The organism is Acinetobacter sp. neg1, from assembly GCF_000788125.1.
Taxonomy (GTDB): Bacteria; Pseudomonadota; Gammaproteobacteria; order Pseudomonadales; family Moraxellaceae; genus Acinetobacter; species Acinetobacter vivianii.
Map to the genome: position 1 here is coordinate 173,015 of NZ_JSZD01000012.1, position 57,671 is coordinate 230,685.

Consider the following 57,671-nt stretch of genomic DNA (forward strand, 5'->3'; position numbering starts at 1 on the left):
AAGCCTAGTTTTTTTTCTAATGCTAGTATTTTTGCATCTCGCGTATAAAAATTCCAAATACTACCAATACAAATAATATCAACCTCAGGGAACTCCTCTAGAACTTGATATAGATCATTTTCACCAAAAACATAGCTGTCTAAGCAAAGTAAACTTAACGAATCATTTTGTTTGATACGCTCAAATGTGAAAAGAATATCCTTTTTTCTTTTAAGATTAATAATATTTTCATGATTTTTTAAGACTCTTTCTAAAAAAGTTATTCGACAATATTCGACATTCCAGTTGTTAAATGCTTTACTCATTTATATACTCAGAGAATTCAATTGGGAAAAGTTGATACTTTTCAATAGGTTTGATGAAATGCTGCTCATATGCATTTACATGTGCTTTCATTTTTATAAAAACTAGATGATTAGTCCATAATTCTATATTAGTTTCTATTAAATTAATAATTTTACGATTATTAGGTAAAATATCTTCAACAATATGTTTATGCCATAGCTCAACGCTATTAGAAAGTAAATTTTGAGCTACTTCTGAGGATGGGCCATATTCATTGAATAAATAGTGATTTTCATCTAAAAGCTTTTTTATTTCTAATTTTAAATTCTTTAAATTTTCAAATTTTTTGTCCTTAAATATTGATTTTACTTTATTCTCATGTTCTTTTTTCCAGTCTTGTAGTTTTTCTAAGGGGTAATCTTGTTCTGCTTTATCAATTAAAGTATGGCAAGTGCTGCATAGAAGAATTAGATTCTCAGGTGAATCTATATTAACATTTGATTGATTTTTTTCACCTCTTGGGCCATCTATGCTATGTGCAATTATATGAGCTTGTTCACCAATCACTACTAATGAGTGACGGGTAGTAGACTCAATAAGGTCTCGGTTACAAGATGGGTTTGCGCATTTACCTGCAGATAAAGCCCATAATGCCTTGAGGTCTTTATCTGCTAGTTTTTTTCTTGTTGTCATAATCTATAAGTTCACTAGGTTGAGTTTATATAGTAACTTAACCTCCCTTATTAAATCACTTCAACATCGGCTTTAAGAAACGACCTGTATGTGAAATCTCAACTTGAACCACTTGCTCAGGTGTACCTTCAGCAATGATTTGACCACCACCAGAACCGCCTTCAGGGCCTAAATCAATGACCCAGTCAGCGGTCTTGATCACATCCAGATTATGCTCAATCACAACGATGGTATTACCCTTATTGCGTAGCTCATACAAAATGTCGAGTAACTTGGCAATATCATGGAAATGCAGACCTGTAGTCGGTTCATCCAAGATATATAAGGTTCGACCCGTATCGCGTTTTGCCAACTCACGTGCCAGCTTCACCCGTTGTGCTTCACCACCTGAAAGGGTGGTCGCTGCTTGTCCTAAACGGATATAGCCAAGACCGACTTGAGTTAAAGTATCTAAACGACGATGAATCACAGGAATGGCACTAAAGAATTCAGCGGCATCTTCCACAGTCATTTCCAAGACATCAGAAATGTTCTTGCCTTTATAACCGACCTCTAAAGTCTCACGGTTATAACGCTTGCCATGACAAGCATCACAAGGCACATACATATCTGGCAGGAAGTGCATTGCGACTTTGATCATGCCGTCGCCTTCACACGCTTCACAGCGGCCGCCTTTCACGTTAAACGAGAAACGACCTGCGCTATAACCACGCGCTTTGGCTTCAGGTGTTTGTGCAAATAATTCACGAATCGGCGTGAATAAACCCGTATAAGTTGCAGGGTTCGAACGTGGGGTACGACCAATAGGACTCTGGTCAATATCAACCACTTTATCCAAATGTTGTAAACCATCAATCGAGTCAAATTTTTCAGCAGTCAGTGTTGTTGCGCCATTCAGTTGAGTCGCAGCTAAAGGCAATAGGGTACGGTTAATCAAGGTTGATTTACCAGAACCAGACACCCCAGTCACACAGGTCATAATGCCTAATGGAATAGTCAGATCAACGTTCTGTAAGTTATGTCCGCTGGCACCAGAGAGTTTGATCACTTCATCTGGGCGAGGTGAGATCGTACGTTGTTTCGGTACTTCAATCTTCAATTTACCTGACAGATATTGACCTGTAAGCGAGTCGGCATGATTGGCCAATTCATCATAAGTTCCTTCCGCAATCACGGCACCGCCATGAATACCTGCACCTGGCCCGATATCAATAATATGGTCAGCAGCGCGGATGGCATCTTCATCATGCTCAACCACCAGTACGGTATTGCCCAAATCACGTAGGCGAATCAGGGTTTGTAGCAAGCGGTCATTATCACGTTGATGTAGGCCAATCGAAGGTTCATCCAGCACATACATCACACCCATTAAACCTGCGCCGATCTGAGAAGCCAGACGAATACGTTGCGCTTCACCACCTGAAAGGGTTTCGGCTGAACGTGCCAAACTGAGATAATTCAAGCCAACACTGACCAGAAAGTGTAAACGTTCACGAATCTCTTTAAAGATTTTATCGGCGATTTCACCTTTAGCACCTTCAAGATTCAGGTCTTGATAATAGTTTTCCGCATCACCAATCGACATCTTGGTGATTTGAGCAATGGTCTTGTCCTTAACACGAACATGACGAGAAATTTCATTCAAACGTGAACCGCCGCAGGCATCACACGCTGCATTCGACAGATATTGTGCCAGATCATCACGGACATAATTCGATTCTGTCTCGCGATAGCGACGTTCCAGATGCGGCAAAATCCCTTCAAAGGCTTGAACACGACTGTGCTTACGACCACGTTCATCAATATAACTGAGGTCGATTTTCTCTTTACCTGTGCCTTGCAGGAATTTCTTTTGCGTATCTTTATCGAATTTATTCCAAGGCTCATCCAGATCAATACCGAAATGATCTGCGACTTTTTGCAGCATGGTGTAGTAATACGGGCGCTGTCTGTCCCAACCACGAATCGCACCTTGGCTAATTGAGATTTCAGGATTTGGAATCAGCTTATCTGAACTGAAATGGCTACGCGTACCCAAACCATCACAGACAGGGCAGGCACCGAATGGGTTATTGAATGAAAATAGACGTGGTTCAAGTTCAGCTACGGCGCGGTCACATTCTGGACAAGAATGTTTTGCCGAAAACACGCGTTCAGGATGTTCGCCATTCATCCATGATAAAACCGCAATATCACCGCCTAGACGTAATGCGGTTTCAAACGATTCTGCAATACGGTTACCGAGATCGTCACGCACTTTAAAACGATCGACCACCACTTCAATGGTATGTTTTTTCTTTTTGTCCAGTTCAGGCGGGGTATCAATATCAATGATTTCACCATCGACACGAGCACGAACAAAACCTTGGCCTTGTAACTGTTCAAATAATTGGGTGTATTCACCTTTACGCTCACGCACCACAGGCGCAAGCAACATCAAAGCAGTGCCTTCTTCCAGACTTTTAACGGCATCGACCATTTCTGAAATGGTTTGTGCCACCATTGGCAGATCATGTTCAGGGCAATACGGCGTGCCGACACGTGCGTAGAGCAAACGCAAATAGTCGTAAATTTCAGTAATGGTACCGACGGTCGAACGTGGGTTATGACTCGTTGATTTTTGTTCAATCGCAATCGCAGGCGATAAACCTTCAATCGAATCGACTTCAGGTTTTTCCATTTGTGACAGGAATTGGCGTGCATAAGCCGACAGTGATTCGACATAACGGCGCTGGCCTTCGGCATACAAGGTATCAAAGGCCAAGGATGATTTTCCTGAGCCAGAAAGTCCCGTAATCACCACAAACTTGTCACGTGGGATATCGAGTGACACATTTTTTAAATTATGAGTACGTGCGCCTCGAATACGGATATGACTTTGACTCATAAATACATCTCAATAAGCTGAACATGAAAACATGTATATGATAACGATTTAAAATTGTTCAAGTGGTATAAAAATATTTAAAACGACAAATTGTGACGGTTAATGAACTGGTTCACATTTGTCTTATGCAATATGCCTTGTATTTTTAGCATTCAATGCCGCAGATTACTACCGATAAACAGAGGGAGAATAAAAATACACAAATTACTAGACGACTGGTCTAATATTAATTTATAGTGTGCTTATGAAACGATCAACGAAAAGTGAAGCGACTCGACAACACATTCTTGATACCAGCTTTGAACTGGTATTACGTAAAGGTTTTGTTGGGGTCGGCTTGCAAGAAATTCTCAAGACCTGTGATGTCCCGAAAGGGTCGTTCTACCATTATTTTGCTTCTAAGGAAGCCTTTGGCTGTGCCTTGCTGGAACAGTACATGGCGGACTATAAAGTTCGGGTGGAGCAGCTTTGGCAACAGACTGAACCAAATGCCTATGCACGCCTGATGGCTTTATGGCAGGCATGGATTGATGATCCTGTGTATGGCAGTTGGGCAGAGAATTGTCTGATTGTGAAATTAGGTGCAGAGGTTGCAGATTTATCTGAGGACATGCGTGAGATTCTCAATCTTGGCGTACATCGACTGACACAGCGAGTGGCACTGTTACTGCAAGAAGGGCAACAACAAGGCTCCATTCCACTACATCTTGACCCATTTAAAACAGCGCAGGTGATGTATCAATTATGGCTGGGTGCGGCCCTGATGACCAAGTTGGCTCAAGACAAAGCGCCGCTACATTTAGCTTTAGAAACAACACAACAGCTGTTACAACCGACCAAGGAATAAACCATGCAAAGTATTATCCATCAAAGTTTTGGTGAACCTGTAGATGTATTACAGCAGGCAGAAATGCCACAGCCTGAACCTAAAGCAGGTGAGGTTCGTATTAAAACCATCATGTCTCCTATGCATAACCATGATGTCTGGACTGTGCGTGGTAGCTATGGCTATAAACCAACACTCCCTGCCATTGGTGGTAGCGAAGCGGTGGGTATTGTTGATGCGGTAGGCGAAGGTGTTGATGAAAGTAAATTAGGCCAACGTGTTGCAGTTGCTGGTGTACATGGCAGTTGGGCAGAATATTTTATTGCACCTGCACATGGCATTATTCCCTTAAATGATGCGATTGATAATGAAACAGCAGCTCAATTGATCGGCATGCCAATCAGCGCCTTGATGTTACTGGATTTTGTGAATGTACAGTCAGGTCAATGGTTAATTCAGAACACGGCAAATGGTGCAGTCGGTAAAACGGTTGCAATGATTGCTCAAGCACGTGGGTTACAAGTTATTAATCTGGTTCGCCGTACTGATGCGATTGCAGAAATGCAAGCACTCGGCATCCAGCATGTGGTGGCAACGGATCAGGACGATTGGAAACAGCAAGTCAAAGCCATCCATGCAGATCAAGCGTTAATTGCAGGAGTAGATTCAATTGGTGGCAGTGCCAGTGGTGAAATGTTGAATCTACTCAGTGAAAATAGTCTGTTGGTTTCATTTGGTAGCATGACAGGCGAAACCATGCAGATTTCATCGGGTGACCTGATTTTTAAACAGGCGACGGTAAAAGGTTTCTGGGCAAGCGTGGTGAGTAAAGAAATGCCAGCAGAGCGTAAAAAGGCATTATTTGTAGAACTTCTGACACTGGCAGCGCAAAAGAAACTGGTTCTACCTGTTGAAGGTGTCTTTAGCTTTGACGAAATCAAAACTGCTGCACTCAAGGCAACCCAAGGCGCTCGTCAAGGTAAAGTCTTGTTGAAGCCCTAAGTTAAATCATCACTGCCAGCCGTGAGGCTGGTTTCATTCGCTATGTCGTCATTATAAAAAGGATAATCAGATGATTGGATCGTTATTGATTGGACTCATTGCCTTATTACACGTCTATATTCTTGTGCTGGAAATGTTTTTGTGGGACAAGCCTTATGGTTTAAAAGCCTTTGGCAATAGTCTGGAAAAAGCACAGCTCACCAAAGTGTTGGCACAAAATCAGGGGCTGTATAATGGTTTTCTTGCAGCAGGTTTATTCTGGTCATTACTTGCACCTGCAAGCTATGCCATTACGATTGCCAATTTCTTTTTGGGTTGTGTGCTGATCGCTGGAATCTATGGTGGTTTGACTGCCAGCAAGAAGATTATTTACATTCAAGCTGTACCGGCATTGATTGCTTTAATTGTGGTGAATGTTTTTTAGTCGAGAGATATAAGTAGGCAACTGGACGGATTTATGTTTTAATGCGCCCAGTTTGAGATGAGCCTCATACAGTATATCGGACGATACGATATACGACTAAGCCCCTTAATTGGGGCTTTTTTATGTCTAGAGAAAAGTGCAGGGGAAGGGACTTAAGCCTGATCCAGGCCTAGCCATTGACGTTGCTGATAGGCGCTATCCCAGAATAACCATTCCAGTTTTGCACCCATCGTATAGGCGGCATGCATTTTCGCTAAGGTATCCTCATCACAACGTGCAGCCACTTTATCTACAGTTGCAATCACGTTACGTACTGCGGTATTAAATTCCTCACCTGCATAGGTGTCGATCCATGCCTGATACGGATTATTTTCAACAGATTGGTTGATAATGTCTTTGCCCACTTCGGCATAAATCCAGAAACATGGCAGCAAGGCAGCCAAAATGACAGGATAGCTCTCTGACCATGCTGTTGCAGTAAGGAAAGAAGTGTAATGATGGCAAGCAAGCGTAAGCGGCGTACTCTCAAACTCGGTTTTGCTCACATCAAATTCCTGCATAAAATCATTATGCAAACTGCGTTCTACAATAATGGCGATTTTTGCTGCTTCAGAAAACTGGATCACATCATCGGCTTCATAGGCTTTTGCCGCAGCCACAGCCAGTGCACGACCATAGGCCAATAAGTAATGCGCATCTTGAATGACATAGTGACAAAAGACTTTACGATCTAATGTCCCTGCTGCAAGTTCTTGATTAAAAGGCAATGCTAATATTTTTTGATATAAGTCTTGATTACGTTGCCAAACATCTTGAGAAAACGTCATGGATTGAACCTATTAAAAAACACGATAAATAAACCTGCCAGCACTATAGCAGAGTCTGCTGGAGATAAAATTTTCTTCAAAATAAGTGCAACAATCTTTTGTCTATTTCCACTCAAACTCGCCTACAATAGACACATTTTTATAACCCGACTATTTGAATAAAAGGCTGCTCATGAAGCATTTTCGTTTCTCAATTTTCTTTACGGTCGTGTGTCTTGCACTATCGGCCTACTGGGGCTATACGCACGGGCCTGAAGCAGGCGTAGCCACCATGCTCAAAGCCTTGACGATTACTGCGATTCTGGCGGTAATGGAGGTCTCTTTATCGTTTGATAATGCGGTTGTAAATGCCTCGGTTCTACGTGGCTGGGATCATTTCTGGAAGATGATTTTCTTAACCGTTGGTATCTTGGTTGCCGTATTTGGTATGCGTTTGATTTTCCCTGTAGTGATCGTTGCCGTGACGGCAGATATGGGCATGATCGAAGTTGCAAAATTGGCCTTAAATGATCCAAAAACCTATTCAGAACGTTTAATGGAGCATCATGCTGAAATTGCAGCCTTTGGTGGAACGTTCTTATTGCTGGTATTCCTGAACTTCTTCTTTGATGATGGCAAAGAAACCCATTGGTTTAAATGGTTAGAAGCAAAACTGGCGCATTTGGCTAGCGTGCCTGCAATGTCGGTTTTCCTTGCCTTGATCGCGATGATTATTATGGCTGCAAACGTAGAAGAATCATCTCGTTTGGCCGTGACTATGGCGGGTATCTGGGGCATCGTGGTGTATATCGGTGTACAAGTTTTGAGTCATTTACTCGGTGGCGAACCTGAAATTGATGAAAATGGCAATGCTGTGACTCATGACTCAAATGGCGCAGCGACAGGTGTAGTGAAAGCGGGTTTTGGTGGTTTCCTTTACCTCGAAGTACTTGATGCATCATTCAGTTTTGATGGTGTGATTGGTGCCTTCGCGATTACCAGCGATGTCGTGATCATCATGCTAGGCCTTGCGATTGGTGCGATCTTTGTCCGTTCGATGACGATTTATCTGGTAGAGAAAGGCACATTGGATGCTTATATCTTCCTTGAACATGGCGCGCATTATGCGATTGGTGCTTTGGCATTTATCATGATCGCTAGCGGTACTGGCTTGCACGTACCTGAAATCGTGACCGGCTTGATCGGTGTGGCCTTTATTGTCTGGGCGGTGATTGCCTCGATCCAGTACAGCAAGCGGGAACATCAGGCCTCTTAAGCTTGTTTTCAGCTTGAACAGCTATGTTAAGTAAAGGAGCGAATGTCGCTCCTTTATTTTTTCCCTAAAGAAAGATTGTGATTTTCATGATCTAACTTACAACCTTTGCAAGCGAATGGCTTATAATTCGCTGAGCCAGTTATAGTGTCTTATCAACAATGAATGCTTTAGAACGCCGTTCAACCTTTGCCTTAAGTAGCATTTTTGCCTTACGCATGTTGGGCTTGTTCATGATTATTCCTGTCTTTTCAGTGGCAGGACAATCCTATCAATATGCGACGCCAGCCTTAATTGGTCTTGCGGTCGGGGTATATGGCTTAACACAGGCAATTTTACAGATTCCATTTAGCTTACTGGCAGACCGTTTTAGTCGTAAGCCTCTGGTGGTGCTTGGACTGTTGCTGTTTGCAATCGGTGGGGCAATTGCAGGTTTATCGGACACCATTTATGGCGTGATTATTGGTCGTGCCATTGCAGGTGCAGGTGCAGTTTCAGCGGTGGTGATGGCATTACTGGCAGATGTCACACGAGAAGAACAACGTACCAAAGCCATGGCTGCTATGGGCATGAGTATTGGAATGTCTTTTGTGGTGGCTTTCAGTTTGGGACCGTGGCTCACCAGTCTGGTAGGTATTTCTGGTCTATTCTTTGTGACCACGATTATGGGCTTGGCAGCGATTGCAATGCTATTGCTTGTACCTAAAGTCACGCGACATCATCGAAACTACCAGCAGGGCTATCTGAATCAGCTGAAGCAAGTCATCCAGATGGGCGAGCTGAATCGTCTGCATGTCTCTGTTTTTGCACTGCATTTATTGCTGACTGCGATGTTTATTTATGTGCCTTCACAGCTCATTGAATATGCAGGAATTCCATTGGCAAAGCATGGTTTAGTCTATTTGCCGCTCTTGGTTATCAGCCTATTCTTTGCCTTTCCAAGCATCATCATCGCGGAAAAATATCGCAAGATGCGTGGCATTTTCCTTACCGCAATTGCAGGGATTATCGGCGGCTTACTGATTCTGATTTTTGGCTATGAATCAAAATACGTGTTACTGGCTGGATTAGGCCTATTCTTTATTGCATTTAACGTGATGGAAGCGTTATTGCCATCATGGTTGTCTAAGGCCGCGCCGATCCAGTCAAAAGCGACTGCGATGGGGGTGAATGCCAGTAGCCAGTTCCTCGGCGCTTTCTTTGGTGGTACCTTGGGCGGGCAACTTTTGATGATGCAGAATACTGCGCTCGGGTGGAGTGTGTTGACTGGGATTGCTATAATATGGCTGCTGATTAGTTTTGGATTGGCACAGCCAAGATATCTATCCTCAATTGTATTGCCTTTACCTCAGACGGTACAAACTGACGAATGGACTTCAAAACTTTTGGCAATTCGTGGTATTGAAGAAGTCGTGGTGATGCCTGAACAACAAGTTGCTTATATTAAAGTCGATAAACAGTGCATAGATGATGCTGGGCGACAAGATTTAACGCACTTGATTGGCAAAGAGGTAGCCATTTGATCATAACTCTTATAAAGTGAAACATATAAATATATAGGATGAAGACAGCTAATGCGTGGTGTGAATAAAGTTATTTTAGTAGGTACTTTAGGACGAGATCCAGAAACAAAAACCTTCCCGAACGGAGGTTCTCTCACTCAATTCTCGATTGCAACGAGTGAGTCGTGGATGGACAAAAGTACGGGTGAACGTAAAGAGCAAACGGAATGGCATCGTATCGTGTTGCATAACCGTTTAGGGGAAATTGCTCAACAATATCTACGTAAAGGCTCAAAAGTTTATATCGAAGGTTCATTGCGTACACGTCAATGGACAGACCAGAATGGTCAGGAACGTTATAGCACTGAAATCCGTGGCGACCAGATGCAAATGCTTGATACGCGTCAGCAAGGTGAGCAAAGCGGTGGCGATTTTAATCAACCACGCTTTAACAACAATAATAATCAAGGCGGCGGCTACCAAAACACGGGTTATAACAATAATAACAATCAGAATGGCGGCTTTAACGGCGGCAACCAAGGCAATTATGCGGGTAGCCCTCAAGCAGGTAATGGTTTTAATACACCAAAAGCAGCACCTCAACCGGCTGCAGCACCTGCGGACTTAGATGACGACTTACCGTTCTAGTACACCCTAGAGACTATGTTTTGTAAAGTTTATTAAATTATTCTTTATTAGCAGTTAGTTACAAATAAAATTTACAGATACCAGAAATGGTTCTGTAAATTTTTTTACTTATATCTTATGATATTTAATACTTAGATATTTTGTTAAATTTAACTATGATGTCTGTTAAAAGATTTGTAATGAGTAGTGGAGAGAGATTTGCTGTTCTTTTGAATAGTGATGGTGTTCCTATGACTTATCCAAATTTATACACGATCATTCATTTAAGAAATCGTGGTCAATCAATCAATACAATTTCTGCTTTTTTGGAAGATATTAAGTTGCTCTTTCAGTTGTTGGATAAGTTAGGAATTGACTTGGAACAAAGGATAAAAAGTAAAGATTTTTTAAAACTAAACGAAATAGAAGCTATAGTAAATTTAACCAATTTCAGTCGCAGTCGATTAGGTGGAGCAGATTCAAAAACAAAGATCATAAGTTTTCCAAAAAGTAAAAATAAAGAGCGATCTAGAGCAAAATTGGTTGTTACTCAGGACTATGTATCTAAACAATTAATATATAGGCGGTTAACTAATTTTGCTGAATATATTGGATGGTTTGAGACGCATCTTCATTCATCAGCAATAACAAGTACAAAACGTTTGTTAAAATCTCGTAGACCTCGTAAGTCCATGGATATTCAGTCTGAATACAAATCTTTTGATAGTGATCAATTAAATGAAATTTTCAAGACGATTGATCCTGATAATCAGAATCGTAGCTGGACATCAGATTATCTTACTTATAGAAATGAGCTAATTATCTATTTGTTTTTATATCTTGGATGTCGTAAAGGTGAATTATTAAATTTAAAGATCACAGATATAACCCTTTCTCAAGGTGGTACATCGTATCTTACTATTAAGCGTAATCCTCATGATGTAAGTGATTCTAGGTTATATCAACCTTTGGTTAAAACTAGAAGTCGATCAATTGCAGTCAATCAAAATCTGAAGAAAAAATTAGAAACTTATATTTTAAATTATAGGTCAACAGTACCTAATGCAGAGCTAACAGACTTTTTGATTTTATCAAATAAAGGCCAGCCTTTATCAATCAATGCTTTAGATAAAATATTTTATGAAATTTCTAAAGTTGTTCTATTCAATGTACATGCTCATGCATTTAGACATACTTGGAATGATAAATTTTCTGAGAAGTCACAAATCCTAGTGGAAACAGGCAAAACCACAGAATCACAAGTTGAAAATGATCGTGCATATCTGATGGGGTGGATACCTAACTCACAAAGCGCAAGAAGATATTCAAGGCGTGCAGAGAATAAGCGTGCCGTAGAGTTTGGTTTAATTATCCAGGAAAAATTTGAGGATGAAAATGAATAAATCAATCCAAATCGATAGTTTCGATGAATTACAAAATACCTTTACCTCATTTAAAGGTTATAAAGTTGATATTTATGATGATATATGGGTGTTAGATATTAACCAGCAAGTAAATATGTCGAATCTCTCGAAATTTTCGGAGGAAGTTAGGTCTGATGTTTTAAATACCTTTATACACTTTGCTAAATATAGCTCAAGCACACATGCTACAGAAATGATCCGCTATGCACTTAAGTATCCCGATCTGACGGGAGAGTCAGAAATTACTTTAAAAGGAATTTTAGAATATAAAAACTATTATAATGATAAAAAATACGAATATAAGTTAGCAAAATTTAGAGTTTTTTTAAAAAAACTCTATGATTTGGGTTATTCCTCAGTAGATGGTGAAATTTACGATTTAATAGATTCATGGAGATTAAGTGGCAATGACAAAGGAGTAGCAGTCCTTTCCCTTGATCCAGATGAAGGCCCATTTAGCCCCTTTGAATTTCAAGCAATTATCACTAGAACCAACGAATATTTAGCAGAAAATAAGATTTCATATTACGAGGCTGCTTTAATTCGTATTTTCTGTGCGACTGGTAGAAGACCAATCCAAATTGCAGGATTAAAGATAAAAGACTTATACGTATCGGATAAGTATAATTTTAATGATAAAAATGAAGTTCATATACTTAACATTCCGAGAGCTAAAGTTAGAGGTGCTAGTGGATTCCGATTTGCTTTTAGTGAAGTTGGAATTCGTGAAAGTATCGCTCAAATTTTATTTGAGCATATTCGGATTCTGGAACAAACATTGAGTAATGCAATTAATCGAGAATTATTAAAACAGGAAGTTGATGAACTACCATTATTTTATGATCTTGAAAAATTAACAGAGTTAGATTGGGGCGATGAAAAGGAAATTTTGAAGATTTTACCGAATGAAATTATTCATTTGCCTACGGTTCAACTAACTCAAAAATTAAAAGATGCGGTAAGAAAGCTTGGTGTTCGTTCAAGGGAAACAGGTAAGCCAATATTTGTTAATGCTTATAGGTTTCGCTATACGCTTGGAACAAATGCTGCTAGGCAAAAAGCAGGCGTGAATGTTATTGCAAAGCTGTTAGATCATCATGATACCCAGAATGCACACTGCTATGTAGAAAGTGTTCCTGAAATTGCTCAACAAATTTCATCTATCATGGATGAAAGTTTACGCAAATATGCAGATGCTTTTCAGGGGAAAGTTGTAAAGGATGAGATGGAGGCCCAATCAAAAATTAAAGATGCTAATCGAATTTCTTGTGTAGAACAGGATTGTGACGTTGGCTCATGTGGTACGCATCAATACTGTAACGATTATGCGCCAATCGCATGTTATCTGTGTAGCAAGTTTATGCCTTGGGCAAATGCACCGCATCATCTGGTTCTAGAGCAATTAATTAAAGAACGGGATGATCTAATTACGATGGGGTGTAGCCTTGAGGTCGCTGCTGTGAATGACCGAACAATTATTGCCGTTCAGCAAGTAATTGATGCTTGTGAGGAGTTCAATCATGGATGATTTAATATATTTCCCATCTGACAAAATTCAATCTCCTTATTCCGAAATTAAGCGGTTTATTGATTTTGTTAAACAGTTATCAGAATTAAATGAAGATATTAGATTTGATGAGAATTATTGGAAAGGTGAAGTCAACTTTGTCAAAACGGGTATTTCATCCAAAGATAGATTATCTGAAAATCTTTTGCATCATTCAATTCTAGAATTTGCCAAAGCGTATGTTAAGTATCAGAAAATTAAGGGTAAGTTAAAAACCCAAGATACAATTCTTTCAATTCGGGCAATAGAACAAATATGCTTAGACCGATATGGTGAAGTTGATTTAACTAAATTGGCTATTGCCGATTTTGACTTGGCTGCTGAAAATGCAAAAGTAAATTATAAAGCGAGTTCTGCTTACCATGTAGGTAGACAATTAAAGATTCTATTGGATTTTCTTCGCCAATTAAAAATAGTTGTTTTACCAGAATGGAAAAATCCAATTAAAAAGCCTTCTGAAAAATCAATTGTGTTAGATGCAGAGTCAGAGGAACATCGAGCTTCTAAACTTCCTGATGAGGATGCTATTTTTGCATTAGCTGATATTTTCTCACGGAAAGATTCAGAATTGTCTGATAGAGATATTTTTGTCACCAGTGCTGTGAGTTTGCTTCTAGCTGCGCCAGAACGAGCATCAGAGCTATTTTTCTTAAAGCATAATTGTATCCATGAGGAAGAAGTCCAAACGCTTTCTAAGAGCAGTTTAGGGCTTACAGCAGATGGTTCTAATATTGAGACAGTATTAGGTATTAGGTGGTATGCACAGAAAAATTATGGGCATGACATTAAATACATTCCAAGTGTCATGATCCCAACGGTAAAACGGGCTATTGAACGTTTGATTAAGATGTCAGAAAAGCCTAGACATTTAGCATATTTGCTTGAAACAAGTGATAAATTTCCAAGACATGAGCTTTGTCCTGATGTGCGGGATCATCAATTATTAAAACGTAGTGAAGTATTGATGGCAATGGGCTTTGATGCGTCACTATTGGATGCTCGTCAAGCAAATAACAGTGGAAGACAATTTTTAATAACTCGTGATATTCCTATTAGTGATTACGAAGTCAGTCTGAATGATTTAAATATTATTCTGCGAAGGAGGCTACCCCAAGGCTTTCCTTATGTACCTTTTAAAACTGGTAATGGAGTTAAGGTTAAGTGGTCAGAAGCTTTATTTTGTAGTTTCGCAAACCAATTTCATAGTGATAAATTAACCATTTTTTCAGAATTATGGATGCCACATATTGATACTTTAAATGAGGATTTATCTCCCACGAAAAAAAAGAAGAAAGGACGTGATGAGTTAGTAAATGTTCAATCCATTTTCCAACGGTGGGGATATGGTGACTACAGTGTGTCTACCCATCAATTTAGGCATCTTCTCAATACGATAGCAAATACCAATGGAATGGATAGCATGTTACTCGCTAAATGGTCAGGGCGGGCTGATATGAAGCAAAATCGAGTATATGACCATACTTCGGTTGAAGATCGTAATTATGGCTTAATTGAGATGCAGAAAAATGAGGTTGGTACAGTAAATACTGATAGTACATTTACATTCCAAATAGCTACACCTCGAACTCTGCAAGAGCTAAATACCAAAACAACATTGTCCATGCATACTACCGAGTTTGGACTTTGTACACATTCTTATATTGATGAACCCTGCCTAAAGTATAGAAACTGTCTTAATTGTACAGAGCATGTCTGTATTAAGGGGGATGATGAAAAGAAAAAACGGCTTCAAGATCGACTTAGAAAAGAAAAAATCTTATGGGCAAAGGATAAGGAGGCTGTTAGTAAAAATGTTACTGGTTCAACGGTCTGGTTGCACACTAGAGAGCTTACAATTAAACGTTGTGAACAGATGATTGCTCTACTGGATGATCCAAACATTCCCGATGGAACACCTTTGAGTTTGCCCCCTTCTGAAGATGTTACACATCTCGATTTAGCGTATCAAAAAGCAGGTCTTAAACGTATCCCCGTTATTGAGAATACTCAACGGAAAAAGATAGAGGACGAACCACATTTGCTCAGTCCTGCATTGCAAATGGATTTATGGATTTGATATGGCACAGCATTTAACCGATAAAGACATCGAGAATATTGTTGAGCTTCTTGATTATTGGCCTTTAGATCAGAAATTGACTTGGGAGCGGCTATGTCAGGCCATTGAGCTACAGCTCGAACTTGTGCCTGCACCAACTCGTCAAACTTTACAGAAATATGTGCGGGTAAAGAATGCCTATGATCAATGCAAAAAACCCAAAGCTACGCAGGTTAAAAATAATTCAACACAGAAATTGCCTGCTAGTTTAAAAATTGCTCAAACTAAAATTGAGGCTTTGGAAGCTAAGAATGCAAGATTGGAAAAAGAGAACGCTATGCTATTGGAACAGTTTGTAGTGTGGCAATACAACGCCCACAAGTATGGACTAAGTATTACTAAGTTAAATGAACCGATGAGCAAGAAAAGTTCGGATTAATTTTGACCCTAAATATGAAGAATAAGTGATTAATTCGATGATCAAGATACTTTCTAATTGAGCTAAGAATCAAAGTAATTGACTGAGCGGCTGCTTAAAACTATCATTCCTTTGCTGACCTAAATTGTCAGTCGGTTTTGACAGGCCGTGGCGTATAGCGTACCTGATTCATACTTTTTCAAGTGTGGGTTTATGTGCGAAACCCTCGTGTTCCCCCTTTGCGGTAGAACGGGAGGGGGACGCTTCGTGCGTGCTGGTTCTATATGCCCAGTCTGTCAACCCCCTCTTTGTTCTACCACCATCATTTGACAGTGATTTGGTAGAACCTTTATTCGCATATAGGAATTTATCATGTCTCATTCATTTTTTCTCATCTGTGCCTCGCCACATGCTCAGCCTCGTTATTTCAGACAATGGGGAATACAGAGCTAATTCTTAATTAGCTGTATTAAAAGCAACATTTTTAAATAGAACAATTCATAAGGTGGATGGCTAAGTCACGCCTATAAAAAATACCTATTTTTATGTCCTCCTTGTGATTGTGAGTTATTGCATTAAACATGTGTGGGAATAACTATGACTGAATTAACCAAACCAAAAATCATTCCAATCGAAAACTACCCAAAGAAATCCAAGCTATTTTTAAAGTGTGTAGTCTTACCGATTGTGATCTTTTTAATTGTTGCCAAGATTTTTTCTTTTGGCGCTTTTGCATATATCTTCTTTGGTTTTGATCTATTCTGGTTTGTGATCATCTACTACCTCTATCAATATGGAAATACTTTCTTTGATGGGATGACCGGGCAACTGAAACGTCAGGGTGAAACCTTTAATTATCAAAATCGTGGAGTCTGGATTAACAGTCAGGATAAAACCATCATCCTGTTTGATCAGCCTGATCAACGTTTAGTTAAATATCCTTTTGATTACATTACCTCTGTAGGTCATTACAACTTGGTTGAAGATCGCTTCAGAACCACCACTACCGTGATCAGTAACCCGATGATGGGAACACATGTTAATCAGCGTGAATATCGAACACCAATGAAGCGGGAGTTCCAAGTCAATATTGGAACAAGAGATCAATTTAAACCTAACTATAGCTTAAAAGTACTATTCCCTTGGCGCAGTCCTCAAATGGCAAGTGAAATCCGCCAGTTACTCTCTGCTGATCATTATCAATAGCAAAATTATGGATCAAGATGGATTAATACCTAATCTGATTCTAATGACAATCAACATAATCGTAATCTAGCTACATATCCTCCCATTTCTTAATAATCGTAGAAGTTGGAGGATAATTGATGATGATTAGAAATTGTATTAGTGAACCTCCTTAGTGTTGATGATGGGCATATGAGCTAAATAATGTGGTTGATGCCAAATAAACTTGTAAATATTCTAGAAAATATCTCTAAAAATTTATATCCCTAGCCCCTTGAAAAGAATATAGATATCTTCATTTAACTTACAAACAAATTTATATTAAATGAAAATAGTTATGGACATTATTGTTAGTAATGAGTAGTGAAAACTTGCATAATATAATTATTACTTTATATGATGAAGTTTACTCTATAAAGAAAATAATCTTAAAAAAAGCTATTCAGATGTGGAAATTAACTGAGCTTTTTCTGCATCGTAGTAAACAGTCTCAATAGAACCGTTTTTAATGTGATCAATAATGTCATTAATAATATTAAGAGAAACTAAGAACCATTCTTGAGGCTTAACAGGGTTTCCAAATCTATCTTCAATGACAATATCAAGCTGCGCTGATTGTAAGACTTTATGAATAAGCTTTTCTAATCTTTGGGGTACAATATTTTCATGAAGTGAATAAGTTGCGATAAGTTCAACATCAGCGAGCAAATAGGTTGGGTCTTTTCTAGCCTCTGTGATTCGCTTATTTACTTTACCAGTAGTTACTCCAATTTTATGTAGTACATGTCTATTTGCCTTGATAAACTCATTATCAGATAGGCTGCGTAACACATATATTGAGCCGCTTTTGACTTCAATATCAGTATCTTTTTCTGATAAATTACTTGAATTGAATAGAGGTCCTACATTTTTTGTAACTAATATCCGTCTCCCAGCTATATCATCATATAGAGCTTTTTTCAGAGAACGCATTAGCAAATTACTTTCTGTACCATTTGAGTATATCACTCTCATTCTAGCGTCATTTTGTCCATTCGGAGCTTTGAAATATTCTCCTATTTCAGCTACATATACAATTTGTCCATCTAAAATGAATAAATCATTTAATTGAATACTTGCATCTTTACCAAAAGGTTTTGTTAAACGGAGACCTTGTTCTAGGTCCTTTTCAACTTGTTTAAAAACTTCGTTAAATATAGGAAAGTCTAGGCAAACTTTTCGAGTCGCAATTAACTCACTTGCTTCGCGTTCTTTTTGTGGTCTAACATGTTGTAGTGTCAGAATATTATCTTCACTTTCAACTTCAATTCCTAATTCAGAGAGTAAGTCATCATCCTCTAATTTAGGCATATTAGATGGTTCGGAAGTAGAACTATTTAATAGATTATATTGATCAAATTCCTCTAAAAGAGATCTGGCTTCAGGCAATTTCCTAAGCTGATCAAGTCTGACAGCATAGAGACGTTCAAAAATATCAGCGTCATTTGAGTTCGATGGAACTCTTTCATTTTTTTCGTAGAATTGAATAATTTCCTCAAACCCAGAAATTAGGCGCTCTTCTTTGGCTGTATAGGTCACCTGTTTTACTGGTGCTAAATCTATACCTAATTCTGATAGCAAATCATCATCAGAAATATCAGCCATAAAATTTACCTTGTTTAACCTAATAGTTCGAATTTATCGAGATGGACTACAACAGAACTCATTGCAGAGTTCTGTTTAATTTTTTCAAGACGAGATGCACATAATTTTTCAAAGATATCTGCATCATCATTAAGGGATGGAACTCGGTGATGAGTTTCATAGAAAACATTAATTTCCTCAAACCCAGAAAATAGACGTTCTTCTAACGGAGTTAAAGTCTTAGTAGATTCTAACTCAAGTTCGATTTCTAGTTCATCTAGAATCTGTTCATCTGAAAGACGTTTCATCACTTATTGTCCACTATCAAATACCAGATTTTGCTTTTTCTTGTGCTTTGAATCTTGCAAAAGCTGCAACACCTTCTGCCATCCTTTTTTCCCAAGCATCTTGAGAGTTAATATCAGGCAAACGACCTCGCTCTTTTTTAAACTGTACAGCTCGAATTGCCAATTCTTTTGCTTCTTCAGGGCTTAGGTTGATACGCTTAGCTGAGATATGTGCTTGGACTTGTCTTAAGGTAGCTTCATCCATTGCTTTTGAAAGTACAGCATAAGCTGATTCAAATGGATTGATATGATCAATTAAGTCAATATCAAGATCTCTGACATTTATAAACCTCTTTACGCCTTGAATAAAGGCTAAATTTGATTCAGGTTTGTTATCAGGATCTGTAAATTGGGGAGTAGTTCCGCCAAGCGTTTCCTGTGCTTGTTTAAGTTCTTTCTTTGCTTGTTGAATTAAGTTGAAAGCTGCAATTGCCTGTTGACGAACTGCTTCTTGATCTTCAGCTTCTAGCTCCGGGTATTTTTCCTGAACAATTTTACCCAATGCTAATTGTGTTAGCTCTTCTGGAACAATATTTTCTTGGTCGAATAAGCCTCGTTCGATTGCTGATTTATTCTGTACAAAGGCTGTGATGATCTCATTCAAATCTTCCTTACAGATTCGATTAGCTTCTTCAGATTCAGGTTTTTTAAGGCCATTGATTTCAACATGGACTTGTCCAGTTTTATCATTAATACCTATATTATTTTTACCTTTCTGGTAACCATCTTCACCATAATCAAAGCCATCTAAAGCACCCTGATCTTTGGGCGTGAACTCAAAACGAGGGGCGAGTACTTGTTCCATCAATAGGCTTGCAGCAATCGCTTTTAGCATGTCATTGACTGCCTCAACCACAAGTTTTTCTGAGGCATCTGGTTCAGCAATTAAATTGGTAAATTTAGCACGATATTTACCTTCGGCATCACGTGTAGCACGACCAATAATTTGCACAATTTCCGTCAAACTACTGCGGTAACCAATAGTGAGAGCATGTTCACACCAAATCCAGTCAAATCCTTCTTTAGCCATACCTAAGGCAATAATGATATCAACATGGTCACGATTAAAACGCTGCGTAGGATTTTTGAGTGCTGTTAATACTTTGGAACGCTTAGCTGCATCACTATCATCTACAAGGTCTGCAACTTTTAGAGTACGTTTATTACCAAATTCGGTCGTGATCTCGATTAAATGAAATCCTGTCTCATCATCTACACCTTTCCACGTGCCTAGCTCATCCATGATATGTTCAACTTCAAGATGTTTACCAATTTTGGTACTTTCTTTGGAGTTGACGTTTGGGATATGGATAATGGTTTTTAGGCTAGGATCTAATACTTTCATTACAGCATCGGTATATTTTCCTGTATAGAAGAAATAACCAATATCGAGTGCTTTTAAATAGCTATAACCATTTAATTGTTCATAGTAAGTATAAGTAACAGTCTCAAATTTATTTTCATCAGTCGGAGAGAGTACAGCCTCTGAATCACCCCTAAAATATGAACCTGTCATTGCCACAATATGAGCTTTATCACGCTCAATAAACTGGCTTAATTGATTACCTAATTTATTATCAGGGTTGCTGCTTACATGGTGGAATTCATCAATTGCAATCAGCCGATTGTCAAAAATTTCAACCCCAAGTTCTTCTACTGCAAAACGAAATGTTGCATGTGTACAAACTAATGCTTTGTCATCACTCGCTAGGAATTCACCGACAGCCTTTACCTTTGATTTAGCAACTTTTTCATCATCGGCATTTGGAGCATTGCACAAGTTCCAGTGTGGTTGTACTTTCCAATCTGCCCAGAAACCGTACTTAGTCAGTTCTTCATCTGCGAAGCTACTTCCAATAGAACGTTCAGGAACAACAATTAAAGCTTGTTGAATACCTTGATAGGCTAACTTGTCTAGGGCAATGAACATCAATGCACGTGATTTACCTGAAGCAGGTGGAGACTTAATTAATAAGTATTGTTCCCCCCGGTTTTCAAAGGCACGTTCTTGCATAGGTCGCATGCCTAGCTCATTTGCTTTGTTTGATACCCCTGTGCAAGCAGTTTTGATAGAAACAGCAGGAACAGTCCGTTTATTTGTTGGATTTTCTGATGTTATCATGCTTATTTCTTTCCTACTTGTTTTGAAGTCATTTCGGTATACATTGAAAATAGTTTCTCAAGACGCTCTGTATCATTCTTAAATCGACGGCCAATATAAATACGTTCTAGAACCTCATCATTTTGTTCATGAGCAGCACGTAAGTTTTCGGGCATTTTTTCTGGATCATAAAGGTCTGCAATCGTTGCAGGGAAATGTGCTTCCCGTGCTAATAAAATATTTTCAGCACAACGAGTTAAATCTGCTTTATTTTTTTCAGTTAAAGATGGTAATACAAAGTTGTTCCATCCTAACGTATTAGAGAATCTTAAACGCGTTTCTAGCTTACCGCTTACTGCAGTTATCCAAGTTATACACATCCTAGAGGCTAACAGTGAAATTATCCATAATTCATTACAAGGCATACTAAATGCTAGATTAGAAATAGCAGTATTACTCGGTAACAAATCAAAGGGTAAATACTCTCTATTTTCGGAACTTGTGACAGGAACACATATTATAGGCGTAATTGGAAGTGGCTTAATTTCATCAAATCTATAAGCCCAATCAGCAGCCTTTACTGTAGATTTTTTTGTACTCTGTAATCTAAACTCTTTTACAGCTTCAATTCTGCGACTAATAGTTTCAATTTCCTTAGCCTCAGTTAATGTTTCCTCGGTAATCCACAAACAGTAACGTCCAACACCTCTGATTAGCTCTAAAGATCCAACAAATTTACGTATAAAAGTTACTCTTTGTTGCTCAGATAAGCCTAAGTTCTTTACTGCTTCCAAATCTAATAATAAAAAACCACCATCGGTAGGAGAATTACCTCTATCAAACTCTGGCAGTTTAGATATCTGATTCCTGCGATTTTCAATGAAATAATCTTTTCCATCAATAAGATAAGCATTTATATTTTCTACAACTCTTGATGTAATTTGATTATCCGAGCTTAGTTCAAAGATTTTTTTTACAGCACTTGTTTTAGGTGAAATTCCTATTAGAACAACTGATACTCCCGCATTATTACTTGCCAAGTTATTCCATTTAAAAGAATTATAAGCAAAAAATATTTCACAGTTACATTTAAAAATTAATGGCCATAATGCGAATACTTGCTGTCCTTGGGAAATAGAGTTGGTTGCTACAAATGCACTTTTAGCAAAAGTATTTCTTGAGTACAAAGCTGCTTTGAAAAACCAACCAGCAACGTAATCCAAAACTTTCCAATCTGATGTAACCCCACTAAATACTGCTTCTAAATCCTTTTTCTGTTCTTTCTGTTGTTTCTTACTTCCCAAATATGGTGGATTACCACAAATATAGGTTTCCCCACCTTCATTTTCAAAATCAATTTCAGTCTGCTCTAATGGAGCCTCAAACAAATCATCAGCAATAACTTTTACTGAGCTGCCTGCTGGAGGACAAACACTTAACCAATCTAAACGTAAAGCATTACCACAAATAATCCAGTTCTCTTTTGATAATGGCAACACAGTTTGCAAGGCTTCGATTTGACCACAGTACTGAACGTTGGATTGATATTCCGCAATTACAAGTGCTAATCGAGCAATTTCAGCAGGGAAACTATTAATTTCAATTCCTCGAAAATTAGTCAGAGGAATATCCGTAGCACGCCCTTTTTCATTCCTTAATTCATTGATTAGAGCTTCTATTTTACGAAGCTGTTTATAAGCAATTACAAGAAAATTTCCTGAGCCACATGCTGGATCAAATACACGAATACGTGCAATACGCTTACGCAAATTAAGAAGTTTTAAAGGACTTTCTTTAGCAACTTCTAATTGTTCATTTAAATCATCAAGGAATAAAGGATTTAAGACCTTTAGGATATTGGGCACACTGGTATAGTGCATTCCCAATGAACCACGCTCATCATCATTGGTAACAGCCTGGATCATTGAACCAAAAATATCAGGGTTGATTTCTTGCCAGTTTAACTTTCCTGCATGTAATAAATAAGTACGGGCAATCTTTGAAAATTTTGGTACTTCTGTACTACCAGAGAATAGACCACCATTCACATAAGGGAATTTTCTCGCCCAAACAGGAAGTTTTATATCATCACGTTGAGGATGATCCACATTCATTGCATGGAATAACGTACCAATGACTTCATGTGTATTGCTTGAATCACGTTCGGACATTTGTTCTATGGTCTGAGTAAAAATTCCACTTGGTTGGAAAATTTCAGTATCTTCTGCGAAGAAGCAAAAGATTAAACGTGCCATGAAATGGTTCATGTCTTGACGACGTTCTTCCGTCGCCCAATCTGGATTTTCTTTTAATAATTCGATGTAAAGTTTATTTAAACGCCCAGTTGCACGTACATCAATCGGATTGTCTTTAATTTCCCGAATAGTTGATATGCCTGCAAGTGGTAAGAAAAAACCAAAATGTTCTGCAAACTTAGAAAACTCAGAACTAATAGTTTCCCCAGACAGGAGATCTTCCGCTTGTAAGTTAAGACCATCAGTAGCCAGAATGAATTTGGCTTTAGCCTTCTCTGTTGCCTTACTTTCTCGTAGTGCACTCAAAGTCAAAGATACTGAGTCATGATCACATATAGCTATGTGAATATAATTTCTTTGTAGAACCCCGTTTTCAATGTCTGAAGAATTACTCTGACCAGCACGCAGCTTTTTTATTGTAGTTTCTTTATTGCCAAAAGCTCTCAAAAAGTCATAAGCAAACTCTTGAGCATCAAACGGCTTTTCTGCAAGTTCGGAGACGGCTGCTTCAATTTCAACGGCATTCATAGGCTTTAAGTTATATGTGATTCATCCTTGGGAATATTTTAGCAAATAAAAGAATATACATCCTCTTCTTAGGGCAATATTTGTCTGAGGCTGTGACCATATTTTATATTTCTTAATATATGGTGATTCTACATAAATTTATGTAGAATCACCATATAGATATGATATTATAAAACAATGACCTATACTGAATTTAATAGGCTTGTTCGGAAAGCAAATCTAACGTTGAAAGCTTTTGCTGAACTGCTAAAAATGAATCCAGCTTCTCTTAGTAACTATGCAAAAAAAGGAGAGGTGCCAATGCATCTAGCAATTATTGCAACACTTCTATCTGAAATGCATGAACAAGGTATTGATTATTCTTCTATTTTAGATAGAGTTGAAATTTCTACTAAAAAACCCCGTGGTTCAGCAAAAGTTGGGAAATTCGGAGGAGATAAACAAATTGATCTTGAGCTAGGGGATGATTGAGAATGGATGATTCTATGAAACACTCTCTTCTACAAGATCCTACTAAGTATGGTATATCAGAAAATATGCTCATTCAGTTTTCTGAGAAAGAGCCATTGTATGTGCATTTATCATATTTAGATTTGTTTACGAATGAGATTGATAAGCGGCCAGATGCCGTTGTTGAAATTAATGGTAGAGCTGCCTTATATTTAGTATCAGAAAATATATTTACAATTGATGAGTTAAGGCAATTAAAAGAAATCTTAGCCTCTCGTGCTGATGCACGCTTTTTAGGTGTCTTGAGAGCTGGTGTTATTGATATTTATCCTTTAGGAATTTTTTCTGAAAATGATGATCAGCCTATAGTTAAAAGAATTGATTTATCAGAGAGTAGTATCAATCTTCATGATTTTTTAATAGGTAATTTAACTGACAAACTTGATAAAAAAAATAATCAACGTAAAGTTGAACAGAGCTGGCTTGAAAATTATTTATTTCGTCTTTTACAAACGACTGCTCGTAATTTAAGAGAAAATATATGTGCAAATAAACTAACAGATAATCAAATTTTATCGTTAGTTGGTCGAGCATTATTTACACGATTTCTAATTGACAGAAAAATAATAGTAGATTCTGATGTTGGTAATATTTCTAATAAAACATCTAAATTAAATAACTTATTTAATAGCGTTAGCTCTATATCTGATACTTTCGCATGGTTGGATAAAACATTTAATGGTAACTTGTTGCCTTTAGGTAATTTTTATTATAATTCAGAGGATTATAAAGAATTTTTCTCACAGATTGGAGATGAGTCAGAACATATTTGTTTTGAGCTACAAGATATACTTTTAGCAACGATTAATAGACAAATGTCTTTAGATTGGGGGCGAATCCAATTTCAACACGTTCCTGCGGATATGTTAAGTCAAGTTTATGAGCACTTTGCTCATGCTTACCAAAATGAATTCGCTAGGAAAACGAGTATCCACTATACACCTAGTCACATCGCTAAAATATTAGTAGATTCAGCGTTTGATGGGTTAGAAATAGAAGACAAAAGCTCGGCTCAAATACTAGATCCTTCTGCTGGAGCAGGTGTTTTTTTAGTACTTGCGTTTAAACGTCTAGTATTAGAAAAATGGAAAATTACTGGGGAAAGACCCACACGTAATCAAATTAGAGGAATTTTAAACCGCCAGTTGGTTGGTTTAGATATCAATTCAGAATCACTCAAATTTGCTGCACTAAGTTTATATCTCACAGCCTTAGAGCTAGACCCTAATCCTACGCCTTTATCTGAGCTTAAGTTTGACTGTTTGAATACTAAAACGCTTATTAATGTCTCTTTTGGGGAAGATCTACAAGAAACTTTAGGTAGTCTTTCTGAAAGACTACCAGTAGAACTGAATGAGCGATTTGATATAGTGGTTGGTAACCCGCCTTGGACTAAGCAAAGAGGCCGAGGCGTTGGTGAGAAATTCAATGAATTAATTGAAAGAATAGCGATTTCAAGAGGCATTGATTCCAAAATTGCATCTCAATTCAATGTTGGATGTGATCCAGATATTCCTTTTATCTGGAGAGCAATTGAATGGTGTAAGCCAAATGGGATGATTGCTTATGCATTACATGCCCAACATACATTATTTAACTATGGAAATAGTTTTATATTGCGTTCAGCTTTATTTGACTGTATTGAGCTTACTGGTATTTTTAATGGCAGTGCATTACGACAAGAAAAAGCTATCTGGGAAAATAATGATGCACCTTTTTGTTTTTTAATAGCTAAAAATAGAAAACCTTCACCATTTAGTTCTTTTTACTATTTGAGTCCATATGTAGAAAAATCACTAAATGAGCAAGGTGGATTCCGAATGGATCCTCATATGGCTATACCTGTTGAACAATCTCAAGTTCAGGCTAATCCTCATCTATTGAAAACTTTATTTAGAGGATCTTGGTTGGATCATGAAATTATTGAGAAAATTCGTACAAACAGTGAAGTGATAACATTACAAGAGTTTTGTGATAAATGGAAACTTATCTGCGGCAGTGGTTTTCAGTTAGGTAGCCAAAAAGTGGATGCATCTCTTTTCAAGGGGAAGTATTTATTTGACTCTAAAGAAAAAAATAAACATCAATATATAATTAATACCAGTAGACTACATTATTTTTATCATGATCGAATATATGGGAACAGAAATCCACAATTATTTAAAGCCCCATTAGTTTTATTTCTTGAATCTCCTCCACCGTTTAGAAATCAACGAGGCGCACTGCTCTCGACAGAGGAAGTAATATATTCAGAATCTTATGTTGGGGTATCAACTGCTAAGCATTCATCACCAATATTACTGGCTAAATATTTGCAGCTAATTTCATATAGTAATTTATTTCTTTATTATTTTCTTATGACTAGTGCGAAATTTGGTGTGGAAAGAGATGCAATACTTACAAAAGAAATATTCACTTTTCCTTTAATAGACTTTGGTTCTTTTAATGAGGAACAGCTTACTCTCATAGAAAGTTTGAGTGAAAAATTAATCAATAGAGAAGAACCTTGGAATGAAATAGACCAATTTATGGCATCAATTTATGGCCTTAATAAGAATGAAATGCAAGTAATTGAAGATAGTCTAAAGATGTCTTTACCGTACGCAGAAAATAAAAAAGTTGCACAGAATAATCCTGAAAATGAAACTTTGGAATGTTTTCAGAATGAACTTTGTCGTGTGATTAATCCATTTACAAAGAGATTAAACTTGAAATTATGGACTTCAATTGAAGATAATCTTAATGGAAATCAATCTGGGTGGAAGTTTATTCGGATAGGATTTAGTGAACCTAAAGATATAAATAATAATTTAAGTCATAAATTTTTGTCAGAATTAGCTGATCAATTCTGGGTGTCACAAGTAAAAATACATATCGATGAAACTGGTTGCGAATTGCTTATAGGCCAATTAGCACAGAATCGATATTGGACAAAAACAAAAGCTCGATTACTAGCTTTAGATATTTTAAATACTGATTTGGATAGAGCATATAATTATTGTGAGGGTATTCAATAATGAGTATGTTCGCCAGTTTAGGTAAAAAACCAACAGAAAATAACTACCCATTTCCTGCATGGCCAGCTCATATTATTTTAGTGGTTGAGGATGCTCTAAGACTAGCTTCTAAATCAGCAGAGGGTTTGTTGGGAGGGAAAGCAAAATTATTAGCCGCAACGGAAGAGCAAATAACCGCATCAATTCAAAATACTCTTCATGAAATTTTAAGTGATGGAACAATTGTTGATGGTTTTACATCGGATATTTTTCAAAGTATATCTAGAAATGAATCTGTTGAAGACTATACTGGCGCATACTTGGATAAGCAACCTGATTTAACATTTAAATTAGTAGGTCAATGTAAGCCACATCAAGGGCTTTATTGTGAATGTAAAATCCTAGACAAAACTCATCCTGTTAGAAATTATTTATATGATGGCTTATCTCGATTTGTTACCGGTAAATACGCATGGGCTATGCAACATGCTCATATGATTGGCTATGTGAGAGATCAAAATCTATCTACTATAAATTTAACAACATATTTAGCTCAAAATAATAAAGCTGAAGGAAAAACACATAGTGATTGTTTACAAATACAAGGAGTACCTGTCATTAAACCAAATGATTTGGTTTACACCAGTCATGATAGAAGATTTAAGTTAATGAGATTATCAACTAATCCTAATGCTACTCCAATAAGTATTAGGCACTTGTGGTTGAACATATGAAATATTTTAATGTGTTTTCTAATCTCAACATCAGATTTTGTTATTTCAATATGAACTTATTCCTATTGAGTGAGTTTATATTTGCACTGGGTTTTTCTTTAGTTTTTTATCAAAACTTAAAAAACTAAAAGATGTTATAGGAGTCTTTGCCTATACTCATTTCGAATTTAAATTTTTCTTTAAACGCCACTTATAAAAAGTTTTTTTCCTCATTTAGAGTTGTTCAGAAATATTAGAGAAATTCAAACGGTTTAAAAAATACTTTAAGTGATATTCATACCTCTTTACAGATCAATTATCCGAAAATGTTAATTTTTTATCGAAAATTTAACAAAATATTTAACGTTTTATTATAAATAATTGTAATTTATTAGATTAATTTTTTATAATGGGTATATCCGTTCTAAGCCCAAATCAGATGCTTAAAAGCGAGGATAACTTCGGTTATACCTCGCTTTTTTATTGGATAATTGCCTGCACCAGACATTCTTATAACGATCTTCGTAGCATCCATCTTGAGATGATTTCAATCATTTGATTCTAAAAACCAAATTAAATAGCACGCTTAAACATCCGATTTGAAAATGTGCAATGTTGATTGTAAATCCTGCAATTGGCCCTTTCTTTTATTATAAAAATGGCTCTCGTTTCTTTGCTGTCGAACCGACAAATTAAGTGTATTGGACGTATGCATACGGAAGCGTCGGTTTAGTCATATAAATATCCATGAATGGATGATGAACAAAACGACTAAATTTTTTGAGGGTATTTTTTATTTCAGAATGCACTGTTCTGAGGTGGGGATATTCTCCTTAGATTAAGGAAAATAATATGGCAGCACATCCAGACTGTTCTGAGGCCAATCGGCCGCAAGGTTTACAAAGTGGATTGAAGTCGCGCCATCTAACTATGATCTCCATTGCAGGTGTGATTGGTGGTGCCTTATTCGTTGGTTCGGGTAACGTTATTTACTCCGCGGGCCCAGCTGTTATTCTGGCTTATGCCTTAGGCGGGCTGCTGGTTCTGTTCATTATGCGCATGCTTGGTGAAATGGCAGTGCTGAATCCTGATAGTGGTTCATTCTCGACTTATGCGGATCGTGCCATCGGACGTTGGGCAGGTTTCTCAATTGGCTGGCTGTACTGGTGTTTCTGGACATTGTTGATGGGATGGGAAGCCTATGTGGCAGGGAAGATTCTGCATAGCTGGTTTCCTTTTATTCCGATCTGGGGCTACATGTTACTGGTGATTGTGTCCTTGATCTGGGTCAATCTGAAAGACGTCAAAAGCTATGGGGAATTTGAATTCTGGTTTGCCCTGATCAAGGTTGTTGCGATTATTATCTTTTTGGTGATTGGCAGTTTAGCCATTTTACATCTATGGCCTTGGGGCGAGATTGCGCAGACGGCGAGTTCAGGAGGCTTATTTCAACAAGAGTTTATGCCCAATGGTATCGCGCCAGTCATTACCGCTTTATTGGGTGTGATGTTTGCCTATGTCGGCGCTGAAATCGTCACGGTGGCTGCTGCGGAAGCCAAAAGTCCTGAAAAAGAAATTCGCAAAGCGTCGAATTCTGTGGTCTGGCGTATTTTATTGTTCTATGTCGGATCAATGTTGATTACGGTCTGTTTGATCCCACATGACAACCCTTTATTAAAAGATCCGACGTGGGGAACCTATAGCGTTACCCTGACAGCACTTGGCATTCCTGAAGCACGTCATATTGTGAATTTCGTGGTGCTAACCTCTGTTTGTAGCTGCTTTAACTCGGCACTGTACACCTGTTCGCGTATGTTATTTTCATTGTCCAAACGTGGCGATGCGCCAAAATGTCTGGCGGTGACCAATCGTCAGGGCAGTCCGTGGATTGGAGTGTTATTTTCCAGTTTGTTTGCTGTTGTTGCCGTCTATTTGACTGCTACAGAAAGTATGAATGTTTATGATGTGCTGATGATGGCGACAGGTACGGTTGCTTTATATGTGTATTTGGCGATTGCTTGTTCCCAGTTGCGGATGCGTAAAAAATACGAACGTGAAGGCAAACATATCGACTTTAAAATGTGGTTTTTCCCGTGGATTACCTATGCGGTGATATTCATTATTATTGGATCACTGGTGGTGATGCTGATTGAAGGGACTTATTTTAAGGAAGTGACCTATACTTCAATGCTGGCCTTGGCGATTGTATTGGTGGGTGTACTGGTGCAGAAATTGAATAAGGGGAAAGTCGGGAAAAATGCCCTGATACAGGAAAAACAATCGATCTAAACATGCATGAAGCATAGTTTAAATCCATAGAGAATCTCGTGACTGAGATTCTCTATTTTTTATTTAAGACAACGTCTCCACACCTGCTTCGCGTAGACATTGCAATAACACACCAAAGGCCATCACCATGTCTTTTTCATTGACACAAGCAAAGCCCATCAGCAGTCCACGCTGTGCATGGGCATGAGAGTGCATATAATATTGTGACAGTGCGCGTACCTTGACGCCACGTTCTAGGGCAGTGGCTGCAACGGCAACATCATCACATTGGGCAGGAAGTTTGAGCACCAGATGCAAGCCTGCTGCTTCATCATATTCATGCACAAATTCTGTCCCCAAATATCGATTAATCAGGCTGACCAAGTAATCACGTCGTTTGCCATAGAGCAAACGCATGCGACGGATATGTGCTTCATAATGGCCTTCACGAATAAATTCAGCGAGGGCTTTTTGTTCAAGCAGATGTCCACCCCGATATAATTCTGCCGCCACAATCCGTAAAGGTGAAAATAGCGGTTTAGGCACCACCACATAACCGATGCGTAATGAGGGATAAATGGTTTTACTAAAAGTACCCATGTAGATCACAGGTGCATCATTTTCCAGACCTTGCAGAGAAGGATAAGGCTGACCCGAGAAGCGGAATTCACTGTCATAATCATCTTCAACAATCCAGCTGTGATGCTGACGCGCGATCTGGATCAACTGTTTTCTTCTGTCCAGACTTAAATGCGAACCAAGCGGGTATTGATGTGAGGGTGTCACAAAAATCAGTTTAGGTGGTTGTGCAGGCTGTTCCTCTGGAATAATTCCTTCGGCATCGACAGGCATGGGTTGAATATCCAGTCCATTGATCCTCAAGGTATTCCGCATGCCCCAATACGCTGGGTCTTCAATCCAGACACGATCCCCGATATCACTCAGCGCGCGTGAGACCAGATCAATTGCCTGATGGATGCCTTCGGTAATAATAATCTGGTCAGCATCGCAGTGGACTGAACGGGCAACGCGTAAATAGTCTGCCAAGGCACTGCGCAGTTCAATACAACCACCCGCACTGCTATAAATCAGTCGGTTAATATCGGGTTCACGGCTGAGGCGGGCTTGAATACGGCTGAAAATATGATGTGGAAACTCGGTGACATCGGGCGCACCGGGGACAAAAGCACCCCATTGATGCGGAGAGGCCGCGGCATAGCCCAATAAACTTGATCCTCGTTGTGACAACACAAACGAGGTTTGTTGCTGAGCAATAGGCGCTTGTTTTTTATTTGTCTTGGTATTTAAAAAGGCTTCGGGAAGATGTTCTGCTACCCAAGTGCCATGTCCTGTACGTGCCTCAAGATAGCCTTCGGCCTGAAGTTGCTCATAGGCTGAAAGCACCGTATTACGGGAGACATGAATTTCACTGGCTAAATCACGTGAAGCGGGTAAACGTGTTTTGGGCTGGATCACACCTTCGATAATGGCTCCGCGTAAACAGCGAAATAAGCGCTGATGTAGTTTTCCTTCCATGTCCTGTTGGAGACGTTGTAATAAATGATCTCCAAGTAAACTACGCAATTGGCTCTCTCCTTCAATTTAAAAGTGGCTCTCGTCACTGGCCTTCATACGCGCGAAATTACAGGTATAGACAGTCCTTGTAAAACATCCTGAAAAAAATCGAGCTGGATGTCGGGCAACACTGTAATTGATGATGAAAATATGAGGGAATTAAATGAACGATCAACATTCTGCACTTAACACACGTAAACAGCAAGCAACACCGCGTGGTGTGGGCGTAATGTGCCAGTGGTATGCAGCAAAAGCAGAAAATGCAACAATTTGGGACAAGGATGGCAACGCGTTTATCGATTTTGCAGGTGGTATTGCGGTTTTAAATACAGGCCATCGTCATCCCAAAGTGATTGCCGCAGTAACTGAGCAACTCAGCAAGTTTACCCATACTGCTTATCAGGTGACTCCTTATGAAAGTTATGTGGCTTTGGCTGAACGGATTAATGAACGCGCACCGATTGCGGGTGCAGCCAAGTCTGCTTTCTTTACCACGGGTGCCGAAGCGGTTGAGAATGCCGTGAAAATTGCACGTTCATATACAGGCCGTCATGGCATTATCACCTTTGGTAATGGTTTCCACGGTCGTTCATTCATGACCATGGCAATGACAGGTAAAACAGCACCATACAAACGCGATTTTGGGGTGATGCCAGCAGGTGTGTTCCATGCCCGTTACCCTGTGCCAGCCAAAGGCATTAGCGTCGATGCAGCGATTGCCAGTGTTGAAGATATTTTCAGTGAAGACATTGCACCGCATGACGTGGCGGCGATTGTACTGGAACCTGTACAAGGTGAAGGTGGTTTCAATGTGGTGCCTGCCGAGTTTTTAAAGCGTTTACGTGCCTTATGTGACAAGCATGGTATTTTACTGGTGGCCGATGAAGTGCAAACTGGTTTTGCTCGTACAGGCAAACTGTTTGCCATGAATCATTTTGAAACCAAAGCTGATCTGATCACGATGGCAAAAAGTCTAGGTGGTGGTTTCCCGATTTCTGGTGTGGTTGGACGTGCCGAAGTCATGGATGCACCAAACCCAGGCGGTCTCGGTGGAACCTATGCAGGCAACCCGATTGCGGTTGCGGCAGCTCACGCCGTGATTGATGCGATTGAACAAGAAAAGCTGTGCGAACGTGCCAATGAACTGGGTGCTGAGCTGGTTGCTGCACTAAAAAATATCCAGCAGGAATCGGGTGATGTGGTCACCGATATTCGTGCACTCGGATCGATGGTGGCGGTTGAGCTGGAAACAGCTGAGCAAGCAAAAGCTGTACAAAACTATGCAATGGAAAACGGTTTGTTACTTCTAACTTGCGGTAAATACGGTAACGTTATTCGTTTCCTATATCCATTAACGATTCCTGCCGAACAATTCCGTCAAGGTCTAGAAATCTTGAAACAAGGTTTTGTCGCATTGAATACAAATCGCGTAACAGCAATGGAGCAACCTGCATGATTCAAAACAATTTGCAGTATCTTTTAAAACACCCAGATATTGCATTTAATCAGCCTGCATCAAGTGATTATATTGAAGTTAATGATGCAGCAACTGGCGATACCTTGGCTTGGGTCAAAACCTATGACCGTGCGGCTGTGGACGCTGCGATTCAGCGTTCTGCCCAAGCACAGGCGGCATGGAAAAAGCAAACTGCGCTGTTCCGTGCGGATGTGTTGTTGGCGTGGTACAACCTGATGCTCGAGCACAAAGAAAATCTGGCGCAGATTTTAACGGCTGAACAAGGTAAACCACTGGCAGAAGCACGTGGTGAAATTGCCTATGCAGCTTCTTTTATTCGCTGGTTTGCCGAGCAGGCACGCCGTATTGATGGTGAAGTATTAACCTCAACCCAGCCCCATCAGCGCTTACTTGTGATTAAACAGGCGATTGGGGTAACGGCTGCAATCACGCCGTGGAATTTCCCAGCCGCGATGATTACCCGTAAGGCGGCACCTGCGATTGCTGCGGGCTGTACCATGCTGGTCAAACCTGCGGAACAGACTCCATTAACCGCGTATGCACTCGAAGTGTTGGCTTTACAGGCAGGCTTACCTGCCGATGTGCTGATCAATATCAGTGGTGATGCAGTTGAAGTCGGCAAGACCTTATGCGAAAGCGATATTGTACGTAAGCTCAGTTTTACAGGCTCAACGCAAGTGGGTCGTATCTTGATGCAACAATGTGCGCCAAGCATTAAAAAGCTCTCGCTTGAATTAGGTGGGAATGCACCTGTGCTGGTGTTTGATGATGCCAATCTTGAACAGGCGGTGCAGGGCATTATGGCCAGCAAATACCGCAATAGCGGACAAACTTGCGTGTGTGCTAACCGTATTTATGTACAAGATGGCATTTACGATGCTTTGGCGGAACGTTTAGTTGAAGCCGTATCCAAACTGAAAGTTGGAGATGGGCGTCAAGACGGTTCAACCCAAGGGCCATTGATTGATGAAGATGCGATTGCCAAAGTCCAGTCGCATATTGCCGATGCGACCTCGAAAGGGGCGACGGTACGGATTGGTGGACAGCGTTCAGCCTTGGGTGGAACATTCTTTGAGCCGACCGTGTTAACGGGCGTCACCCAAGACATGAAGGTGTCGAAAGAAGAAACCTTTGGACCACTTGCTCCTTTATTCCGTTTTAAAACCGAAGATGAAGCAGTGGCAATGGCGAACGATACCGAGTTTGGTTTAGCGGCCTATCTATTTACCCAAAGTACAGCTCGTCAATGGCGAGTGGGTGAAGAACTGGAATATGGCATGGTTGGCATCAACACTGGAGCTATTTCAAATGAAGTTGCCCCATTTGGTGGTGTTAAACAGTCTGGCTTAGGCCGTGAAGGTTCAAAATTCGGCATAGAAGAATATGTTGAAATGAAGTATCTCTGTGTAGATTTATCCGAATAAGACATAAAACATTTTATGTCTTAGCTTAGCGATGTCCTACACCGTACACGTTTGATAAAAAGCCAGTCATGCCCATTCGTGACTGGCTTTTTTCAATAAGGTCTGGAACTAGCGTGCCGAGTCCAAAACTTCATGATTCTGAATAACAGCTTGCGCTTTGCTATAGCTTTCAATCAGCAACTGATAGGCTGGGAAAATTTGTGTATAAACCTGCGCCCATTCCTGCGCATCGTCACGGTTCCATGTACGCTGGATTTCAGAAGCAACAGCCGCTGTATCCATAGGCACGACACCTGCCTGAACCACACGCGCCAAGGTAATTTCTTCTGCCATTTTGCTATAAGTCCCTGAAGCATCCACAACCGCAAATACTTTATAGCCATCTGCAACAGCACTGATCGCTGGGAAAGCCATACATACGCTGGTAATTGTTCCTGCAATAATTAAGGTGTTGCGACCAGTTGCTTTCACTGCCTCAACAAAGTCTTGATTATGCCATGCGTTGATTTCACCTTTACGTGCAACATATTGTGCATGGGGTGCATTGGCATGAATTTCAGGAATCAGCGGACCATTTGGACCTTGCGGTACTGATGCCGTAGTAATCACAGGAATATTGGCTAAACTTGCAATTTTGGCAAGTGCAGCGGCACGCTGACGTAACTCAGGCATTGGCATATCACCGACGGTCTGGAATAAGCCGCTTTGATGATCAATCAATAGCATTACGGCATCATTGGCATCAATGACTGGTGCTTGACCATTGAAATTTGCTGGTGTTGTCATTGTTCTATCCTCATCATGTTATGGTTGGTATAATTGATGATATAGATAGGATAGTAGCTGAAAAATATCTAATATAGGATATATTGTCATGTATAGAGAACAATAAGGTTTCAATATAGGGCCGAGTAGATAAATATGAAAGATTTAAATGACTTATATTTTTTTGTCAAAGTGATCGACTGTGGCGGTTTTTCGGCAGCGAGCCAAGAACTGATGGTCACCAAGTCTTTATTGAGTCGCCGTATTGCCGAGTTGGAAGAGCGCCTTGGAGTCAAGCTGATTAATCGCACGACCCGACAGGTTTCTATTACTGAAGTGGGTAAAATCTATTATCAGCATTGCAAAGCGATGTTAATTGAAGCTGAGGCCGCAGAGAAAGCGATTGAATTTTTAACAGCAGAGCCACGTGGGCTGATTAAATTATCTTGCCCGACCAATTTATTGCATATCAATATCAGTCAAATGTTAAATGAGTTTTTACAGCTTTATCCGAAGATTAGTCTGCATGTGGAAGCCACCAATCGCCGTGTGGATTTGATCAACGAACGTTTTGACTTGGCGGTGCGCATTCGTCCTTTGCCGTTGGCGGACAGTGATTTAATTGTACGAGAGCTGGCTTTGGCGCGGCAATTTATTGTGGCGAGTCCAAATCTGCTGCATCAGTTTTATTCGATTACTGAGCCGCAGCAGTTGACGCAATTTCCAGTGCTGATGATGGAATCTTTTGCACCAGAGTATTATTGGCATTTATTTTCGCATGATCAGAAAGAAATTAAAGTACAGTGTCATCCCCGATTGACTACCACCGATTTAACAGCCTTAAGAGAAGCCACTTTACAAGGTTTGGGTATCGCAAAATTACCTGAATTAATGGTCGCTGAAGATATTAAACAGGGGCGCTTGATTCATGTGTTACCTGAATGGCAACCCAAGGCAGAGTTGATCCATTTGGTATACACATCAAGACGCGGCTTGCTCCCATCGATGAAATTATTGATCGATTTTCTGGTGAAAAAATTTGCTGAGCTGAAAAAGGAAAATTCAGTGTTGTATTAAAAACTGCACTATAAAGAATAGCCACTGTCAGTTTTTGCCAATTCACGTAGCCCCGTCATTAAGCTTTCAATCAGTTTTTCCACCACGAGACGTTGCCCCTTACGCGAGGCGTAGACTAATTGAACCGTACCACGATTGGATTTCCATTCTGGCAGTAAATGAATCAGTTTGCCTTTTTCAATGTCGGCTTGTACGGTCAGATAGGGCAGATCCGCGATTCCAAGCCCATCACTGACCGCATAATAGACACCTGCCAGATCGTTACTTTTAACTCGCGGTTGATATGGCACATCCACCGTTTCATCACTGTCAACATGACATAAGTGCCAGTAATATTGATGCTTCTGGATGCCTAAGGCTACACTCGGATAATATTGTAAGTCTGAGTAATGTTCAATTGTATGGCCTTGCAGTAATTCGGGCGCTGCCACTAAACAATGCTCAGTCCGGATCACATCGCGAACGATGAGGCTAGAATCCTGATTGGGTTCAAAACTGGTGCGAATCGCGATATCAATATCATCATGAAGAATATCAACACGACGGCTGGTCAGCTCTAAAGAAATCTCGACTTTGGGGTAGGTTTTGAGAAACTGATTCAGTAATTTCCGGATTTGAAAGTGCATCATCAATGGAGGGCAACTGATCTTGACCAGTCCCTGTGGTTCATTTTTTTGTTTGAGCAAGATATTTTCAGCACATTCAACTTGTGCAATCACTTTGCAACATTCTTCATAAAATTCCTGTCCCAGCTCGGTCACTTTAAAGTGGCGCGTCGTTCGCTGGATCAGGCTGACATTAAATTTATTTTCCAGCTCAATGATACGACGGCTCAGCTTGGACTTACTGATATTTTCAGCTTCGCTGGCCGCACTAAAGCCGCCATGTTTGACCACCAGATAAAAATAATGAAAGTCGTCAAATGAGTTGATCAAGGCCAGTACGTTCCAATCAATATGAAAAGATTAGAATAGCATCAACTATTCTAATCTGATGTAGTGAAGCTTTATTTTTGAGCTGTATTCTGAGCGTAGCTATTCATTAAATTACGATAGTCTGGAATATGATTAGAGAACAAAGCACCTAAACCTTCAATATCATTACGCCAGTCACGATGTAGTTCGCAGGCCATACCAAACCATGTCATCAACTGTGCACCTGCCTGCGACATGCGGTCCCACGCGGCATCGCGGGTGAGTGCGTTGAATGTTCCCGAAGCATCAGTAATCACGAACACCTCAAAGCCTTCAGCCAAGGCCGAAAGAGCAGGAAAAGCGACACAGACCTCAGTGACGACGCCTGCAATAATCAACTGTTTTTTACCTGTGGCTTTGATCGCTTTGACAAAGTCTTCATTGTCCCACGCATTGATTTGTCCAGGGCGAGCAATATAAGGTGCATCTGGGAACATCTCTTTGAGTTCAGGCACCAACGGGCCATTGGGACCATTTTCAAAACTGGTGGTTAAAATGGTAGGTAAATTAAAATACTTTGCAGCATCTGCCAGCGCCAGTACATTATTTTTAAATTTATCTGGATCGATGTCCCGAACCAATGAAAGTAGGCCTGTTTGGTGATCCACTAACAGTACCGCAGCATTGTCTTTGTCTAAGCGAATATAGTCTTTAGTCATGGTTGTATCCTCAAATTGTTGTAAAAGTAAAATAAAAAGATCAGCTCTTTTTGTGATGTGCTGAAATAATCCTAGTCAAATTTTGCCAGCTGAAAAAGTTCAAAAAATGAGATAAACCATATCAAAAATAGGATGATTATTTTGATTGTGAACTGATATCTATTTTTATAAGAAAATTGTCCTATATATAGAATAATGTGTTGCGAATCCGATGCTATAAGCAGCGATTGTTGAGGCGTAAAATGAATCTCAACAGCAGTGTTTTTACGCTATAGGAGAAACCAAATGAAGAAAATTCTTGGTGTGTATCAGAACAAACACATGCACTGGGTCGGTGATGGTTTCCCAGTGTATAACCTGTTCTCATATGACCGTTTAGGCCAAAGCCTCAGTCCATTTTTGTTATTGGATTATGCTGCGCCTTATCGCTTTGATCCAACCACGGTCAAGCATGGCGTAGGTTCACATCCTCATCGTGGTTTTGAAACGGTTACTATCGCTTATCAAGGTGAAGTGACTCATAAAGACTCAAGTGGCGGTGGTGGAACCATCAAAGCGGGAGATGTGCAATGGATGACCGCAGGTGGCGGGATTCTGCATCAGGAATTTCATTCACCTGAATTTGCACATCAAGGTGGCCTATTTGAAATGGTACAGCTTTGGGTCAATTTGCCAGCACATTCAAAAATGACACCCGCAAAGTATCAGGCAATTGAAGCTGATCAAATTCAGCACATTGCACTGGATGATGCAGGCAGTGAAATACGTGTGATCGCTGGTCAATATCAAGATATTGAAGGGGCAGCGACGACCTTTAGTCCAGTCAATGTTTGGGATGGCACGTTGGTGAAAGATCAGGAACATAGCTTTTATGTGACTGAAGGTCATACCACCTTATTGGTTCTGCTCTCTGGTCAGGTGACTTTAAATGGTAGTCAAAGCATTGAAGCGCCAAGTTTGGTAGTACTCAGTCGAGAGGAAATTGACTTCAGTCTCAAGGCTGAACAAGACAGTAAATTCTTGATCCTGACTGGCCAGCCACTGAATGAACCGATTGAAGGGTATGGACCTTTTGTTATGAATAGCCAAGCGGAAATCGTAGACGCCGTTCGTGATTTCAATAGTGGTAAATTTGGTCAAATGGAAGCTTGATTGCTGAATTAAATCAATGTTTTATATAAGAAGGCCGATCACGCTTTGAAGCGTGATCGGCCTTCGTTGTAAGGGTCCTCTATTGATTTTTTTAATTTATTGTCACTTATAGTTATTCAGCTTATTATGTGACTTCGTTCTCGTTCTTATACAAAAAGAATAGCGCTAAATTTGAGCGTTGCAAAGCCCCTAAAGCACTGAAAATGAAAAAATAAAGAATGTTCTGTATATTTTTGTGGCCTAAAAGGTAATATTTTGAATCTTTTCATTGGGTTAAGTTAAAAAGTAGAATTGTGATAAAATGTAACAATAAATGAACAATGAAATTCAACAAAACACGGGCTGAAATGCTGAATCTGGTATTTTTTAATACCGTGTTTAGGCGAACTATCAGTCATAATCAAGAAAAATCATCAACTGATGGGACATAATTTTGGATATTGCAATTATCGGCAGTGGAATGGCAGGACTTGCCTCAGCCAGAATCCTACATGATGCAGGACATAAAGTAACGATATTCGAAGCCCTCGCAGGTCGAGGCATGGATAGTCATAGTATTGACTTTGATGGTGGCATTATTGATGCGCCTTTGCGTGTCATGAATCCAAAGCTGTGGCAAAACACGCTCAGTCTGGCCAGTTATTTAGGCATTGAAACTTTCCCTGTACGCACATTTATGGCTTGCAGTTGGCTGTTTGAAGATAGAACAGATACCTGGCTGACGACTTCACGTAGCCGGATTGGTAATTTCCCGATTATTAATAACCGCAAAGGCATTCAGCAATATGGCTGGCGTCTGGTTAAGGGCATGTTGCAACTTAAAACTGCCGTGCATCAATTCTTTAAATCAGACAATCAGGACATCACTTTAGCCGAGTTCATGAATCAATATCATATTGAGGAAGTGTTCTGGCATGGTACGGTAATGCCTGTGTTATATACGATTTGTACCTGCCATCCAAAGACCATTGGTGAATGGCCTGCGAAACCGTTATTGGAATTTATTCGTCAATTGACCGAAGGCGAAGCCCTATTGCGTATGAAAGGCGGTACTCCAGCGCTGGTGAGTCGCCTGATTGATGGTATTGAAATCCATAGCGGTTCTCCTGTGAAAAAAGTGGAAGAGCAGGGCGATAAAGTACTGGTTGAAAATGATCAGGGCGAGCATCAGTTATTTGATCGTGTGGTGATTGCCACTCCAACACCAGCGATTGAAGGATTCCTGAAACAGCCGCAGTTTGCTGAAGATATTGCCTTACTGAAAAAATTCCGTTTTGAAGAAGGGGATCTGGTAATTCATACCGATCCGATCGTGATGCCGCAACGCCGTAAGGACTGGGCTGTCCTTAGCTATATGATGGATCGTAAATTTACCCGTCAACAGTTCACCGTGTGGATTAACTCGATTGAGCCAAGCTTGGTGGGTAAAAATGCGGTGTTCCAGACTTGGTGTCCAGTGATTGATATTGATCCGAAGAAAATTATTTCCAAGGTGAAATTGACCCGTGCCGTGGTGGATTCAGAAACAGTTGCATTGAATAAGCAAATTCAGCAACGTCATTTAGACCAGAATCGTAAGGTTTTTTATTGTGGTTCATGGTCATGTGATGGTTTGCCAATTTTAGAATCGGCGGTGACCTCAGCGATGCACATTTCTGAAATTTTGGGTGCGCCGTTACCATTTGTTGGGCTAAAACCAAAAGTGAAGGTCGCGCCAGAACTCGGTTATTAATATGACCACTCTCAAGCAGGCACTAATTGAAAAAGTCATCGGGCATAAATATGCCATTGATGCACAGCATCTCGGAGATGACTCAGCGCTTGCTTGGAGCAATTTAGGACATTGGCAAGGACAGCATCATAACTATCCGCTGGCTTGCCAAAGTCTGGCCGATCAGATCGCTGCTTCCCTACAACTCCAATCAACAGATCGTGTTTTAGATCTTGGCTGTGGACAAGGTGCCAGTCTATTGTACTGGCGCCAGCATTATCAAATTCAGCAACTCAGCGCGGTTGAACTCCAGCCTCAATGTGTCAAATACATTCAAGAATACTTACCTGAAATTCAAATTCATTGTGAAAATTTTTTGAATTTAAAAGACCTGCAACTTTTAAATTCATTTGATGCAGTGCTGTGTATAGATGCGGCTTACCACAGCAATTTGAATTCATTTCTTAATTCAGTTTCCCCAGTTTTAAATTCAAAAGGCCGAATCGCTTTTCACACACTGATGTGGTCAGAGAATTGGCAGAATTGCACTTATCTACAAAAACAGAAATATCATTACTTATTAAAAAGTGCAGATGTGAATTGGCAAAATTTAATGGGCCAGCAGCAGCTTGAACAAACTTTAGAACAACATGGTTTTGATGCGATAGAAATTCAGGATTTTTCTGAACCTGTATTGAATGGTTTTGCTGAATATATTGCGTCGCGAAAAGCTGAAAAGCACAGTTTTAATTTTGCTCAGTTCAAAATCGAGATGACTGCCAAGTTGTGCCGAAAACTCTACCAAGATGGATGGGTGCGATATATTCAAGTCAGTGCAGTAAAAAAGTGAGAAAAATATGCCAAATCAATATAAAGGTTCATGCCTCTGTGGTGCAGTGAGCTATCAGGCAGAGGTTGCGCCGCGTTATCGTTTTAATTGTCATTGTCGTGACTGTCAGAAAGCCACAGGTAGTGCCTATGCCCCAATTGCGTTCTTTCATCAATCTGAATTGAAGATCGAAGGTGAACTCAAATATTTTGAGTCTTTGGGACTGTCAGGCAAGCCGATTCGCCGTGCATTTTGCCCCAATTGTGGTTCGCAAATGTTTGGCTTGCCAGAACTGGTACCTGAAATGATTTCAATACGTGCAGGAACACTGGATGATCCAAATTTGTATCAACCGCAAGCAGAATGTTTTGTGAGTCATGCAAATGAGTGGGATTTATTAAATCCGAATATTTCGCATTTTGAGAAAATGATGGGGAAGAAAAGAGAATAAAGAGAGAAATGGTGCCGGCACACGGATTCGAACTGTGGACCTACTGATTACAAGTCAGTTGCTCTACCAACTGAGCTATGCCGGCAACGTGGCGAGAATTCTACAGAATCTAATTAAAAAAACAAGCGAAAAAATGAGCAAACGGAGAAAATTCATCAGTGCGTCGAATTTTCGCCAGTTTTCTCTTAATTACTCAGCGCATAAACAAAGGAATCAACGATTTCGCCTGTGCTTAAATACGCTTTGACAGGCACACGTTGATAGCCTGCGCCTTCGAATTCATCTAGTGCTTGCCAATGTTGTTCTAGGTTATCTGAGAAAAACACAAAGCCAGAGACCTTTTGATCTGTTTGATCTAAAACAATACCCGGAAAGCCCAGTTCAGCGCCCCAGCCTTGTTGTTTGAGTGTGCCAAATACATGTGCGTCTGCCCATGTACCACCAATATTTTCCATGATATGGGCATTGGGACGGTTGGGCCCTAAAGTACCGTAAACGAATAAACTGAGCATAGTGAAATGTATGGAAGTAAAATAAATAGAGTAGCAAAATGAGGGGGATAGGTATAAGCTAAGTTGTAAGCATCTACATAAATGTAGAGTATCTATCTATGAGTAGTTGATGGTCATGGAATTCTAAAAAGGGCTTAAGAGCTAAATAAATTTCCTCTTGTAGATTGATATCTATCCATGATTCATCACCATAGATACATTCGCAAATGGCTCTGAAAATAAGTTCAATTTCATGATTATTCATTAAAAAAATCTCTTCTTCTACTCTACCTCTGAGTGCTTCAAGAAGTTCCTTAAAATTCTCGAATTCTTCATTATAGAAATCAAGCTTTGAAGAAATATAAGAAAAATAGCCTTTTGCATTTTCGACTAAAGGAATAAGACAAAGATAGAGCTGTGAAATTTCATTAGTTGTGAAATAGGCTCGATTGCTGTGATGGGAGATGTAAAAAGCTTGAAGTAACTCAATGGTTTTCAATATACCTAAAGTCCGATAGTAGTGATTCTTTAGCAAAGAAAACTCACGAATGTCTCTGATATAACCAAAGTTTTCTAGTTCCTTTAAACCTTTAATTCTTTTTAAAGGGGAAAAATAAGTAAAAATGCTTTTCTTTTTATTCCAGCTAATAACTTCAGGAATAAATTTCTCAGTTATCCATTCAAATGAAGTTTGACAAGACCACCATTGTTTTTCTGATACAGGGATTTTGCTAAGGGGCGGTTCCCATAACAAGGTGAGTTCATCTCTGTCATTGATATCTTTAATATTTTCTGCCAAAAACATACCGTGATAAACATCTTCTACAGGTTTATATTTTTCTCCTGTATAGAGTTGTATGAAATTTCGAGATGCTGAAAATATATGCCATTCAGTGTCTCCATTATCTACATCATGAATGTTCGTAAACTTAATCATTAGGTCCCAAATTTCCTTGGGCAATGTACATAAAGCAACGTATGTTTGACCATTCCATGAAATAAAAGGAAAGTCATAAGCTTTCCATCTGTCTTCAATTTTTTGTATTGCTCCAAGATAGGCAGTAGTAAGATTGTCCGCAACTTCTGTAATTTGTTGAATAACTTCAATTGGTAGATTAAAGCGACAGTTTTGTAAGTCTATAACTTCAGATTGATTTGATGGGGTACCAATATAAAATGGTCTATAGCGAGAGTGGATAGGTTGTCCCGAGTTCCCTAAAAAATTTTCTAACATCCATTTGTTTTTTAGAATAACACTTACCCCATGAGCATCATGAGTTTTGACCGTAATAAGGGCAGAGCCGACATGGTTTTGTGTAGGTAATAAAGCCGAAATTTCAATCCACTTTTTTTTAACTTTCCAATTGCCATCCTCAAAAAAGGATTCGTCAAAATCTGAATAGTTTAATGAAGAGAAATCAAGAAATTCTTTAGCCGCTTCTCGATTATTTTCAACAGGATCGATTAATGCTTTATGTAATTTTTCAATAAAGTGAGTTCTAAGCATCCATTCATTGTAAAATTGACTTTCAGGAGCCATTGGAAAGAACTTACTAACAATATCAGGATAGGGTTGTGATTTTATGGTTAAGGTCACTGATGTCCATAACTCGGATTCAACTCCTAAAGTATGTAGTTCTTGATGTATTTCATCCCATTTTTTTTGTGTATTCCTAGTTAATTGATCTTGAGCAAGGATAACTACATATTTCTTTATCTTTGGAATTAAATCATTTTGTTTTAATTTCTTAAAAGTGTTTTCCAATTCTTGCGCGGATAGATTTTCCCAGCATTTACATTCGTATACCGCAAGTTGTTGAGGAAATTTCGCGAGATTGGCACAAATATCAAGCCCACCCTGATAGTGTCCATTACCTTTAATACGGTGAACATTGTTTAAATTTTTATCTTTAATAAGTAACCATTCGCAATATTGTTCAAATTGTTCGCTTGTAAGTTGAGTAAAAGGTAAGGTAGTAGCATCAAATGGTATGTATGATTTCATAAAATTATACTTCTTTTGACTAACACTCAGATTTTTCAACTATTTTCGAGTTGTTAAAAGTTCAATTTTTTGTAATATGATTCTTACTTTACACCAGTATTTAAGTTTTTTTAATTAAATTCAATTTGTATTTAGTGATTATATTTGATTTTTTGAAAAAAATATTATAAATGTTAATTGATTAAATTTAATTAATTGAAGATGGTTATACTTATGAGCAAGAAAATAAAGGTTTTAGATATTTATTTGGATACTGACAATCCTAGACACGATCCAATAAATGATCAACCTGAAATAATTGCTCATTTATTAAAAGAAGAAAAAATAAAAAATTTGGCTAAGGATATAGCTGAAAATGGAATTAGTCCGATTGAATTACTGGCTGTTATTAAGGGTAAAAACAATAAATATACTGTGGTTGAAGGTAATCGTCGTATTTGTGCATTAACACTATTGAATGATCCAGAGAAAGCACCTAATCAGAATTTAAAAGACTACTTTAAAAGGTTGAAGGCTAAGTCTGCATTAATACCAGACTCTGTCAATTGTGAGGTATTTGATCAAAGGGAAAAAGCTGATTTATGGATAGAACGTCGTCATGAGGGAGAACAATCTGGAGTTGGTACTAGACAATGGAATGCTGTACAGAAAACGAGACACAATGCTCGACTACAAAGAAGTGACGATAACACTTTAGCTCAAGCTATTATTGATTATGTAATAAATAATAGCTTGATCGAAAATAGTGAAACGGTTCGTATACTCACAACTGCATCACGATATTTAGGAAATCCCTTTTTTAGAAAAACTTTAGGTATTGCTAGTTCTCGCACTGATTTAAATGTTCAAATTACAACAACTATTTCTGAATTCGAAAAAGTAATTACTAAATTTTGTTTAGATTTGATTGTGAGTGCAGATACTAATAGTCCTGAAATGATTGTATCTTCACGATCTACTAGTGGGCAGGTAGAAGAGTATGCTAGAAAACTTATATATGAGGGTTATGCTCCTATAACGCATTTAAAAGCGTATCTCTTAAAAGACGCTATTCGAGAAGAATCTAGAAATGAAAGCGTGACTGTTACACCTGATGTTAGTGGTGCAGGTATTTCTAGTACTGATGATACGGGTGCATCTGATACTAATGATACGAGTGCATCTGATATTAATGATACGAGTACATCTGATACTGATGATACGGGTGCATCTGATACTGATGATACAAGTACATCTGGTTCTGATGATAGAGAAGGAATGGAGGAGGATGAAACATCTAGTACTTCAGAGCAGCCAGGAACTACTCCAGATCCAAATAAAAGAAAATATTTAGTAACCTCAAAGTTGATTGCTTGTATATCAGATAATACTTTGAGAAGGGTTTATGGTGAGTTAAGAAAGATTGAGATTGACGAATGTCCATTAGCAGTTATGTTAGTTGCAAGAGCTTTTTTGGAAGTAATCTATATCAAATATTTTGAAAATATAATTGGGCATAAATATGATAAGAATAAAATGAGGATGCATGTGGTATTACAGAAAGTGTGCGAATCTCTTGACTCTAAAAAGAATGAATTAAATCATTCACAAGTTAGTGCATTAGCTGTTCTAAAGAAACTACCCTCTGACCAAAATAAAATTTTTGCCGCGGGTAACTTAGGGCTTTATGCTCATGCGGTAGAGTATCCAAGTAATAAGAAGCAAATCATAATTGAATGGGATAATATTTCAGCGATAGTCCAATATATGTTAGTTAAGCTATATAAAGAAGGACAATAAAAAGCTAATATTAACCTAGTTTTTGTAAGGATTTTTTCATGCCTCAGACGCCATCACCTTTAAGATATCCCGGTGGGAAAACATCCATTTGGAAAATGGTGTCTACAATCATAAAAGATAATGAGTTAGAACGAGGACACTACTGTGAGCCCTATGCAGGTGGATGTGGGCTTGCACTATCACTCCTTTTCAAGGGCTATGTCCATGAACTACATTTAAATGATATTGATAGATCTATTTGGGCATTTTGGAATGGCGTTTTACATCAAACAGATGCTTTAATTGAGAAGATTCTATTAACTGATGTCACTGTTGAGGAATGGTATAAGCAAAGAGAGGTTCAACTCAACAAGGAGCATTTTAGTGATTTTGATTTAGCTTTCTCTTCGTTCTTTCTCAATAGAACAAATAGATCTGGAATAATCTTAAAAGCAGGTATGATTGGTGGATTGAAACAAGAGGGTAATTATAAAATTGACTGCCGTTATAATAAGAAATCCCTAGTTGAGAAAATTAAACGTATTGAAAAATATAAGCATAGAATCCACTTATATAACTTAGATGCCTTAGACTTTTTAGATAAGACTAGTATTATCTTACCTAAAAATAGTATCTATTGTATTGACCCTCCATACTTTGAGAAAGGTCAGACATTATATACAAATGCATATGAAAAAAAGGATCATGAGGAAATATCAAAAAAAATTTTAGAATTAAATAGATCTTGGATTCTAACCTATGATAATGCGGAAGAAATTAAGACTCTTTATAGTAAAAATAAACAATATACTTTTAACTTGAACTATAGTGCAGCTGAGAAAAGAGTTGGGACTGAATTACTGATCATAAGTAAAAATTTAAAAATATCAGATGAGTTAAATGTGCAGAAAGTTAAAACTATTAGTTCAATGAATTCGAAACGTGAATCAAAACTACCAGTTTGTAAGATTTAATTTAAGTAAGAATATTTTTGAGAATGCTTATGAAAAGATAAAATATTATCCCTCAATCTATCATCTGAGAAAAATAGGCAATAAAAAAGCCCAAACCCTTTAGATTTAAGCTTTTAGGACTCTATGAGATACCATAGAAAGTAATCTTGGCGGTGAGAGAGGGATTCGAACCCTCGATACGCGCAAACGTATACACACTTTCCAGGCGTGCTCCTTCAGCCACTCGGACACCTCACCAAGGTGTGCGATAGTAACCAAAAAAATGCGGGCTGCCAAGTTGTAGTCGAACAGATTTGCAGAAAAACTTTTTAGCTAGTGATAAGATTGCGCCATATAACGTTCTAGTTTGAAGACGACATAATATGCAAAGTACTGCAAAAAAAGCCGCATTGCCCGCGATGACGCTGGCAGCATTAGGGGTGGTATTTGGAGATATTGGGACCAGTCCGCTCTATGCAATACGGCAATGCTTTGTCACGGGACATGTTGATATCAGTGAAGGATCGATTCTTGGTATTCTTTCACTGATCTTCTGGTGTATGAACCTGACCATCAGCTTTAAATATGTGTCGATGATCATGCGTGCAGACAACAATGGCGAAGGCGGGATTATGTCTTTACTGGCGTTGAACCTGCGTTCTAACGTATTCAGTAACAAGAATAAAATATTTCTGATTGCACTTGGCTTCATTGGTGCATCACTATTCTTTGGTGACGGGATTATCACGCCAGCCATTTCGGTACTATCGGCGATTGAAGGCCTGAGTCTGGTCACGCCTGCTTTAGATCGTTGGTTAGTCCCGATTGCGCTCGGTATCTTAACGGCTTTGTTTTTGGTGCAAAGACATGGTACCGCCACCATGGGGAAATTCTTTGGGCCGATTACCTTACTATGGTTCGCTTCAATTGGTCTCATTGGACTGTGGAGCATCATTCAGACGCCGTATGTATTGATGATGGTCAATCCTTATTGGGCACTGCATTTTGTCTATGATCAGCCGACAGTTGCCTTTATTACCATGGGTGCTGTGATCCTGACCATGACCGGTGGTGAGGCGCTTTATGCGGATATGGGGCATTTTGGACGTATGCCGATTAAACTGGCTTGGTTCATCGTAGTATTGCCGTGCTTGCTGCTGAACTATGCAGGACAAGGCGCTTTGCTGTTACGTGATGCCAAGGCGATTGAAAATCCGTTTTATTTACTGGTACCTGACTGGGCGTTATTCCCGATGATTGGACTGGCAACAGCCGCAGCGGTGATAGCCTCTCAAGCGGTGATTACGGGCGTATTCTCAATGGCCAATCAGGCGATGCAGTTACGTTATTTACCGCGTCTCACCGTGCACCACACCTCTGATGTAGAGCAAGGGCAGATTTATTTGCCATTCATTAACTGGGTGCTGTTTATTTCGGTGGTGATCCTGATTCTACTGTTTGAAAGCAGTGCCGAGTTGGCGAGTGCCTATGGTGTCGCCGTGACCATGACTATGCTCTGCGGTACCATTTTGATCTCGACACTGGCCTATGGTGTATGGCGTTGGCCTCTGTGGAAAGTGGCTTTATTTGCAGGTCCTTTCCTGATTATTGACCTGATTTTTGTGGGTTCAACCTCATTAAAAATTCTATCAGGCGGCTGGGTGCCAATCCTGATTGGTGTGGTGGTGTATACCATTCTAATGACTTGGAAACGGGGTCGTGAAATTGTTTACAATCGCATGGAAACCAATGCCTTACCGATTGAATTATTTATTAAAAGTATTGGCATGAGCAAGGAAACACAATATGTGCCAGGTGAAGCGATTTTCCTGACAGGTACGCCAAATATTGTGCCGCATGCAATGTTACATAACATTAAGCACAACAAGGTGCTGCACGAGCGTAATGTGATGGTGACGGTGTATACGCAGGATATCCCTTATGTGGCTGAAGCCGACCGCTTAAAAGTAGAAAAGCTGGATGAGCATTTTTATCGTATCTATGTTTATTATGGCTTCAAGGATCAGCCGAATATTCCAGTTGCACTGGAACAGGCCTATAAACAGCTAGATTTTGAATTCGATATGATGCAAATGAGTTTCTTCATTTCACGAGATCGTATTGTGCATACCGTGGGAGACGGCATGTCACCTTGGCGTGAAAAGCTGTTTATCTCGATGCAGCGTAATACCAGTCCAGTGAGTGACTTCTATCAGATCCCGACCAACCGTGTAGTGGAGCTCGGCAGTCAGATCGAAATTTAAGTTTAAATCGGTAAAAAAGGCACGCTAAAGTGCCTTTTTTATTGTCTGTTGAGCAAGTGTACAGATTTGCGACATAAAATGTCGTTCTCGGCTGAAACTCAATATACAGCAAGGCTTTGAGTTGTTAAGCTTCGCGTTCATATTGATTTTGATGTAGTTATGGCGAAGAAACCAACCAGAAAGGGTAAAACACCATTTGCTTTTTTGAGCCAGAATGTTGGAAAGATTATGCTGGCTGCGGTCGCGACAGGAAGTTTTGCGATTGCGTTTGGCAATGAAAAAATTTCTAAATTGATCCCGTTTCAGTCGAGTAATGGTGCCTGTTTAAAACAGTTCTATCGAGATGTCCCGCCTTTATTGAGCAAAGACAGTCTAAAAAAAGACAGTTATGCCTTGTGTTTTAATGACTTCAATGTGATGTATTCAGGAATTTCCAAAACGCCGTTATGGTCAGCCGAATACCTCACGCCTGAACGTTTAAGCATCAAAATCAAACGTGAAGACAATTTCCACGAAGAAACCCGTGTGCAACTGGTTCATCGTGCTTTGCTGTCGGATTATCGTGGTTCAGGTTATGACCGTGGGCATATGGCGCCGAACGGGGATATGAATAATACCGCAGCACAATATGACAGTTTTTCCTTAGCCAATATGGTGCCACAAGCACCTAAGAATAATCAGGAAGTATGGCGTAAATTGGAAGAAGCTGTGCGTTCGATGGTGACCAAACAGCATAAAGATGCCTATGTACTGACAGGCCCTGTATTTGAAGGCAAGCGTCTGAAAACCATTGGTAAAGGGGTGATTGTCCCGACGGCCGTGTATAAAGCGGTGTATTTACCAAAGCAGGGGATTATTGGTGCTTATTATGCCCCGAACAATAATTCGCTACAGGTCAAAGTGGTAAGTGTCTGCTATCTGGAAGAAAAACTAGGGATTAATTTATTTCCACAATTGACCGAACAACAGAAACGTAATGTCTATCAGCTTCCATTGTCTGCACAACAAGTGAAGCCAAATAAAGACATTAGTTATTCGCATTGGGATGGGCAAAGTCAATGTGCGGAAGAAGCCAAGACCGATGCCATTCAGGCTCAACAACGTCAATTTAGTTCACAATCCAGTGAGGCAACGGGCAATAAATTCCCGCAAATTGATGAAGAAACCAAACAGGTGATGATTAATCAGCTCATTAATGCACTGGTGCAGTATTTCTTACAAATGTTGCGATAAGAAACGCTTGCAAAGTCATTGTGCTTGGCCCATGTTGTTTTATAGACAACAATAATGAGGGGAAAAGATGTTTAAGCCTTTTGAAAATGGAGATGAGTCTTCAGCAATCTATGATCTGACCCTAGAAAATCAGGTCGATTGTGTAAGTTTATACGGCAATCTGCAAATTACGAAAGATCAGGCTGGTTTAAAAACTGCAAAGGCATTACAAAGCTTTATCAATGATGTGGTGGCGGCTTTGGAGAAACAGGAGTTGCCTGAGCAAATTGAACGCCAGCCAGAACAGGAAATTGAAAATCCATTTTTATAAATAAAAAAACAGCCGATAAAGGCTGTTTTTTTTATGGTGTGTTGGGAGCTTAGTTTTTCTCGCTGCCCACGACCTTGTAGATCACTGCACCGATAATCGCACCGATAATTGGTGCAACCCAGAACAACCAGAGTTGGCTAAGTGCAGCAGTTTCAGCAAATAAAGCAACTGCTGTACTACGAGCAGGGTTAACTGATGTGTTGGTCACAGGAATACTGATCAAGTGGATTAAAGTAAGCGCCAAACCAATCGCGATTGGTGCAAAACCAGCAGGCGCACGACGATCTGTTGCACCCATAATCACGATCAGGAAGAACGCCGTAAGAACAACTTCAATCAGGAATGCAGATGCAACAGAGAAATGGTTTGGAGAAAGTTCGCCATAACCGTTGGTTGCGAAGCCACCTGTACCTGCAAAACCTGCCTGACCTTGTACGATGATGTACAGAACGAACGCGGCAAGTGCACCACCAATGACTTGAGAAATAATATAAGGCACGAGGTCTTTGGCATCAAAACGTCCACCTACCCATAAACCAACGCTGACTGCAGGGTTAAAGTGACCACCTGAAATATGACCAAATGCATAAGCGCCAGTTAAAACAGTTAAACCAAAAGCAAGCGCAACACCTAGAAAGCCGATCCCAAGTTCTGGAAATGCTGCTGCAAGGACAGCACTACCACAACCACCAAAAACAAGCCAAAAAGTACCAAGAAATTCTGCTAAATATTTGTTCATTGTTATCACCAAACATGTTTTTAAAAAATAAAAAAGCAAGCATCCAAAAATTTATTATGGATATGTGTCAACCTAGTGAAAAAATGTGAACTATTTCACAAAGGTATATAGGCTCTTGTATAAAACGTGCAAGCAAAAGGGTCAGTTGTGAAACCGTTAGTTCATAGGTAATTTTATTAAGAATTGTAAATAGTGTTGTTGTTCCGCCACTGTTGCGGGGTTTGTCCTGTCCAGATTTTAAAAGCACGCTGAAAAGCGCTTTGTTCGGAATAACACAGCAGTAGCGCAATTTCCTGCAAACTGAGGTGCGGATCTTTTAAATATTCTGTTGCCAGCATAAAACGGACTTGCTGCACTCGTTCCTGAAAAGTGGTGCGTTGTTGTTGTAAATGGCGTTGTAATTGACGTACCGAAAGTCCTAGTTTTTCTGCGATAAAATCAAGCTGATATTGGTTTTTTTGCAGGCCTGTCAAAATGGCATGCTGTAAACGCTGATCCAGTTGGGTGGAGTTTGGCAGCTTGTCCAGCAAGGCTTGGGCTTGCTGTAACAGTAATTGCTGCAGGGTATGATCACCCGTACGTAACGGCTTAAATGCTTCGCTGACCGGAATCAGGAGTTGCGTTTTAGGCTGGTCAAAGCGGACTTTGCAGTGGAAATACTGCTCATAAATACTGATATTTTTAGGTGCTGGATTGACGAAATGTACTTCATGTAAATGAATGCTGTCGCCAGACATAAACAGTTTGAGAAATTGCACCATCAGCGCAATGGCAATTTCATCGGTCAACTGGGTTGGATGAGGTTCAGGCGCTTCCCAGCGAATCGAACCATAGGGATGTCCTAACTCGACCAGTAATGGGCTGCCATCATAAATCAGGCGATGGAAATCATGATAACGCGCTAAAGCTTCACCCAGATTTTCACAGGACAAGGCCAGATAGGCAATAATACCCAAGTGTTTAGGTTGCACATAAGCGGCAATATCCAGTCCTAAACCAGCTTTGGGGTGTAGACGGTTAAGGTCTTCCAACAAATCGCGCCAGATCACATAATCAAAGCGTTCCAGATTTTGAACTTGTTGTAATTGTTCAGGAATTAAAATATTTTCTGCTTCGCAATAGGCTTTTAGTAAATGCCCCAAACCACCAAAAACAGAGCCTGTATAGTTTTTGAGTTGCGACATCCTGTGCGCCTCTTATTCTGTCGTGTTTTGTCAATATAAATATATCGTATCGTCAATACTTCGCCTACAAAAATTTATATCTTTAATAAAAATAAGGAAACATTTGGAGAAAACCATGATTAAGGGTTTTATTGCAGGCTTGGCTGTAGCCAATGCATTTGAGTGGTTTGCACATAAATACATTTTGCATGGTGTACATCGTCCCGGTCAGCCACGTTACAGCCCTGTGCCAAAAAGCATGGAATCACATTGGGCACATCATCGTGAAGTGCGTAAGCAACAATTTTCAGATGATTGTTATGTAGAAGGCGTGGAGCATTGGCGCACTCGTAATGAAATCATGTCATTGGCTGTGGTCGCTGGAGTGGCGAGTATCGCGTTTTATCCCGTTTCAAAGGGAATGTCTCTGGCAGCGCTTTATAGTGCCGGCAACTATTATTATGTCCATCGCCGTGCCCACTTGGAACCCGATTGGGCCAAACGAACCATTCCTTGGCACTATGATCATCACATGAACTCAAATCAGGATGCCAACTGGTGCGTCACCCGACCATGGTTTGATTATGTGATGGGAACCCGTGTGGTCTCTTCAGCAGATTTAAAAGAAGCCAATCCATTAGGTCTGCCATTACCAGCAGCGTTGTCTAAAACCCTCACACAAGCGATTGAGTCCGTCTTTCCTGCCAAGTGGGTGGAGCACAAGCCGAAACTGGTCACAGCAGTGCAAGCAGAAGATGAACAAAATGATGCGGTCGCTTAGTGCTGAGAATCAAAGAGAAAGTATGGTTTATATAGGCAATGCATGACGAAGGAAAAGGGCTTTCGTCGTGAATTGTCAATAAAACTGGTTTTTAATGTCAATATTTCTGCATATTTAATCGCTAATTTAGCTTAAGCATGATATTCGACTGTATTTTGCTCAAAATGGATATGTTTCTGTTACCTTCTAGCGTTGTATAACGCAGTTTCTTGCCTTGCTCAGCAAGGTATTTTTTTGCCTGTAAAAATGTTCTCAATAAAAAACCTCTCAAGTGAGAGGTTTATTTGTTCTATCAATTATGAATCAGAGACGCATCTCAATGCCTTGTGCTGCAAGGAACTGTTTGGCTTCTGGAATGGTATGTTGACCAAAGTGGAAAATAGAGGCAGCAAGTACCGCGTCCGCACCGCCTTTTAAGATGCCGTCAGCCAAATGTTGTAAATTCCCTACGCCGCCTGAGGCGATGGTTGGAATATTGACACGATCATTGATCTGACGCATTAACGCGATGTCATAGCCTGCTTTGGTTCCATCGGCATCCATACTGGTAATCAGTAATTCGCCTGCACCAAAGTCTGCCATTTTTACTGCCCATTCAATCGCATCGATGCCTGTCGGTTTACGACCACCGTGAGTGAAAATTTCCCATTTATTTTCGCCAGTTTTTTTGGCATCAATCGCAACCACGATACATTGTGCGCCAAAGCGTTGCGATGCTTCCTGTACAAACTCAGGAGTAAATACTGCTGCCGAGTTAATACTGACTTTATCGGCACCTGCATTGAGCAATAAACGAATATCTTCAACTTTACGGACACCACCACCTACAGTTAAAGGAACAAAAACACTTTCTGCCATGCGTTCAACTGTACGGTATGTGGTGTCGCGTCCATGATGGGTAGCAGTAATATCTAAAAAGGTAATTTCATCGGCGCCTTGTTCGTTGTAACGACGGGCAACTTCAACAGGGTCACCTGCGTCACGAATATCAAGGAATTGAACGCCTTTGACGACTCGACCATTATCAACATCTAAGCAAGGGATAATACGTTTTGCGAGCATAAAATTTTCCAAAAAATCGCCAATAAAGAAAGGGGTGCTACACCTTCATGGAGGGAACGGGTATTCTATCAAACTTCACAGCTATTTTTTGCAGGTTTTCCATGTCGGTTTATACCCCGTTGAGTTTAGAAGAAGTTCAAGCCTTTGCCGAACCTTATGGTTTAGCAGTGATTGACCTGATTCCAATCCAAGGCGGTATTCAAAACACCAATTACTTTTTGGTGGATCAGTCACAGAAACAATATGTTTTGACGGTTTTTGAAGAGTTAGATGCTGAAGGGGCAGGCGAATTGGTGCCTGTGCTGGATTGTTTGGGGCAAGCGGGTGTGCCAGTGGCAGTGCCGTTAAAGCATAGTGGTCAGGCGATTCATAGCATTGCCGATAAGCCTGCACAAATTGCACCGCGCTTGATGGGCGAGCATCCTGAAGATGCCAGTATTGTGCAAATTCAGGCGATTGCACAGGCGCAGGCAAAATTGCATTTGGCCTTGCAGGGCTTTCCTTTAGAACGGGATTTTAATCGTAATCATCAATATTGGTCAGAGGTCGCAGCACAGCTTAAACCACAAATGAATGCGGATGATCAGGCTTTATTGGCACAGGTTTTTCAGCAGTTTGCACAGATCACGCAACAGCATCCAGATCGTCCTACCGGTTTTATTCATTCAGATTTGTTTAGAGACAATACCTTATTTGAAGGCGACCAGTTGCAAGGTATCCTTGATTTTTATGAATTGAATCAGGATGAATGGTTATTTGATATTGCGATTAGTATCAATGATTTCTGTACTGCTTATCCGCAAGCCCATCTTGATCAAGCGAAAGCAGATGCGTTCCTCGCAGCGTATCAACGCATTCGTACCCTGACTGAGGATGAATTGGCTTGTTTAAACATTTTCTTGGCGATGGCGGCTTGCCGTTTCTGGAGCATGCGTTTGCAGGTTGCCCAGAAAAATGCCGAGCATGGACGTACTGGCGATGATATTTTGCAAAAAAATCCGCTGGAAATGCGCATGATGTTGCAAGACCGTCTACAACGAATCACAGCTTAGGAAAGTATCATGCGAGATCAAGGTCGATTAGTTGAATGGTTTGATGATAAAGGCTATGGCTTTATTCAGCCCAATGACCCACAAAAACAACGTGTTTTTATTCATATTAAAGACTTTGCTCGTACGGGGCCACGTCCACTTATTGGTTGTGCGCTGGAATATGTGGTGATTCTGGATGAGCGCGGTCGCTATCGCGCTCAGCAGGCGGTGTACTTAAAAGCCTCGCAAGTGTTTGAGCATAAAGCCAAACCTGTAAAACCAACAGCCTCTAAACCTTGGTCAGCGATGCAAATTGCGATTGTGATTTATATCGTCTTTATGGTGATCGCAAGCTTTAGCAAATTGTTGCCGCCATATACCTTGTTATTTGTCAGTTTGATGAATGTCTTGAGTTATTGGCTTTATGCACAAGACAAAGAGGCGGCACAATTGGGCAACCGCCGTATTCCCGAACAGACCTTGCATATTGTGGACTCTTTGGGTGGATGGTGCGCAGGTTGGCTTGCTCAGCAAAAACTGAGACATAAAACACAAAAACAACCGTTTCGTAAGATTTATTTCTGTACCATTGTCTTCCATATATTGTTGATATGTTGGTTAATTTCTCCGCTCAATGTGTTTTACTAATTGAGGGAGTTTGACGCTGGAGATAAATAAAAAATGAATTATTCCGTTGATCAAGATCCAAATCGTACTTTGACTTTAGTGCTATATGTGCTTTATATCATTGCGATTTTTTCTGGTGGTTTATTGGCGATTATTGCCTTGATTATTAACTATGTAAAACGTAGTGATGTACAAGGTTCGATTTTTGAAAGCCACTTTACTTGGCAAATCCGTACCTTCTGGTGGTATTTGGCTTGGAATATTATTGCCTTTATTCCGTTCTCGTTCCTGTTTTTAACGGGAGATAATGGTACTGCCTTTGCGGGTGTGGCTATTTCTGCAACAACATTTGCTTTTGCGGTCATTTTTGGCGCATGGGTATGGATTGTCTATCGTGCGATTCGCGGTTTGATTGCGTTAAATGACAATAAGCCGATGTATCAGTAAGTCATAAGCATCCGAAGGCTGATTAGTTGGTTTTAATCAGCCTTCTTTTTTATAAAAATGATTAAGTTGTAAATTATATTTTTATCACTTTGATTGAATTGAAAAACGAAGAAAAATTTAAAAGAGGGTTTTAATGGATCATGTTGTTGATCAAAAGGCATATCGCGGTCTGACCTATGTTTTATATATCTTTTATCTTATTTCAAGCTTCACGGGCGGCTTACTCGCCATCATTGCTTTAATACTGAACTACATCAAACGTAAAGAGGTTAAAGGAACGCTACTCGATAGCCATTTTACTTGGCAAATCCGTACCTTTTGGTGGTGTTGCCTGTGGAATCTATTGACCCTAGCTGTATTTGCACTGGCACTATTTCATCAGGAACTCGGTATTCCA

49 protein-coding genes and 2 tRNA genes (2 of these 51 running past the window's edge) are annotated in these 57,671 nt (G+C 39.7%); 32 read left to right on the top strand and 19 right to left on the bottom strand.

Going from position 1 to position 57,671, the window contains the following annotated elements:
• The 3 genes in view from PJ15_RS09270 to uvrA are tightly spaced (at most 55 nt apart) and all read right to left on the bottom strand, a layout consistent with a single transcriptional unit that may run on beyond the window.
• Positions 1–305, bottom strand: the 5' portion of a protein-coding gene (locus PJ15_RS09270) for a hypothetical protein (RefSeq protein WP_052138585.1). 106 nt of this gene lie to the left of the window's left edge; the window shows 305 of its 411 coding nt (coding positions 1–305); its start codon is at positions 303–305; the stop codon falls past the left edge of the window.
• Positions 298–978, bottom strand: a complete 681-nt coding sequence (locus PJ15_RS09275) for an HNH endonuclease signature motif containing protein (RefSeq protein ID WP_047430098.1) — start codon at positions 976–978, stop codon at positions 298–300. The genes PJ15_RS09270 and PJ15_RS09275 overlap by 8 nt, the downstream gene beginning before the upstream one ends.
• 55 nt (positions 979–1,033) lie before the next feature.
• Entirely contained in the window at positions 1,034–3,865 is a 2,832-nt protein-coding gene (gene uvrA / locus PJ15_RS09280; protein ID WP_047430099.1) for an excinuclease ABC subunit UvrA, read from the bottom strand.
• Positions 3,866–4,109: 244 nt separating this feature from the next.
• On the opposite strand from uvrA, the gene PJ15_RS09285 reads away from it, so the two are divergent.
• The 3 genes from PJ15_RS09285 (at position 4,110) to PJ15_RS09295 (ending at position 6,117) form a co-directional block, all read left to right on the top strand.
• Positions 4,110–4,712 (top strand): TetR/AcrR family transcriptional regulator, encoded by a 603-nt coding sequence (locus tag PJ15_RS09285; protein ID WP_047430102.1) that lies wholly within the window; start codon positions 4,110–4,112, stop codon positions 4,710–4,712.
• A gap of 3 nt (positions 4,713–4,715) precedes the next feature.
• Positions 4,716–5,693: a zinc-binding dehydrogenase gene (locus PJ15_RS09290; protein ID WP_047430104.1), complete on the top strand. Its 978-nt coding sequence runs from the start codon at positions 4,716–4,718 to the stop codon at positions 5,691–5,693.
• Between the two features lie 70 nt (positions 5,694–5,763).
• The gene (locus tag PJ15_RS09295; RefSeq protein WP_047430107.1) at positions 5,764–6,117 is read left to right on the top strand and encodes a DUF1304 domain-containing protein; all 354 of its coding nucleotides are present in this window, start codon (positions 5,764–5,766) and stop codon (positions 6,115–6,117) included.
• Between the two features lie 152 nt (positions 6,118–6,269).
• Here the strand turns inward: PJ15_RS09295 and tenA are convergent, their stop codons facing one another.
• Complete coding sequence (gene tenA / locus PJ15_RS09300) at positions 6,270–6,944, bottom strand: thiaminase II (RefSeq protein WP_047430110.1); 675 nt, start codon at positions 6,942–6,944, stop codon at positions 6,270–6,272.
• Positions 6,945–7,116: 172 nt separating this feature from the next.
• Between tenA and PJ15_RS09305 the strand changes: the two genes are divergently transcribed.
• The 8 genes from PJ15_RS09305 (at position 7,117) to PJ15_RS09345 (ending at position 16,996) form a co-directional block, all read left to right on the top strand.
• Entirely contained in the window at positions 7,117–8,199 is a 1,083-nt protein-coding gene (locus tag PJ15_RS09305; protein ID WP_047430113.1) for a DUF475 domain-containing protein, read from the top strand.
• Positions 8,200–8,357: 158 nt separating this feature from the next.
• A complete protein-coding gene (locus PJ15_RS09310) occupies positions 8,358–9,719 on the top strand; it encodes an MFS transporter (RefSeq protein ID WP_005260109.1) in 1,362 nt (453 codons plus the stop codon).
• Positions 9,720–9,770: 51 nt separating this feature from the next.
• Positions 9,771–10,346 carry a single-stranded DNA-binding protein gene (gene ssb, locus PJ15_RS09315; protein ID WP_004776192.1) on the top strand — a complete coding sequence of 192 codons (576 nt, stop codon included), beginning with the start codon at positions 9,771–9,773 and terminating at the stop codon, positions 10,344–10,346.
• A 155-nt stretch (positions 10,347–10,501) separates the two neighbouring features.
• Positions 10,502–11,728 (top strand): site-specific integrase, encoded by a 1,227-nt coding sequence (locus PJ15_RS09320; protein WP_047430117.1) that lies wholly within the window; start codon positions 10,502–10,504, stop codon positions 11,726–11,728.
• Positions 11,721–13,277 (top strand): site-specific integrase, encoded by a 1,557-nt coding sequence (locus PJ15_RS09325; protein WP_047430227.1) that lies wholly within the window; start codon positions 11,721–11,723, stop codon positions 13,275–13,277. Before PJ15_RS09320 ends, PJ15_RS09325 begins: the two co-directional genes overlap by 8 nt.
• Positions 13,270–15,393 (top strand): integrase, encoded by a 2,124-nt coding sequence (locus PJ15_RS09330; protein WP_047430120.1) that lies wholly within the window; start codon positions 13,270–13,272, stop codon positions 15,391–15,393. The genes PJ15_RS09325 and PJ15_RS09330 overlap by 8 nt, the downstream gene beginning before the upstream one ends.
• A gap of 1 nt (position 15,394) precedes the next feature.
• Positions 15,395–15,811, top strand: a complete 417-nt coding sequence (locus PJ15_RS09335; protein ID WP_047430123.1) for a hypothetical protein — start codon at positions 15,395–15,397, stop codon at positions 15,809–15,811.
• A gap of 576 nt (positions 15,812–16,387) precedes the next feature.
• The gene (locus PJ15_RS09345; RefSeq protein WP_047430129.1) at positions 16,388–16,996 is read left to right on the top strand and encodes a hypothetical protein; all 609 of its coding nucleotides are present in this window, start codon (positions 16,388–16,390) and stop codon (positions 16,994–16,996) included.
• A gap of 417 nt (positions 16,997–17,413) precedes the next feature.
• Here the strand turns inward: PJ15_RS09345 and PJ15_RS09350 are convergent, their stop codons facing one another.
• The 4 genes from PJ15_RS09350 to PJ15_RS09365 are packed head-to-tail and all read right to left on the bottom strand — an operon-like array spanning position 17,414 to position 23,829.
• Positions 17,414–18,619 (bottom strand): GIY-YIG nuclease family protein, encoded by a 1,206-nt coding sequence (locus PJ15_RS09350; protein WP_047430132.1) that lies wholly within the window; start codon positions 18,617–18,619, stop codon positions 17,414–17,416.
• A gap of 14 nt (positions 18,620–18,633) precedes the next feature.
• Entirely contained in the window at positions 18,634–18,906 is a 273-nt protein-coding gene (locus PJ15_RS09355; RefSeq protein ID WP_047430135.1) for a hypothetical protein, read from the bottom strand.
• A 16-nt stretch (positions 18,907–18,922) separates the two neighbouring features.
• Positions 18,923–21,067 (bottom strand): DEAD/DEAH box helicase, encoded by a 2,145-nt coding sequence (locus PJ15_RS09360; RefSeq protein WP_047430138.1) that lies wholly within the window; start codon positions 21,065–21,067, stop codon positions 18,923–18,925.
• A gap of 2 nt (positions 21,068–21,069) precedes the next feature.
• Entirely contained in the window at positions 21,070–23,829 is a 2,760-nt protein-coding gene (locus tag PJ15_RS09365; RefSeq protein WP_047430141.1) for a class I SAM-dependent DNA methyltransferase, read from the bottom strand.
• Positions 23,830–24,006: 177 nt separating this feature from the next.
• Between PJ15_RS09365 and PJ15_RS09370 the strand changes: the two genes are divergently transcribed.
• The 4 genes from PJ15_RS09370 to PJ15_RS09385 all read left to right on the top strand — a co-directional run bounded on the left by PJ15_RS09370 (position 24,007) and on the right by PJ15_RS09385 (position 30,337).
• Positions 24,007–24,300 carry a hypothetical protein gene (locus PJ15_RS09370; RefSeq protein WP_047430144.1) on the top strand — a complete coding sequence of 98 codons (294 nt, stop codon included), beginning with the start codon at positions 24,007–24,009 and terminating at the stop codon, positions 24,298–24,300.
• A gap of 2 nt (positions 24,301–24,302) precedes the next feature.
• Positions 24,303–27,356: a class I SAM-dependent DNA methyltransferase gene (locus PJ15_RS09375; protein WP_047430147.1), complete on the top strand. Its 3,054-nt coding sequence runs from the start codon at positions 24,303–24,305 to the stop codon at positions 27,354–27,356.
• Positions 27,356–28,069 (top strand): hypothetical protein, encoded by a 714-nt coding sequence (locus tag PJ15_RS09380; RefSeq protein ID WP_047430150.1) that lies wholly within the window; start codon positions 27,356–27,358, stop codon positions 28,067–28,069. Before PJ15_RS09375 ends, PJ15_RS09380 begins: the two co-directional genes overlap by 1 nt.
• An 831-nt stretch (positions 28,070–28,900) precedes the next feature.
• Complete coding sequence (locus PJ15_RS09385; RefSeq protein WP_047430153.1) at positions 28,901–30,337, top strand: amino acid permease; 1,437 nt, start codon at positions 28,901–28,903, stop codon at positions 30,335–30,337.
• Positions 30,338–30,400: 63 nt separating this feature from the next.
• Here PJ15_RS09385 and PJ15_RS09390 read toward each other — a convergent pair whose 3' ends face one another.
• Positions 30,401–31,900, bottom strand: a complete 1,500-nt coding sequence (locus PJ15_RS09390; RefSeq protein WP_047430155.1) for a PLP-dependent aminotransferase family protein — start codon at positions 31,898–31,900, stop codon at positions 30,401–30,403.
• 154 nt (positions 31,901–32,054) lie between these two features.
• Between PJ15_RS09390 and gabT the strand changes: the two genes are divergently transcribed.
• Together gabT and PJ15_RS09400 are read left to right on the top strand one after the other, a co-directional pair.
• Positions 32,055–33,347 carry a 4-aminobutyrate--2-oxoglutarate transaminase gene (gabT, locus tag PJ15_RS09395; RefSeq protein WP_047430158.1) on the top strand — a complete coding sequence of 431 codons (1,293 nt, stop codon included), beginning with the start codon at positions 32,055–32,057 and terminating at the stop codon, positions 33,345–33,347.
• Positions 33,344–34,792, top strand: a complete 1,449-nt coding sequence (locus PJ15_RS09400; protein WP_004776188.1) for an NAD-dependent succinate-semialdehyde dehydrogenase — start codon at positions 33,344–33,346, stop codon at positions 34,790–34,792. The genes gabT and PJ15_RS09400 overlap by 4 nt, the downstream gene beginning before the upstream one ends.
• 108 nt (positions 34,793–34,900) lie before the next feature.
• On the opposite strand, the gene PJ15_RS09405 is transcribed toward PJ15_RS09400, so the two are convergent.
• Positions 34,901–35,578 (bottom strand): hydrolase, encoded by a 678-nt coding sequence (locus tag PJ15_RS09405; protein WP_004776187.1) that lies wholly within the window; start codon positions 35,576–35,578, stop codon positions 34,901–34,903.
• Between the two features lie 135 nt (positions 35,579–35,713).
• On the opposite strand from PJ15_RS09405, the gene PJ15_RS09410 reads away from it, so the two are divergent.
• Complete coding sequence (locus PJ15_RS09410; RefSeq protein ID WP_047430161.1) at positions 35,714–36,634, top strand: LysR substrate-binding domain-containing protein; 921 nt, start codon at positions 35,714–35,716, stop codon at positions 36,632–36,634.
• Between the two features lie 8 nt (positions 36,635–36,642).
• Here PJ15_RS09410 and PJ15_RS09415 read toward each other — a convergent pair whose 3' ends face one another.
• Positions 36,643–37,569: a LysR substrate-binding domain-containing protein gene (locus tag PJ15_RS09415; protein ID WP_047430164.1), complete on the bottom strand. Its 927-nt coding sequence runs from the start codon at positions 37,567–37,569 to the stop codon at positions 36,643–36,645.
• A gap of 71 nt (positions 37,570–37,640) precedes the next feature.
• Positions 37,641–38,267: an isochorismate family cysteine hydrolase YcaC gene (gene ycaC / locus PJ15_RS09420; protein ID WP_004776184.1), complete on the bottom strand. Its 627-nt coding sequence runs from the start codon at positions 38,265–38,267 to the stop codon at positions 37,641–37,643.
• A 285-nt stretch (positions 38,268–38,552) separates the two neighbouring features.
• Here ycaC and PJ15_RS09425 point away from each other — a divergent pair, with 285 nt between their 5' ends.
• From PJ15_RS09425 to PJ15_RS09440, 4 genes are all read left to right on the top strand, one after another.
• A complete protein-coding gene (locus tag PJ15_RS09425; RefSeq protein ID WP_047430166.1) occupies positions 38,553–39,419 on the top strand; it encodes a pirin family protein in 867 nt (288 codons plus the stop codon).
• A gap of 433 nt (positions 39,420–39,852) precedes the next feature.
• Positions 39,853–41,151: an FAD-dependent oxidoreductase gene (locus PJ15_RS09430; protein ID WP_004776180.1), complete on the top strand. Its 1,299-nt coding sequence runs from the start codon at positions 39,853–39,855 to the stop codon at positions 41,149–41,151.
• Between the two features lies 1 nt (position 41,152).
• On the top strand, positions 41,153–41,980 hold the full coding sequence (locus tag PJ15_RS09435; protein WP_047430169.1) for an SAM-dependent methyltransferase: 828 nt from the start codon (positions 41,153–41,155) through the stop codon (positions 41,978–41,980).
• Between the two features lie 7 nt (positions 41,981–41,987).
• Complete coding sequence (locus tag PJ15_RS09440; RefSeq protein ID WP_016542682.1) at positions 41,988–42,410, top strand: GFA family protein; 423 nt, start codon at positions 41,988–41,990, stop codon at positions 42,408–42,410.
• 9 nt (positions 42,411–42,419) lie between these two features.
• Here the strand turns inward: PJ15_RS09440 and PJ15_RS09445 are convergent.
• From PJ15_RS09445 to PJ15_RS09455, 3 genes are all read right to left on the bottom strand, one after another.
• Positions 42,420–42,495, bottom strand: a tRNA-Thr gene (locus PJ15_RS09445).
• Between the two features lie 100 nt (positions 42,496–42,595).
• The gene (locus PJ15_RS09450) at positions 42,596–42,922 is read right to left on the bottom strand and encodes a gamma-glutamylcyclotransferase family protein (RefSeq protein ID WP_047430176.1); all 327 of its coding nucleotides are present in this window, start codon (positions 42,920–42,922) and stop codon (positions 42,596–42,598) included.
• Between the two features lie 73 nt (positions 42,923–42,995).
• Positions 42,996–44,906: a hypothetical protein gene (locus PJ15_RS09455; RefSeq protein ID WP_047430179.1), complete on the bottom strand. Its 1,911-nt coding sequence runs from the start codon at positions 44,904–44,906 to the stop codon at positions 42,996–42,998.
• A gap of 213 nt (positions 44,907–45,119) precedes the next feature.
• Here PJ15_RS09455 and PJ15_RS18830 point away from each other — a divergent pair, with 213 nt between their 5' ends.
• Both PJ15_RS18830 and PJ15_RS09470 read left to right on the top strand, forming a co-directional pair.
• Positions 45,120–46,685 carry a hypothetical protein gene (locus tag PJ15_RS18830; protein WP_227504689.1) on the top strand — a complete coding sequence of 522 codons (1,566 nt, stop codon included), beginning with the start codon at positions 45,120–45,122 and terminating at the stop codon, positions 46,683–46,685.
• Positions 46,686–46,723: 38 nt separating this feature from the next.
• Positions 46,724–47,638 carry a DNA adenine methylase gene (locus tag PJ15_RS09470; RefSeq protein WP_052138587.1) on the top strand — a complete coding sequence of 305 codons (915 nt, stop codon included), beginning with the start codon at positions 46,724–46,726 and terminating at the stop codon, positions 47,636–47,638.
• A gap of 147 nt (positions 47,639–47,785) precedes the next feature.
• Here the strand turns inward: PJ15_RS09470 and PJ15_RS09475 are convergent.
• Positions 47,786–47,875: transfer RNA gene (locus PJ15_RS09475), tRNA-Ser, on the bottom strand.
• 125 nt (positions 47,876–48,000) lie between these two features.
• Here PJ15_RS09475 and PJ15_RS09480 point away from each other — a divergent pair.
• The 3 genes from PJ15_RS09480 to PJ15_RS09490 all read left to right on the top strand — a co-directional run bounded on the left by PJ15_RS09480 (position 48,001) and on the right by PJ15_RS09490 (position 51,424).
• Positions 48,001–49,881, top strand: coding sequence for a potassium transporter Kup (locus PJ15_RS09480; RefSeq protein WP_004776165.1), 1,881 nt, complete (start codon positions 48,001–48,003; stop codon positions 49,879–49,881).
• Positions 49,882–50,040: 159 nt separating this feature from the next.
• Positions 50,041–51,114: a DNA/RNA non-specific endonuclease gene (locus tag PJ15_RS09485; protein WP_047430182.1), complete on the top strand. Its 1,074-nt coding sequence runs from the start codon at positions 50,041–50,043 to the stop codon at positions 51,112–51,114.
• A 67-nt stretch (positions 51,115–51,181) separates the two neighbouring features.
• Positions 51,182–51,424 (top strand): hypothetical protein, encoded by a 243-nt coding sequence (locus tag PJ15_RS09490; protein ID WP_004776160.1) that lies wholly within the window; start codon positions 51,182–51,184, stop codon positions 51,422–51,424.
• Positions 51,425–51,473: 49 nt separating this feature from the next.
• Here PJ15_RS09490 and aqpZ read toward each other — a convergent pair whose 3' ends face one another.
• Both aqpZ and PJ15_RS09500 read right to left on the bottom strand, forming a co-directional pair.
• The gene (gene aqpZ, locus PJ15_RS09495; protein ID WP_004776159.1) at positions 51,474–52,163 is read right to left on the bottom strand and encodes an aquaporin Z; all 690 of its coding nucleotides are present in this window, start codon (positions 52,161–52,163) and stop codon (positions 51,474–51,476) included.
• 176 nt (positions 52,164–52,339) lie between these two features.
• Positions 52,340–53,347, bottom strand: a complete 1,008-nt coding sequence (locus PJ15_RS09500; RefSeq protein ID WP_047430185.1) for an AraC family transcriptional regulator — start codon at positions 53,345–53,347, stop codon at positions 52,340–52,342.
• 115 nt (positions 53,348–53,462) lie between these two features.
• On the opposite strand from PJ15_RS09500, the gene PJ15_RS09505 reads away from it, so the two are divergent.
• Entirely contained in the window at positions 53,463–54,107 is a 645-nt protein-coding gene (locus PJ15_RS09505) for a sterol desaturase family protein (protein WP_047430188.1), read from the top strand.
• Positions 54,108–54,410: 303 nt separating this feature from the next.
• Here PJ15_RS09505 and hisF read toward each other — a convergent pair whose 3' ends face one another.
• The gene (gene hisF / locus PJ15_RS09510; protein ID WP_004776152.1) at positions 54,411–55,169 is read right to left on the bottom strand and encodes an imidazole glycerol phosphate synthase subunit HisF; all 759 of its coding nucleotides are present in this window, start codon (positions 55,167–55,169) and stop codon (positions 54,411–54,413) included.
• Positions 55,170–55,270: 101 nt separating this feature from the next.
• On the opposite strand from hisF, the gene PJ15_RS09515 reads away from it, so the two are divergent.
• From PJ15_RS09515 to PJ15_RS09530, 4 genes are all read left to right on the top strand, one after another.
• Entirely contained in the window at positions 55,271–56,221 is a 951-nt protein-coding gene (locus tag PJ15_RS09515; RefSeq protein ID WP_047430191.1) for a homoserine kinase, read from the top strand.
• Between the two features lie 9 nt (positions 56,222–56,230).
• Positions 56,231–56,848, top strand: a complete 618-nt coding sequence (locus PJ15_RS09520) for a DUF1294 domain-containing protein (RefSeq protein WP_047430195.1) — start codon at positions 56,231–56,233, stop codon at positions 56,846–56,848.
• Between the two features lie 33 nt (positions 56,849–56,881).
• Positions 56,882–57,274, top strand: a complete 393-nt coding sequence (locus tag PJ15_RS09525; RefSeq protein WP_004776149.1) for a DUF4870 family protein — start codon at positions 56,882–56,884, stop codon at positions 57,272–57,274.
• Positions 57,275–57,407: 133 nt separating this feature from the next.
• Positions 57,408–57,671, top strand: the 5' portion of a protein-coding gene (locus tag PJ15_RS09530) for a DUF4870 family protein (protein ID WP_047430198.1). The gene runs 132 nt beyond the window's last position; 264 of the gene's 396 nt are visible here — the first part of the coding sequence; its start codon is at positions 57,408–57,410; its stop codon lies off the right edge, out of view.

Bases quoted from the DNA above. Each gene is read 5' to 3' on its own strand.
- PJ15_RS09515 (WP_047430191.1), top strand. From the start codon at position 55,271: ATGTCGGTTTATACCCCGTTGAGTTTAGAAGAAGTTCAAGCCTTTGCC.
- PJ15_RS09505 (WP_047430188.1), top strand. From the start codon at position 53,463: ATGATTAAGGGTTTTATTGCAGGCTTGGCTGTAGCCAATGCATTTGAG.
- PJ15_RS09500 (WP_047430185.1), bottom strand. From the start codon at position 53,347: ATGTCGCAACTCAAAAACTATACAGGCTCTGTTTTTGGTGGTTTGGGG.
- PJ15_RS09325 (WP_047430227.1), top strand. From the start codon at position 11,721: ATGAATAAATCAATCCAAATCGATAGTTTCGATGAATTACAAAATACC.
- PJ15_RS09455 (WP_047430179.1), bottom strand. From the start codon at position 44,906: ATGAAATCATACATACCATTTGATGCTACTACCTTACCTTTTACTCAA.
- PJ15_RS09350 (WP_047430132.1), bottom strand. From the start codon at position 18,619: ATGGCTGATATTTCTGATGATGATTTGCTATCAGAATTAGGTATAGAT.
- PJ15_RS09385 (WP_047430153.1), top strand. From the start codon at position 28,901: ATGGCAGCACATCCAGACTGTTCTGAGGCCAATCGGCCGCAAGGTTTA.
- PJ15_RS09520 (WP_047430195.1), top strand. From the start codon at position 56,231: ATGCGAGATCAAGGTCGATTAGTTGAATGGTTTGATGATAAAGGCTAT.
- PJ15_RS09400 (WP_004776188.1), top strand. From the start codon at position 33,344: ATGATTCAAAACAATTTGCAGTATCTTTTAAAACACCCAGATATTGCA.
- PJ15_RS09360 (WP_047430138.1), bottom strand. From the start codon at position 21,067: ATGATAACATCAGAAAATCCAACAAATAAACGGACTGTTCCTGCTGTT.
- PJ15_RS09525 (WP_004776149.1), top strand. From the start codon at position 56,882: ATGAATTATTCCGTTGATCAAGATCCAAATCGTACTTTGACTTTAGTG.
- PJ15_RS09355 (WP_047430135.1), bottom strand. From the start codon at position 18,906: ATGAAACGTCTTTCAGATGAACAGATTCTAGATGAACTAGAAATCGAA.
- PJ15_RS09275 (WP_047430098.1), bottom strand. From the start codon at position 978: ATGACAACAAGAAAAAAACTAGCAGATAAAGACCTCAAGGCATTATGG.
- PJ15_RS09365 (WP_047430141.1), bottom strand. From the start codon at position 23,829: ATGAATGCCGTTGAAATTGAAGCAGCCGTCTCCGAACTTGCAGAAAAG.
- PJ15_RS09290 (WP_047430104.1), top strand. From the start codon at position 4,716: ATGCAAAGTATTATCCATCAAAGTTTTGGTGAACCTGTAGATGTATTA.
- PJ15_RS09435 (WP_047430169.1), top strand. From the start codon at position 41,153: ATGACCACTCTCAAGCAGGCACTAATTGAAAAAGTCATCGGGCATAAA.
- PJ15_RS09345 (WP_047430129.1), top strand. From the start codon at position 16,388: ATGACTGAATTAACCAAACCAAAAATCATTCCAATCGAAAACTACCCA.
- PJ15_RS09485 (WP_047430182.1), top strand. From the start codon at position 50,041: ATGGCGAAGAAACCAACCAGAAAGGGTAAAACACCATTTGCTTTTTTG.
- PJ15_RS09295 (WP_047430107.1), top strand. From the start codon at position 5,764: ATGATTGGATCGTTATTGATTGGACTCATTGCCTTATTACACGTCTAT.
- PJ15_RS09450 (WP_047430176.1), bottom strand. From the start codon at position 42,922: ATGCTCAGTTTATTCGTTTACGGTACTTTAGGGCCCAACCGTCCCAAT.
- PJ15_RS09370 (WP_047430144.1), top strand. From the start codon at position 24,007: ATGACCTATACTGAATTTAATAGGCTTGTTCGGAAAGCAAATCTAACG.
- PJ15_RS09330 (WP_047430120.1), top strand. From the start codon at position 13,270: ATGGATGATTTAATATATTTCCCATCTGACAAAATTCAATCTCCTTAT.
- uvrA (WP_047430099.1), bottom strand. From the start codon at position 3,865: ATGAGTCAAAGTCATATCCGTATTCGAGGCGCACGTACTCATAATTTA.
- PJ15_RS09320 (WP_047430117.1), top strand. From the start codon at position 10,502: ATGATGTCTGTTAAAAGATTTGTAATGAGTAGTGGAGAGAGATTTGCT.
- PJ15_RS09480 (WP_004776165.1), top strand. From the start codon at position 48,001: ATGCAAAGTACTGCAAAAAAAGCCGCATTGCCCGCGATGACGCTGGCA.
- PJ15_RS09310 (WP_005260109.1), top strand. From the start codon at position 8,358: ATGAATGCTTTAGAACGCCGTTCAACCTTTGCCTTAAGTAGCATTTTT.
- PJ15_RS09305 (WP_047430113.1), top strand. From the start codon at position 7,117: ATGAAGCATTTTCGTTTCTCAATTTTCTTTACGGTCGTGTGTCTTGCA.
- PJ15_RS09335 (WP_047430123.1), top strand. From the start codon at position 15,395: ATGGCACAGCATTTAACCGATAAAGACATCGAGAATATTGTTGAGCTT.
- PJ15_RS09490 (WP_004776160.1), top strand. From the start codon at position 51,182: ATGTTTAAGCCTTTTGAAAATGGAGATGAGTCTTCAGCAATCTATGAT.
- aqpZ (WP_004776159.1), bottom strand. From the start codon at position 52,163: ATGAACAAATATTTAGCAGAATTTCTTGGTACTTTTTGGCTTGTTTTT.
- PJ15_RS09425 (WP_047430166.1), top strand. From the start codon at position 38,553: ATGAAGAAAATTCTTGGTGTGTATCAGAACAAACACATGCACTGGGTC.
- hisF (WP_004776152.1), bottom strand. From the start codon at position 55,169: ATGCTCGCAAAACGTATTATCCCTTGCTTAGATGTTGATAATGGTCGA.
- PJ15_RS09410 (WP_047430161.1), top strand. From the start codon at position 35,714: ATGAAAGATTTAAATGACTTATATTTTTTTGTCAAAGTGATCGACTGT.
- PJ15_RS09375 (WP_047430147.1), top strand. From the start codon at position 24,303: ATGGATGATTCTATGAAACACTCTCTTCTACAAGATCCTACTAAGTAT.
- ssb (WP_004776192.1), top strand. From the start codon at position 9,771: ATGCGTGGTGTGAATAAAGTTATTTTAGTAGGTACTTTAGGACGAGAT.
- ycaC (WP_004776184.1), bottom strand. From the start codon at position 38,267: ATGACTAAAGACTATATTCGCTTAGACAAAGACAATGCTGCGGTACTG.
- gabT (WP_047430158.1), top strand. From the start codon at position 32,055: ATGAACGATCAACATTCTGCACTTAACACACGTAAACAGCAAGCAACA.
- PJ15_RS09470 (WP_052138587.1), top strand. From the start codon at position 46,724: ATGCCTCAGACGCCATCACCTTTAAGATATCCCGGTGGGAAAACATCC.
- PJ15_RS09285 (WP_047430102.1), top strand. From the start codon at position 4,110: ATGAAACGATCAACGAAAAGTGAAGCGACTCGACAACACATTCTTGAT.
- PJ15_RS09405 (WP_004776187.1), bottom strand. From the start codon at position 35,578: ATGACAACACCAGCAAATTTCAATGGTCAAGCACCAGTCATTGATGCC.
- PJ15_RS18830 (WP_227504689.1), top strand. From the start codon at position 45,120: ATGAGCAAGAAAATAAAGGTTTTAGATATTTATTTGGATACTGACAAT.
- tenA (WP_047430110.1), bottom strand. From the start codon at position 6,944: ATGACGTTTTCTCAAGATGTTTGGCAACGTAATCAAGACTTATATCAA.
- PJ15_RS09440 (WP_016542682.1), top strand. From the start codon at position 41,988: ATGCCAAATCAATATAAAGGTTCATGCCTCTGTGGTGCAGTGAGCTAT.
- PJ15_RS09380 (WP_047430150.1), top strand. From the start codon at position 27,356: ATGAGTATGTTCGCCAGTTTAGGTAAAAAACCAACAGAAAATAACTAC.